Raw genomic sequence first — 43,923 nt, 5'->3', positions numbered from 1 at the left:
AGGATTTAAGATTGCTATGGCAACTCTTGACGGTGGTAGAATTGGTATTGCATCTCAAGCTTTAGGTATTGGACAAGGTGCTTATGAATCAGCTCTTGCTTATGCTAAAGAAAGAGAACAATTTGGTATGCCAATTGCTCATCTTCAAGCAAATACATTTAAACTTGCTGACATGGCAACAAACTTAAAAGCTGCAAGACTTATGATTTATTCTGCTGCAGAATTAAAAGAAAATCACGAAAGATATTCAGCAGATGCAGCTATGGCAAAACAATTTGCATCTGATCTTGCTGAAAAAATAACTTCAGAAGCATTACAATTGTACGGTGGATCTGGATTTATTAAAGGTATCGATGTAGAAAGATTCTACAGAGATTCTAAGATTACACAAATCTATGAAGGTACAAATGAAATTATGAGAGTTGTTGTTGGAGCAAATACAGTAGGTAGAGCTCCAAAGGTTAAAGCTGTTGGATTAAATAAAAAATCTGGCCCTATTGCAGGAGTTAGAAAGGGAGAAATCTATGAAGGAGATCCTAAAGAAGCAGTTAAAAATCTTGTAGCAGCACTTAAGAAAGACGGATATGATTTTACTGTAGGAATTGATCCTTACACACCAATTGCAGATTCTCAAAGAATAGTTGTAGCAGGTCGTGGTATAGGTGAAAAGAAAAATATGAAATTGATTGAAGATTTAGCTTATCAAGCAGGAGCATCTATTTCATCATCAAGACCAGTTGCAGAAACACTTAAATATGTAGACATCAATAGATACGTTGGTATGAGTGGTCAAACATTCAAAGGAAACTTATATATAGGTGTAGGTGTATCTGGAGCAGGACAACACTTAAAAGGAATTAAAGACGCATCAACAATAGTTGCAATTAACAATTCTAAAAATGCTGCAATATTTAATAACTGTGATTATGGTATAGTTGGAGATGCTATGGTAATTCTTCCACTTCTAATCAAAGAATTAGACAATGGAGAAGCTAAAAAACCAGCACCACCAATGAAGAAAATAAAAAGATCTAAACCAAGAAAAATGGCTCCTACAAATCCAATTTATGTAGATTTAGGTTCTGGATATGAATACAATCCTGAACTTGGAGATCCAGAAAATGGAATTGAACCAGGAACACCATTTGATAAATTACCAGATTCTTGGGTATCACCAGTATCAGGCGAAGCAAAAGATCAATTCATTAAAATGGATGTACCAGAAGACAGAAAGTAGTAGGAGGAATATATGTATACAGTTAGAAAAGTTACAGACGACTTATTTTATGTAGGTGGAGATGACAGAAGACTTGCTCTATTTGAAAATATTTTTCCTATAGACGGAGTTTCATACAACTCATACCTTTTAATGGATGAAAAAACAGTTTTAATAGATTCAGTTGACTGGTCTATTACAAGAGAATATATACTAAACGTATCTAGAGTTCTTGGAGATCGTGATCTTGATTATATGTTAATTCAACACATGGAACCAGACCACTGTTCTGCAATCGAATTAATGCTACATTACTATCCAAATGTAAAAATTATAGCAAGTGAAAAAGCTATATTATTTATGAGACAATTTGGTTATCACGTAGATGATAGATACATTGAAGTAAAAGAAGGAGATTCAATCTCATTTGGTAAACACGAATTTACATTCGTAGAAGCTCCAATGGTTCACTGGCCAGAAGTTTTAATGACTTATGATTTAACAGATAAAGTTTTATTCTCAGCAGATGCTTTTGGTTCATTTAAATCTAATGACGGAAGACTTTTTGCCGATGAAGTAAATTGGGATAGAGATTGGCTAGATGAAGGAAGAAGATATTTCACAAATATAGTTGGTAAATATGGTACATTCGTACAAGCAGTTCTTAAAAAAGCAGCAGGACTTGATATTAAATATATCTGCCCACTTCACGGACTTGTTTGGAGAAAAGACTTTGGATATATTTTAGATAAATATGACAAATGGTCAAGCTATGAACCAGAAGAAGAAGGAGTTTTAATTGCTTATGCATCAATGTATGGAAATACAGAATATGCAGCTCAAGCTCTAGCATCAAAACTTGCTGAAAGAGGAATGACAAATATTTCCCTAAGAGATGTTTCAAGCACAGATGTATCTTACCTAATTGCAGACGCATTTAAATATTCAAATATCGTTCTTGCATCAGTAACATACAACCTTGGAATATATCCAAAAATGAAAGACTTCATCCATGATATGGCAGCACTTAACGTACAAAATAGAGCAGTATCATTAATGGACAATGGTACTTGGGCTCCAACAGCTGCAGATAAAATGGAAGAATTTTTAGATAATGAAATGAAATTAATAGACGTTCTACCTGAACAAGTAAATATAGTTTCATCATTAAAATCTGCAAAAGAACCAGATATGGATGCTTTAGTTGACGGAATTTTTGAATCAATGAAGAAAAGAAGAGAAGAAGTTCAAAAAGCTAAAGATCAAAAATAAAAATTAAATTTAAAACTGTCACAGGAAACTGTGGCAGTTTTTTTGTAAATCTTATATAATAATTTTATAGTTTAAAAAGATTTGAGGTTTATATGAAAAAAAATTTAAAATTAAGAGCGGAAAATTTTAAAATTAAAATTGGAAATATATCTTATAACAAGAAAAAAATAAAAGAAACGATAAAAAGAGCAAATGATGATTTGGTAAATATTTTGCTTTTGCCAGAGCTCTGTCTTACTGGAGCAAGTTTGTATGATGGATTTGCGAATGATGATATTTTGGAAGAATGCCTTGATGCTTTATTTGATTTGAAAAAATTTTCAAAAAATATTGATACTTTGTTTTCTGTTGGACTTCCTGTAAAAGAGGGAAGAAAAATAATTGATATGGTATTTTTATTAAAAGAAGGCGATATTATTGGAGGATTTTTTAAAGATAATTTTAAAGACCACGAAAAATATGTCTTTGACACTCCAGAAGAAGATGAATTTATTAAGATAAAAGATGAATATGTTCATCTATATAATAAATCATATATAGAAATTAACGATATAAAAATAGCCGTAAGCGTAGGAGAAAATGAGGAGAAAAATATTCCCGATTCATTAATTTCTAAGTCAAAAAATAATATAGATATAATTTTAAATCCATCAGCAAATACTAGATATATAGGCTCAAAAAAAGATATAGAAGATAAAATTAAATTTTTGTCAAAAGATACAATTTACCTATATTCAAGCACAGGACTTGGAGAAAGTTCAACCGATTTTGTTTATGAAGGCTTAAATATTATTGGAGAAAATGGAAAAATTAAAGAAAGTAAGAGAGATGAATTCGTTGATTTATGTTCATATTTTGATATAAGTCAAAATACTACAGAAGAATTTTTTGATTTTAAAAATAAGCCAAGTCTTTCATATTGGGATAAATTTCCTTATTTGCTTGATGATAAAAAAATCTATGTGGAAGATGCTTTTGATATAGTAACAAGAGCTTTAATTCAAAGAATGGAGGCAATTTCTTGCAAAAAAGTTATCTTGGGACTAAGTGGTGGACTTGATTCAACCATGGCACTTTTATTTATAGTAAAAGCATTCGAAAAGATGAATTTGCCAAAAGAAAAAATTCTTTTATACACAATGCCAGCCTTTGGAACAAGCAAAAGAACAAAATCAAATGCCTTTAAGCTTGCAGAAGCTTTTGAAATAAAATTAAATGAAATTGTAATAAAAGATGCAGTAAATATTCATCTAAAGGATATTGGCCATGATGGAAAAACTCAAGATATAGCCTACGAAAATGCTCAAGCAAGAGAAAGAACTCAAATTTTATTTGATATAGGAAATATGGAAAATGCTCTAGTAATAGGAACTGGAGATAAGTCAGAAATTTCCCAAGGCTTTGCAACCTACAACGGCGATCACATGTCATCCTATGCAGTTAATGCCTCTTTGACAAAGACTGAGTTAAGATATATTGTTTCCTATCTTGTAGAAAATACAAAAAATCAAAAATTAAAAGAAGTTTTGGATGATATATTAAAAACTCCAATTTCTCCAGAGCTAAAAAATGAAAATGAAGAAAAAATCAGCCAAAAAACTGAAGATATAATAGGCCCTTATGAATTAATAGATTTTTTCACATTTGAATTTTTGGAAAATTCATCAGTAGAAGAAATATATGAAAAAGCAAAAGTTGCTTTCAAAGACGACTATGACAAAAAAACCATAAAAAAATGGCTTAAATCATTTTATAAAAGACTAATTACAAGTCAATTTAAAAGGTCAGTTTCAGTAGACGGCCCAGCCATATCACAAAAATCATTCTCCCCAAGAAGAGGATACTTGTTAGCCTCAGATATGTCTGCAGAAGTTTTTCTAGAAAGAATAGAAAATTTAGATGAATAAAATAATAATTTTTATAATATTTTGCCTAATTTTACTTCTTTTCTCATACATTTACTATCAATGCAAGTGGGCAAAAGAAGTAAAGCAAGATATATACAGCAAAAAAATAAAAAATAAAATAAAAATAACACAAATTAGTGATTTTCATTCAAATAAATTAAAAAATATGGAATATTTTAAGGAAAAAATCCTAGAATTTAATCCGGATTTTATAATTTTGACAGGAGATATAAACGATTACGGAGAAGAAAAGAAATTTAATAGGGCAATAGACTTTCTAGAGAAGCTTTCAAAATTAGAAATAAAAACCTATTATATAACAGGAAATCACGAAGAAGCAGGCCCTATGCTTGACGAATTTATAGAAAAAATCAAAAGGCTTGGTATAAAATATTTAAAAAATGAGGGAGAATATTTAAAAATTAGGGACGAAAATATTTATATTTACGGAGTAAGCTATAATAATTTTTCATTAAAAAATTACAAAGCAAAAGATGAAAATTTAAATATAATATTAAGTCATTTTTCTAAAAACATAAGAGATAATTTAGACGATACAATGGATATAATTTTTTCAGGTCATACCCACGGAGGACAAGTTAGATTTCCATTTTTGGGAGCTTTGCTAGCACCTGGGGAAGGATATTTTCCAAAATTTGATAAAGGATTATTTAAATATAAAAATTCACAAATTTATATAGATTCAGGACTAGGAAATACCTTTATGGATTTGAGATTTTTAAATAGGATACAGTTTTCCAATATCACTATCATGCGCCAATAGTTTAATGGTAAAACAAAAGTGTCCGAAGCTTAAGATAGGGGTTCAATTCCTCTTTGGCGTGCCAAAAAATAGACTGAAGTAAATTTACTTCAGTCTATTTTTTATTTATTTTCTTTTATATACAAAATCAAATCTTCAATCAATTCTTCTTTTTTCTTATAAATTCTTGGTTTTTTGAATTTATTTCCATTTTTATCTACGTAGGAAAGTCCTGTTACGAGTTTGTTTATATATAAAAAATCATTTTGAAATATGTCTTTTTTCATTGGTGGAAATTTATCTTCTTTGTCATTTCCTCCAAGTCTTATATCTGTGTAGAGTTGAAAAATTTGAAGACCTTTTTCAAATGCAATTCCCATCTCTGCTGCAAGGCCTAAATCTTGTGTGTCCATCAATCCTACTAATATATCTGCATTTTTAAGTCTTTCGTAGTCTGCTAATAGTATATCGTAATTTGATGTAAAGCCTGCTGATTTGTCGTTTATTTGTAAATTTTTTGCAGGATTATAAATTTCTATATCTGAAAATTCATTTTCAAGGGCCTTTTGAATTTCTAGTGCTTGCCATCTTTGTCCTTCTGTAAATAAATCACAACCTAAATATATTTTCATATTACCACCTTTCATAAGTATATTATAGCACAAAAAAATAAGGGCGAACCCTTATTTAAATTGTATATTTATTGTATAATCTTCAAGACTATTGTCTATGTTGATTATATCTTTTATTGCTTTTTCACATTTTTTGTTGGCTTCTATCAAGATTCCTTTGTCTATTGCTCTTTTTTCTACTGATTTTTTTTGATTTTTGGCAAAGTCATTGTAGTCTTCAACTTTAATTGGATTAAAAATTGATGTTTTTTGGTCGAAAATTTTTAGGGAATCTTCGTAAATTTCGTGGGATAAAATTTTTGATTTTGGTAATTTTATATTTATTGTTTTTCCTGAAACCTTTACGTCCATTTTTTCAAGATCTACTCCACAAGAAATCATTCCATCATAAGAAACTATAAATTTCTTTTGGGTAAATGGTATATCGTAGCCATAAAATTTATTTGAATTTTCAAATTGTCCCATATTTGTGTAGGAATATTTTAAACTTGTTAGCTCTTTTGCATTTTCTATTCTATTTTCTATTAATTTGTTGTCTATTTTATTTTCATTTTTTGAAGAAAAATAATTGAAAGAAAATAATAAACAAACGGCTAAAAGAATTACTATAATAATATTTTTTATTTTTGACATTTTTGCTCCTTTATTCATAATTAATATTATCTTATTATAAATATAATGAATTACAAGTCGTAAATGAAAAATATTAAAATTTATCAAAAAACTTTCTTGACAATTAAAATTTACCTTGGTATTATGAATTTGAACGAAGAATAGGCTCATTGAAATGGGCGAAAGTGTACCTAGGGATCTGTTTTTTTCAAGACCGAGCGGTACGGATATTTTTAAGTATTACACCAGAGGGACAAAAGCCCAGGAGGATAGGTTTCGTAGCCTGTCCTTCTGGGCTTATTTTTTGTAAAAATTTTTAAGGAGAAAAAAATGAATACAATCTACGAAGGTAAGACAAAAAATTTGGTTGAAGAAGATGGAAAATACTTTTGTTTATTTAAGGATACTATGACAGGAACTGATGGAGTATTTGATACTGGTGGAAATCAAGTTGCTGGCGAAAAAGAAGGCGCTGGTCAAGAGTGTCTTAAAGTTTCTAAATTTTTCTTTGAAAAAATAAATGAGGCTGGTGTAAAAACTCATTATCTTGGAGCGGACCTTGATAAAAATCTTATGGAAATTGAAAAGTGTACAGTTTTTGGAAAAGGTTTAGAAGTTATTACAAGATTTAAAGCTGTTGGCTCTTTTATGAGAAGATATGGTCTTTATGCAACTGAAGGACAAGATCTTGATGCTTATTCTGAAATTACTTTAAAAGATGATGATCGCGAAGATCCACTTATAACAGAAGATGGATTGGTTGAATTAAATATTTTATCTCACGATGAATACAAAAAAATTATAGAAGAAAATAAAAAAGTTGCAAGACTTGTAAAAGATATTTTGGCTGAATATGGACTTGATTTGTATGATATAAAATTTGAATGGGGCAGACTTGCTTCAAGCGGAGAAGTTGTTTTGATTGATGAAGTTTCTGGTGGAAATATGAGAGCTTACAAAGATGGAGATTATATTGAACCTATGGAATTGTCAAAATATTTGGGACTTTAATAAGGAGTTTATATGAAAGTTTCTATAATTATGGGCTCTTTGTCTGATAGTCCAATCGCTGATAAGGTTGTTTCAAAATTAATGGAATTTGGAATTGATTACGAAGTTAAAGTAATTTCTGCTCACAGAGCTTTAAAAAGTTTAGAAAAATATGTAAAAGAAAGCGAAGATGAAAGCGAAGTTTATATTGGAATTGCTGGAAAGGCTGCTCATTTATCAGGAGTAATTGCAGCTTTGACAACAAGACCTGTAATTGGAATTCCTGCAAAATCATCTCATCTTGGTGGACTTGAAGCTTTACTTTCTACTGTAGAAATGCCAAGTGGCGTTCCTGTTGCAACTGTTGCAATCGGTGGAGGAGAAAATGCTGCAATTTTGGCTACAGAAATTCTTGCAATAAAATATGATTCTTTAAGAGAAAAATTAAAGGATATGAGAATAAAAATGAAAGAAACTATAGATAATTCTGAATATGAATATAAGGCAAATAAATGAGTGGAATTGTAGGAATATTTTCAAAAAAGAAATATAAAAATGTTTTTCCCGAATTATACTCTGGCCTCTATGCAATCCAACATAGAGGCCAAGAGTCAATGGGAATATCACTTCTTGCTCATGAAAAATTATCAGAAATTAGAGGTAAGGGAGAAATCGCCAACAATATTAGCCTAGATAATATTTCAACTCTTGCAGGAAATGTTGGTCTTGGTTATGTAAAATATAGATTTGCTGAAGATGATAAATCTCTTATGCCTATGCCATGGTTATTTTATCCTAAAAATTCAAATTTTAAAAATTTGATTGCAATTGATGGAAAATTTCTTGATGAAACAAGTCCTGAAGATGTTGTAAATAAATTAAATTCGAATAATATAGATGAAATTATACAATTTATAAACAATTTAAAGGGAGCATATTCTATTATTCTTGTAAATGGAAATAGGATGATTGCGATTAGAGATCCTTATGGAATTAAAAATCTTTGCGTTGGTAAAAAAGAAGATTCTTATATAGTTGCAAGCGAATCTTGTGTGATTGAATCAATTGATGGGCAACTTTGTCATGAATTAAAACCAGGAGAAATTTATATAGTTGACGATAATGGAGAAGAATCCTATTTTGCAAAAGAGCTTTCTAATTCTCCTTGCATTTTTGATTTTGTTTATACTGCAAGACCGGATTCTTCAATAAATGGTGTTAGCGTCTATGATGCAAGAATTAAAATGGGAGAAATTCTTTACAAAGAACATCCTGTTGATGCGGATATTGTTGTTGGAAGTCCTGATAGTGGATTAATTTCAGCTGTTGGATTTTCGCGTGCATCAAATATAAAATACGAAAGAGCAATAGTAAGAAATAGATATATAAATAGAACATTTATTCTTCCAACAAATTCAATGAGAAAAAAAGGAATAAGAATTAAATTAAATCCAATAAAACATCTTATTGAAGGAAAAAGAGTTGTTCTTGTGGATGATTCAATTGTAAGAGGAAATACTATAAAAAGAGTAATAGAAATATTGAGAGAGTCAGGAGCAAAGGAAGTCCACATTAGGATTGCATCTCCTCAAGTAATAAAAGAAGAAACTTTTACATTTGATGTGCCAGACAAAGATCATTTAATTAGTAACAACAGAAGTGTAGAAGAAGTTAGAAAAATTATAGGAGCAGATTCTTTGGGATTTATTTCCCTAGAAGGATTAAGACAAGCTTGTGGAAATAAAACATATTACGAAAATTGTTTTAATGGATATAACCCTTTAGAAAGGATATAAAATGCCAATAAATTATAAAGACGCTGGAGTCGATGTAGCTAACGGTCAAAAAGAAGTCGAACTTATAAAAAAATTAGTAGAAAAAACTCAATCAGAAAATGTTTTGAGCAAACTTGGAGGATTTTCTGGTTTATTTAGTTTGGAAAATTTAAATATAAAAAATCCGGTTTTGGTTTCAGGGACAGATGGAGTTGGAACTAAAGTTATACTTGCTCAGATGATGGACAAGCACGATACAATTGGAATTGATTGCGTGGCAATGTGCGTAAATGATATTCTTTGCCAAGGAGCAAAGCCCTTATTTTTTCTAGATTATATAGCATGTGGCAAACTTGTTCCAGAAAAAATGGAAAAAATTGTAAAAGGAGTAGCTGACGGATGCCTTCAAGCTAATTCTTCTTTGATTGGCGGAGAAACTGCAGAAATGCCAGGTCTTTATAAGGAAAATGACTATGACCTTGCAGGTTTTTGTGTAGGAATACTTGATAAAGAAAAAATAATTACTGGAGAAAAAATTAAAAAAGGCGATCATATTTTTGGTTTAAAATCTTCAGGAATTCATTCAAATGGCTATTCTCTTGTAAGAAAAATTGTTTTAGAAAAAGAAAAATTATCTTTGGATGAAAAAATTGAAGAACTTGATACAAGCCTTGGAGAAGAATTATTAAAACCAACCAAAATTTATGTGAAAGAAATTTTAGACCTTCTTGAAAAAATTGAAATAAATGGCCTAAGCCATATTACTGGTGGTGGATTTTATGAAAATATTCCAAGAATGATTCCAGATGGACTTTGTGCAAAAATTGATGTGAGAAATATTCCTCTTCCAAAAATATTTTCACTATTAGAAAAATGGGGAGAGCTTGACAAAAAAGATATGTACGAAACTTTCAACATGGGCGTAGGACTTGTTTTTGCAGTCGATAAAAAAGATATTGAAAAAGTTAAAGAAATAATTGATGAAGATGAGCTTTTGGACCTTGGAGAGGTTATAGAAAATGATGAAAAAATCGACCTCAAATTCTAAAAAAATTGCAGTTTTGATCTCAGGCTCAGGAACAAATCTTCAAGCTATAATTGATTCTTGCCAAAATAAAATTATTAATGGGAAAATATCTATAGTAATTTCAAACAAAGAAAATGCTTACGGGCTTACAAGAGCAAAAAATGCCTCAATTAAAACATTGGTTTGCAAAGATAATGATATTTTGCTTGATACTTTAATAAAAGAAAAAATCGATCTTGTTGTTCTTGCAGGCTATCTTAAAATTTTACCTCAAAAAATAATTGACAAGTTTGAGTCAAGAATTATTAATATCCATCCATCCCTTATACCATCATTTTGTGGGATGGGATTTTATGGAAGAAAGGTTCACGAAAAAGTCTATGAAAAAGGAGTGAAATTTACTGGAGCAACCACTCATTTTGTTACAAAAGATGCAGATGATGGCCCAATAATTTATCAAGAAATTGTAAAAATTGACCAAGAAGATACAATCGATGATATAGCAAAAAATGTTTTGGAAAAAGAACACGAGATTTTGATAAAATCAGTAAAAGATTTTTGTGATGATTTATTTTACATAAAAAATAATAAGGTTTTCTTAAAAAAATAGGAGTTTTTGATGAAAGTTTTAATAATTGGAAATGGTGGAAGAGAACATGCACTTGCTTGGAAAATTTCACAATCAAAAAAAGTAGACCAAATATTTATGGCAAAAGGAAATGCTGGCACTAATTCTTTTTGCAAAAATATAAATATCGAACCAACAGATATAAAATCCTTGGTTGATTTTTCTAAAAAAGAAAAAATTGATCTTACAATTGTAGGACCAGAAGATCCTTTATGTATGGGAATTGTAGATGAATTTGAAAAAAATAATCTTAAAATTTTTGGACCAAACAAAGAATGTGCAAAATTTGAAAAATCAAAAAAATTTACCAAAAATTTCCTAGAAAAATATAAGATACCAACAGCAAAATATAAATCTTTTGAAAATTTTGACAATGCCTTAAATTCCCTAAAAGATTTTTCCTATCCTTTAGTAATAAAAGCTGATGGGCTTTGTCTTGGAAAAGGCGTTATAATTTGCGAAGACGAAAAAAAAGCTAAAGAAAGTCTTGATGATATTTTTAATAAAAAAATATTTGGCGATGAGGGAAAAACTGTTGTAATCGAAGAATTTTTGAAAGGCGAAGAAGCTTCACTTTTGTGTTTGGTGTCAAACAATAAATTATTTCCATTAGAAACTTGCAAAGACCACAAGCAAATTTACGATGGAAACAAAGGTCCAAATACTGGAGGAGTTGGAACATATTCTCCAAGTAAATTTTCGCAAAAAACAGGGGAAAATATAGAAATAATTTTAAAGCAAATTGAAAAAGGACTGGATGATTCAAAACTTTCTTACAATGGAATTTTGTTTATTGGATTTATGATTGATAAAGATAAACCAAAAATATTAGAATTTAACGTAAGATTTGGAGATCCAGAAACAGAAACCCTAATGCCAAGACTTGAATCAGACCTTGTAGAAATTATAGAAAAAACTCTTGATAAAAATCTAAAAAAAGAAGATATAAAATGGTCAGATGATTATTCCCTATCATTAATTCTTGTTTCAGATGGTTATCCATTAAAATATGAAAAAAATAAAGAAATAAGTGGACTTGAAGATGTAAAAAATTCAATTATTTTTCACAATGGAACAAAATTAGAAAATGGAAAAATTTTATCAAATGGTGGACGAGTTCTTACAATAAACGCAAAAGCAAAAACTTTAGAACTTGCAAGAAAAATCGCCTACGATGATTGCGAAAAAATAAAATACGAAAATAAATATTATAGAAAAGATATTGGATTAAATTAGCTAGTTTAACTAGCTTTTTTTATTTGATTAATTTATTTATTAATTTTTATGTAAGATAAAGAACAAACAAAAATGAAAAATAATTTGCAATATGTTATAATAAAACATATAATTGTTTTTAAAAAAATATAGAAAGGAAAATTTATGAGAATTAATACAATTTGGATTACAGGAGCTCATGGAAGACTTGGGTCAACTCTTGTAAGATATTTAGATCCTTTGGAAGCTGAAATAATTGCAACTGACAAAGATGAAGTTGATATTACAAAACAAGAAGAAGTAAATTTGTTTGTAGATAGAAATAGACCAAAAATAATTATCAATTGTTCGGGCATTACAAATAGATTAAAATGCGAAAATGATCCTGATAAAGCATATTTGTTAAATGCTTTGGGAGCAAAAAATATTGCTATTGCGTCAAATAGGGTTAGAGCAAAACTTGTTCAATTATCAACAGCAGATGTTTTTGATGGACAAACAATTCATCCATACAAAGAAATTGATAAGGCAAATCCAAATACAGTTTATGGAAAAAGTAAATTTTTGGGGGAAGAATTTGTAAAAAATTTTGCTAATAGATATTTTATAGTTAGGGTATCAAGACTTTATTCAAAAGAAAATAATTTGGTTGAATCAATTATTGAACAAGCAAAAAATGGTATGGTTAAAGTGCCAAAATCAAGATATGGTTCGCCAACATCAGCCTATGAGCTTTCAAAATTTTTGATTTCAATAATGGGAACTAATGCCTATGGAATTTATCATGCTTCATGTGAGGGGACTTGTTCCTTTAGAGCTTTTGCTCAAAAAATTATTGATATTACAAAAATTGATGCAAAGGTAGAAGAAGTTAGAGATTCTGATAGAATTGATTTTGAACCAGCCTTTAGGGGAATAGATAATTATTTTTTAAATCTTTTGGACAAAAATACTTTTTCAACTTGGGAAGATGCCTTAAAAGATTACCTGAGAAGGGAGTATGGTTATGAAAGCTAAATCTAATAAAAAATTAGGCTTAACTTCTAAAATTTTTATTGCCCTAATTTGTGGAATGATTCTTGGAATTGTAATGCATTATTTTGTACCAAAAGGTCATATTAAAGATGATATTATAATTGATGGAATTTTTTATTTATTAGGTCAAATGTTTATAAGAGCTATGCAAATGCTAGTTGTGCCATTGGTATTTTTTTCAATCGCTGATGGCTGCAGAAATATGGGAGATACAAAAACTCTTGGAAAAGTTGGAATAAGAATTGTATTATTTTATCTTTTGACAACAGCCCTTGCAATAATTATTGCTCTTTCTTTGGCGTCAATTATAAATCCTGGAAAAGGAATGAATATGGAGTTGGGTTCAAATGAATTTAATATGGACGCTGGAGAAAAAACTTCAATGAAAGATACGCTTTTAAATATGATTCCAACAAATCCTATTGAAGCTTTGGCAAAAGGCGATATGCTTCAAATAATTATTTTTGCAGTTATAGTTGGACTTTTGATTGCAGGAATGGAAGATAGGATGGAAACTTTGGGAAATATAATTACAGAAATGAATGAATTAATGATGAGTATGACAATGGCTGTAATGAAACTTGCACCAATAGGAGTATTTTTCTTAATAGCAAGAACATTTTCAAATCTTGGTTACGATGTAATTTTGTCTATGCTTTCATATATGATTTCTGTAATTTTGGGACTTGCTTTCCAACTTCTGATAGTTTATATGCTGCTTTTGACGATTTTTGTAAGAGTAAATCCATTTGCTTTTCTAAAAAAATATTTTCCAGTTATGACTTTTGCATTTTCAACCGCATCATCAAATGCAACAGTTCCATTAAATATTCAAACTCTAGAAGATATTGGAGTTGATAAAAAAATTTCTTCATTTACAATTCCTTTGGGAGCGACAATAAATATGGATGGAACTGCAATAATGCAAGGAGTAGCTGTAGTATTTATTGCAAATGCTTATGGAATTGATTTAACGTTGAATGATTATTTAACTGTAATATTAACAGCGACGATTGCATCAGTCGGTACAGCAGGAATTCCATCAGTAGGACTTGTTACTTTATCAATGGTCTTGTCATCAGTTGGACTTCCAGTAGAAGGAATTGCTATGATAATGGGAATAGATAGAATTTTGGATATGGCAAGAACAGCAATAAACACAACAGGAGATGCATCGGGAACAATTATAGTTGCAAATTCTGTAAATGCATTTAATAAAGAAAAATTTAATAAAAGAGTTTAAAATAAAAAAAGTTGGTAAAGAATTTTCTTTATCAACTTTTTTATTTATTTAATTTTTTTTTGACACTGTGGACAAATTCCTGTAAATTCAAAACTGTGCCCTTTGATTACAAAGCCAGTATCTTTTTCTATCTCTTCTTCAATTTCATGGATTGGGCAATTTTCTATTATAAATTTTTTATTACAAGAAATACACCTTATAAAATGTTTGTGATTATTAGAATTTAATTGAAAATAAGAAATGCCATCTGTATTTGTATTTTTTAAAAGGAGATTTATCTCTTCCAATGTATTTAAATTTCTATAAATTGTTGAAAGATCCATATTGATATTTTCTTCTTTTAATTTTTCTAAAATTTCTTCTGCAGAAATTGGATCATCATTTTCAATTATCTTTTCTAAAATTATTTTTCTTTTTTCAGTAACACGAATCTTATTTTGCTTTAGTAAATCTTCTGCTTTCACAATCTCACCTCTATAAATATATTACCATATTGACAAAAAATGAAACAGCTATATAATATTCTTTGCAAATGATTTGCAATAAAAGGAGGAAAAATGAAAAAGAAAATTTTAGCAATAATTTTGGTTTTCGGAATTTTTGTTACAGGATGTGCAAAAAATAATGAAAAATCAAATATAAATTCAAATAATTCAAATCAAACAAGTCAAAGTGAAAATAAAGATAAAGAAACAATTTATGCTTCTTTTTATCCAATTTATAATATAACAAAACAAATTGCAGGAGATAAATTCAATGTAAAATCTTTTACAAATTTAAATACAGAAGTTCATGATTTTGAACCATCTGCAAAAGATATGGCAGATTTGTCAAAGGCAAAAGTATTATTTTTAAATGGAGCAGGACTTGAATCTTGGCAAGAAAAAATAGCAGAATCTTCAAAAGTTGAAATTGTTGATACTTCTAAAGGAATTAATTTAATAGAAAATACGCATGAAGATGAAAAAGAACATGATAAAAAACGTGAAGATAGACCTAAATCTTGTTGTGACGCTCCTCATTATCACGAATCTTTAGATGAAGATGAAAAAGAGGATGTAGATAATCATGAAGATAATGAAAAACATGAAGATAGCGAAAAAGAAGAACACGAACATGAAGATGGAGAAGAACACCACCATCATGGAGCATATGATCCTCACATTTGGTTATCTCCAAAAAATGGAATAATTCAAGCAAAAAATATAGCAGAAAAACTTTCAGAAATTGATCCAGAAAATAAAGATTATTATATGGGAAATTTTGAAAAAATAAAAAAAGAGCTTGAAGAAATTGATAAAGAATATGAAAAAAAATTAGAAAATAAAGAAAATAAAAAATTCTTAGTAGACCACGAGGCATTTTCTTATCTTGCTCGTGATTATGGTTTAATTCAAGTTCCGCTTACATCAATAACTTCAACAAGTGAAACTGATGCAAAAACTATGAAAAATGCAATTGATTATGTAAAAAAAGAAAAAATCACTGCAATTTTTTATGAAAAAGGCGAGTCTGATAAAAATGTAAAGACTTTGGCAGATGAATTATCTCTTGACGCAAAAGCTATAAATACTATAGAATATGCAAGTGATGATGATTTAAAAAATGAAAAAACTTATCAAGAATTGATAAGAGAAAATTTTGAAATAATGGAAAGTAGTTTAAAATAAATGAAAGATATAGAAGTTAAAGATGTAGTCTTTTCTTATGGCAAGGATGAAGTTTTAAATAAAGTTAGTTTTGATTTGAATAAAGGCGATTTTTTGACTATTCAAGGAGAAAATGGCTCTGGTAAATCAACTTTAATAAAATTAATTTTAAAGGATTTGAAAAAAGATTCGGGAGAGATTAAATTATTTGGGACAAATATAGAAGATTTTAATGCTTATTCAAAAATTGGCTATGTACCACAAGTAAATGATTTAAACAAACTTGCCTTTCCAGTAACAGGAGAAGAATTTGTAATTTTAAATTTGTATAAGAAATTTAATATTTTTAACAGACCAAGCAAAAAATGCTATCAAAAGGTTCGTGATATTTTTGAAATTTTAAATATTGAAAATCTTTTGCATATTCCTTTCAATCAACTTTCAGGAGGGCAGGCTCAAAAAGTTATGATAGCAAGGGCAATGGTAAATAATCCAGAGGTTTTGCTTTTGGATGAGCCAACAGTTGGTGTTGATGAAAAATCAAAAAGAGACTTTCTTAAACTTCTAGCTCACTTAAATGATAAACACAAAATTTCAATTTTGATGATAAGTCATGAAATGGATGTTGTTAGAGAATTTTCTAAAAGAGAAATAAGGATAAAAAATGGAAGGATAGTTGATGCTTAGTTATGAATTTATGCAAAGGGCAATTTTAGTTGGGCTTATGCTTGCAATAATAATTCCTATGATTGGAATTGTTATGGTAAACAGGAGGACTTCTATGATTGGAGATGCCTTATCTCACACAGCCCTTTCGGGAGTTGCTCTGGGTTTAATTATTGGAATAAATCCAGTTTTTACTTCAATAATAATTTGTATTGTTGCAAGTTTTGCAATTGAAATAATTAGGAAAAAATTTAAAAGTTTTGGCGATATGGCAACGGCTATTATTATGAGTCTTGGAATTGGACTTGCAGGAATTTTATCAGATTTTACACCAGGTGGAACAAGTTTTGAATCATTCTTATTTGGTTCAATAACAAGTGTTACGAGTGAAGACGTAATTATTGTAAGTGTAATTTTTATTCTTGTTTTATTTTTTAGCCTTTATTTATATTATCCGCTTTTGTATAATTCAATTAGCCCTTTGATGGCAAATCTTTCTGGAATTAATTCAAAATTAATTTCTAGCATTTTTACATTTTTGACAGCCATTACTGTGGCAATTTCTACAAAAACTGTAGGAGCTTTGATGATTTCGTCATTGATGGTTCTGCCAGTTGCAAGTGGGCTTTTGATTTCAAAATCTTATAAAGAAACTTTTATAAAATCAATTATAATTGCAATAATTTATATGATGGCAGGAATAAGTGCAAGTTTTTATCTTGGAATAAAACCAGGTGGTGCCATAGTGGTTATTGCAGTTTTTGGAATGATAATTTCTCTAATAATTCAAAAAATTTTAAAAAGATAGGTTCGCCTGTCTTTTTTTTGTGGAAATTTTCTATGATATAATTAATTTAGAATGAAAAATAGAAAGGTTTGATATGAAAATTATAATTTCGCCTGCAAAAAGGTTTAAACATTTTGAAAATGAAAATACACAAGGACTTTTGTTTGAAGACGAAACAAAAGAATTAGTTGAAAATTTAAAAAAATATTCAATAAATGATTTAGCAAATATGTTTTTTTGCAATGATGATCTTGCTATAAAAGCTTATTATGATTACAAGGATTTTGATTTTGAAAATTTAAAAAATCCAGCGATTTTTTCTTATGATGGACTTGTTTTTAAGCAATTTAAAAAAGAAGATTTTAATGACTTAGAATATTTGAATGATCATGTTTATATTATTTCTGCCTTATACGGTTTGTGCAAGCCTTTTACAGGAATTTCTGATTATAGACTTTATATGGATTCAAAAGGAGTAGATATGTATGGATTTTGGGCTGATAAAATTTACAAAAAAGCCTTTGAGGATGAAAATTTTATTATAAATTTGGCGAGTGCTGAATACGCTAAGCTCATAAAAAAATATTTGAAAAAAAATCAAAAATTTTTGACCTTGACCTTCAAAGAAAATAGAAATGGAAAAATTCGTTCAATTGTTTCATATACAAAACAAATGCGTGGGAGAATGTTAAAATATTTAATTAATAATAAAATTTCAGATACTGAAGAAATTAAAAAAATAAATCTTTGTGATTATATTTATGATCCAATTAATTCAACAAAAGATGAGTATATTTTTGTGAGGGAAAATAAATGAAATTATTACATTTATCAGATCTTCATATAGGAAAATCAATAGGCTCATATTCTTTGCTAAAAGATCAAAAATTTTGTCTTGACCAAATTTTAAAAATTATTAAAGATGAAAAAGTAGATATTGTTTTGATTGCAGGAGATATTTTTGATACAGCTATTCCAAATAATGAAGCTATGAAAGTCTATTCTGATTTTGTGGATGAAATTATTTTTAATTTGAAGAAAAAAATTATAGCAATTTCTGGAAATCATGATTCGGGAAAAAGGCTTGAAATTTCTAAAAGTTTTTTTGAAAAAAATTCTTATTATATTTATGGAAATTCTTCTGATGAAAAAATTTCTTTTGATGATGAATATGGTAAAGTTAATTTTTATCCGATTCCTTATATTTCCCTTGCAAGGGCAAAAAATGAAATTGATTCAAATATAGAAAATTTTACTGACCTTTATAAAGTTTTATTAAAAAATATAGATTATAAGGATAGGAATGTTTTGATTACTCATTGTTATGCAAATGAAAAGCCGTATGAAGATGAAAAAATAGAAGGAGAAAAACCTCTTACAATTGGTGGAAATGATGCTATGGATGCTCATTTATTTAAAAATTTTGATTATGTAGCTTTAGGTCATCTTCATAGGAAGCACTTTGTCCTTGATGAAAAAATTAGGTATTGTGGGACTTTTATGAAATATTCATTTTCTGAAATAAATCAAAAAAAATCAGTAACTGTTATTGATTTAAAAGAGGATTTAAAAATAAAAGAAATTGAAATTAAACCTTTAAATGATTTTGAAAAAATTTGTGATTATTTTGAAAATATTTTGAAAATGGAAAATTCAAATGCTTATATAGAATTTACTTTAAAAGATGATAAGCCAATAGATTCTCCGATGGCGAAATTAAAAATGAAATTTCCTCATGCAGTTTCAATAAAGTACGAAAAATCAATAAATATTGAAAAAGATGAGGATATTGATATTGATTTTGAAGAATTATCAAGCATGGAAATATTTGAAGAATTTTATAAGTTTAAGATGAATGAAAAAATGACAGATTTAGAAAAAGAAATACTTAAAAAGGTGATACAATGAAGCCAGTAAAACTTGAAATGTACGGATTTATGACCTACAAAAATAAAACTTTTATAGATTTTACAAAAATATATGATTCCAAAATTTTCATAATTTCAGGAGATACTGGAAGTGGAAAAACTACAATTTTTGATGCTATAAGCTTTGCACTTTTTGGAGAAATTCAAAGAGAAGGATTTAATTCGAACGATATTAGAAGTGATTTTCTAGGTGGAGATGATCCTATAACTTATGTAGATTTTTATTTTGAAATTGATGGAAAAAATTATAGGATAAAAAGAATTCCAAATCAAAAAGCAAAAAAATCAAGAGCAAATGTCAATGTTTCTCACAGCGTAGAATTTTATAAAATCGAAAATGAAAAGGAAATTCTAATATCTGATGGACCACAAAAAACAGATAAAAAAATAATTGAAGTAATCGGACTTGATTATAATCAATTAAATAGGGTTATGATTCTTGCGCAAGGAGAATTTTCAAAATTTTTAAAATCAAATTCAGATGAAAAAGCTGAGCTTTTGTCAAAAATTTTTTCGTCTTATCTTTACAAGGAAATAGAAGAAAAACTGAAAGAAGCAAGCAAAAATTCAAAGAGAAATTTGGATATGATTTCTAATAGCTTGGAAAATGAAATTGTAAAAAATGAACTCTTAGAAGATAAAGTTGATGATGAGTTAATAAAGCTTAAAGATTTTCAAAAAATTATAGATATTATAGAAGATTTGCTTTTAGAAAGTGAAAAAAATATTCAAATAAAAAATGATGAGAAATTATCTCTAAACAAAAATCTAGAAAATGAAAATTCCAAGCTAAATTTCTATGAAAAAGAAAATGAACAAATAGAAAATTACCAAAATTTATTTAAAGAAAAAGAAAAACTTTTAGAAGATGAATCTTTTTATAAAAATTTAAAGAAAGATTTGGCTTACGCAGAAAAATCTATAGGAGTTAAACCATATTACGATTCTTTTCTTGACTTAAATAAAAGCCAAAAAGATTTGAAAATAAAATTAGATTTTGAAAATGAAAATTTAAAGGCCATTGAAAAAGAATTGAAAGAAAATAAAACTTATCTTGGAAATAAGGATGAGCTTTTAAAAATCATCGACCAAAAGAAAGAAAATATAGTAAAAAATCTTGAAATTTTAAATAAATTTGAAAATCTACAAAAAATTAAAGATGAATTAGATAAAAATAAAAAAGCATTTGAAGATGGAAAAATTTATAAAAAATCCATAGAAAATAATTTAAAAGAAAAAGAAAAAATAAATGAAAAAATAAGAAAAAAATCAGATGAATTGCTAGAGTTTTCTAGAAATCTTGAAAAAATGACAAAGAAAAGCCACAATGCCTATCAAAAAGTTTTTGAATGTCAAAGTCTTTATGAAAAAGCGCTAATTAATGATGAAAAAATTAAAAATTTAAATGATGAAAAAATTCAATTTGATAAGGCAAATAAAGCTTATGAAAAAGCAAAAATCTTATTAGATAGGGCAAAAGAGAACAAAAAATCTATACAAATAAATGAATTTAGGAAAGATTTAAAAGAAAAAGGAATTTGTCCGATTTGTGGAAGGATTTATAAGGGAGAAATTGAGTTTTTAGAATCTTTTGACCTTGATATAGAAAAAATTGAGAAAGATTTTTTTGATTTGGAATTAAAAATTAATCTTTCTAAAGATAAAATTTCAGATTTGGAAAAATCAATAGATTTTAATATGGAAAAGGCGGAAGATATTGAAAAAAATCTTCAAAATTATAAAAATGAACATGAAAAATTAAAAAAATCTTACGACAAATCCAATCAAGAATATAAAAAAGAAATAAGATACAAAAAAGATTTGGAAAAAGAAGCTTTTGAGATTGAAAAAATAATTGGAGATTTAGAGAATAAATTAGAAAATTTAGGTAATTTGAACAATATAGAAGAGCTTGAAAATAAATTTAAAATAAAAAAAGAAGAGCTTGATGATTTTGATGAAAAAAAAGTTATTGAAAATGTAAATTTTGACAAAAAATTTGTCGAAAATGAAGAAAGAAGAATTAAAAAGATTGATGAGAAAATAAAAAACTTAGAAAAGGAAAAATCTTCATCAAATTCAAAGGTAGAATCACTTACATCTTATATAAAAATAAATCAAGAAAAAATTTTAAAGGCTGAAAATATTTTTGAAAATAAGATTAGGGAAAATTTTAAGTGTATAGATGAATTTTTGAAATACTTAGAAAAATCCAAGGACTTAATTGATAGAAAAGAAGAAATTCAAAAATATTTTGAAAACTTAAACAATATTTCTATAAGGCTAACAAGTCTCAAAGATTACGCAAACAAAGAAAAATTTGAAACGGATAAAATAAAAGAAAATATTGAAAATTTAAAAAATATTTTGGAAGAAACAAATGATTCAATTTTTTCTCTTAAATTAAACGAAACAAGATTAAAAGATAGCAAAAATAAAATATATTCGATAGAAAAAAACTTCAATAAATTAAAAAATGAGGATGGAATTTTATATAAACTTTCAAAAATTGCTGATGGTTCTTTGTCAAATGTTTCTGGAAGGGAAAAATTAAATTTTGAAACTTATGTTCTTTCTCATTATTTTAGAAAAATTTTATCACTTGCAAATATAAGGCTTAAAGAAATGACTGATGGTCAATTTACAATGATTAGAAAAAAACAAACTAATGATAAGAGAAAAAATTATGGACTTGATATAGAAATTTTGGATTCAAATACGGGAAAAATAAGAAGCGAGGCTTCTCTTTCTGGTGGAGAAAGTTTTATTGCATCACTTGCTTTGGCTCTTGGACTTTCTGATGAAATAAGTATGGAAAATGGTGGAATAAAAATTGATACGCTTTTTATTGATGAAGGTTTTGGAACTTTATCAGATGATTATTTGGAAAAAGCAATAAGAACAATTGAAAAATTATCCTATGATAATAAATTTATTGGTTTAATTTCTCACGTAAAGGAATTAAAAGATGCTATTGATGCAAAAATTGAAGTTTCATATTCTAAAACAGAAGGATCAAGTTTGAAGGTGGTTGTATGATAAAAATAATTATGAGCAAATTTCCTAAAGAAAATTCATTTTATATTTACAAAGACATTGAAAAAAATTTGGATAAAAAAGAAAAAACATTTCTTATAGTTCCAGAACAATATACACTTGAAAGTGATATGGATTTTATTGATTCAATAAAATATAAGTCGGTTATGGATGCAAAAGTTTTATCATTTTCATCTTTAATTTCATATATTTCTCAAAGGCTAAGTCTTAAAAAAAATGAAAATTTAAATCAAGTTTCTAAGGCGATTTTACTTACAAGCGTACTTGATGAAATAGATAATAAATTAAAACTTTTTTCAAACAAATCATTTGATATTGATTTTGTAAATAATCTTTCTGATTTTTTCTCAAATATTAAGGAATATTATTTTGATGATGAATTTTTTGGAAAAATTAATAAAAATGAAAATTTAGATCCAATGACAAAATTAAAATTTGAAGAAATCAAAATGATTTATGATTCTTATATAAAAAAGCTTGAAAATTCTTATATCGACAAAGAAGATGAGCTTGAAATTATAAAAGATAATATTAAATATTGCGATTTTTTTAAAAATGTTAATTTTTATTTTGATAAATTTGATTTTTTGTCTGACCTTAAAATAGATTTTATAAAAGAGTTAATAAAAATAGGAGCAAAAGTTACGATTTCAATTTGCCTTGATTGGAAATATTATGAAAATAATATAGCAAGCGATATGGATATATTTGATCAAGCAATTCGCTTTGTCGAAAGCTTAAAAAATATAGACAAAATTAAAATTATAAATTTAGAAAAAGAAAATGAGCTTTTGGATATTAAGCACCTCTATGAAAATTTTGAAAAATATAATCCCCAAATTTATCAAGAAAAAACTAAAAATATAAATATTGTTGAATCAATTTCTTCAACAAATGAAATTGAAAATAGTAGCCTAATTATAGAAAAATTGATTAGAGAAGGTCATAGATATTCTGAAATTTCTTTGGTTTTAGCAAATAGTGATGAGTACGAAAATCTTGTAAAAAGAATTTTTGCAAGGAGCGAGATTCCTATTTTTGTTGATAAAACAAAAAAATTATCCGACAATCATATTTTAAAAACTTGGCTTTCTATGATTAGACTTGTTGTTTTTAATTTTAGAAAAACAGATCTTGAGGCTTTTATAAGATCAAATGTAATTGATTTTGGAGAAAATGCCTACGAAAGGATTTTAGATTTTCAAAATTATATTGAAAATAGAAAAATCAAAGGGGCGATGATTTTTGATGATAAGTATTTTGTTTTAGATGAAAAATTTTATGAAAATGATGAGAAATTAAAAAAAGAAAAAGAAGATGAGCTTAAAAATGTAAATTCAATAAGAAAAATTTTAATAGACTTATTGTATGACCTATATAAAATTAGAAATAAAAAGATTAAGGCGAATGATCTTGTAAAAGAAATTTATAAGAGTTTTGATAAAAAAATAATAAAATCAGGTTTTAATCATTATCAAGAAAATATAAGGGAAAATAGGCTTGAAATTTTTGAAGAAAACAAACAAGTTTGGGATAAATTTTTGACGAATTTAGAACAAATAGCAACAATTTTGAATGATAGTCCTACAAAGCTTAAAAAAATTTATAAATTAATAGAAAATTCTTGTAAGGCAACATCAATTGGAATAATTCCTCCTGCAATCGACCAAGTTTTAATTGGAGATTTTTCAAGAGATAGGATAAATGATAGAAAAATTAAAATTTTTGTTGGAATGACAGATATTTATTTTCCAGGAAATAACAATAGTGAGATGTTAATATCAGAAAATGAAAAAACTGCTTTAGAAAACGAAGGCATTGACCTTAAAATTTACAAAGAAAAAAAGGATGATAAAATTCTTTTAAATTTACTTAGGATGTTTACATCATCGCAAAAAATTATTTTTTCATATTCTTTAATAAATAAAGAAAACGACCCAATGAATAGGGCAACAAGTATTTCTGATATTATAAATATTTTTCCAAATATTTCTTACAAAAAAATTGCCCAAAGTAAATTTGATTTTATAAAATATTCCACAGATCTTTTGGACTTAAAGGCATATCAAATTTTATGGAATATAAAAAACAAAGAAGATACAAAAAAATCAGAAAAGGAATTTGTAAAATCATATCTTAAATTTAAAAAAGATAATATAGAAAATTACAATTATTCAAAAAATTCTTCTTATGACTTATTTATAAAAGGATTTACTTATTCGAACGATAAAAATTTATTGAGTTCTGAAATTTCAAAAAAACTTTATGATAAAAATAAATTTTCAGTTTCAGAAATTGAAACTTATGCAAAATGTCCTTACAAACATTTCATAAATTATGGGCTTATGGCAAAAGAAAATAAAAATTTGGATGTTGATAATTTAGAAATTGGAAATATTGTTCACTATAATATGGAAAATATTTCAAAGAAATTGATAGATATGGATCTTAAAGAATTTGATGATGAAAAATTAGAAAATCTTGTAAAAGAAAGTTTCAAAAAAGCAATCGAAAATTCTCTTGATTTGGGAAGGGCAAATGATAATAAAAATAAATTTATTTTATCAAATATTTATGAGTCAACTCAAAAATCATCTAAAAAAATAATCAATCAAATCAAAGAAGGATATTTTAAAATTGATAGTGTAGAAGAAAAATATGGAAAGGGACAAAAATATCCAGAAGTTTATGTGGATGACAAAAACTATCTTGAAGGAAGAATTGACAGGATTGATAAGTGCGATAATTTACTAAGAATTATTGATTACAAAACTGGTTCAAAAGAAATCAAAATTTATAATCTATTAAATGGCTTAGACCTTCAATTGTTTGTATATATGTTGGCTGCAAAAGAAAAAAAATCTGAAAATTTATTTCCTGTTGCAAGTTTTTATTTTCCCTTAAAAGATGAGGTTAAAAAACTTGAAAAAAATTATGATAAGGATGAGATTAAAAAAATTTATGATGACAAAACAAAAATGAATGGACTTATTATAAAAATCGATGAGGAAATTTTAAATCTTTTGGATAAGAATTTTGACGGCAAAAAATCTGATATTTTTAAAATTACAAGAAGTAAGGATAATATTTTTTCTCTTGAAGAAGAAAAAATAGTGGAAAAATTTATTAAAAAATTAATTTCTTCTTATATAAGTGAAATTAAGAATGGAAATATTAAATTAAATCCACTTAGAATAAATCAAAATTCTTATGAATGCATAAATTGTCCTTATAAGTCAATTTGCAAATTTGATTACACAAGAGATCAAGACAGATTTCATGATATAAGTAAAAATATTTCCATAAATGATATTAAAAAGGAGCAATCAGATGAGTAAATTTAAGTCAACTGATGATCAAAAAAAAGCAATAGAAACAAGAGGAAAAAATATTATTGTTTCTGCTGCGGCAGGAAGTGGAAAAACTAGAGTTTTGGTTGATAGGCTTGTTTCAATTATGCTTGAAGAAAAAATTCCCATAAAAAATATGATTATCGTAACTTTCACAAACAAGGCATCTGTTGAAATGAAAGATAGGATAAGACAAAAATTAAATGATTTATTAAAAGAGGAAAACTCTGACAAAATTTTCATAAAAAATCAAATCAAATCTATAAATGATGCTTTTATAAAAACTCTCCATTCATTTTGTGCAGATATGCTAAGGGAAAATTTTTATTTGTCTGATAATCTTTCTCCTTCTTTTAAAATTGCTGCTGATTCTAAACAAGCACTTTTGAGAAAAGATGCTATTGATGAGCTTTTTGAAGACGAATACGAAAAAAATGATCCAAATTTTATAAATTTTTTGCATAATTTTGCTTCATCAAAAGATGATAAGGATGCAAAAAATATAATTTTGGACTTATATGATTTTTCAAAAAGTCAAATAAATCCACACCAATGGCTTTGTGATAATACAAATAATAATTTTGATTTTGAAAAATTTAAATTTTATATAAAAGAAAGAATCGAAACAATTATTTTAAATGCAAGAGATTTGGAAAATTATATAAAAGAAAAATCCATGAGGGATAAGTATTTTATAATGATTGAAAAAGATTTATCCTATTTAGAAAAAATAAAAAATTCCATAGAAGAAAAATCTTGGGATGAGGTCATAGAAATTTTTGAAAATGGATTAGCGAATATGGTAACAATTTCAAAAAAATTAGATGATCCAAATGAAAATGCCTATGTAAAAGCAAAGAAAAATGCCTACAAAGAAGAATTTAATATTGTAAAAGATTTTGTAAAAAATACAGATTCTATTACTAGGGGATTTTTTAATCCTTTGGAAGATAAAATTTTAAAAGAATTAAAAAATCTTGTGGTTTCTTTTGAAAAAATTTATACAAATAAAAAAAGAGAAGAAAATTATTTGGATTTTTCTGATATGGAACATGAATTTATTAAATTATTGGACAATGAGAAATTACAAAGCAAATTAAAAAAGCAATTTAAATATATTTTCTTTGATGAATATCAAGACTCAAACGACATTCAAAATTATATAGTAGAAAAATTAAAAAATGAAAATAATTTATTTTTTGTAGGAGATGTTAAGCAATCAATTTATGGTTTTAGAAATGCAAGGCCAGAATTATTTTTAAAAAAGCTTGAAGATTATGACACAGATTCAAATTGCCTAAGAATTGATTTGTCCAAAAATTTTAGAACCGATAAGGACTTGATTGATTTTAATAATTATATTTTTGATAGGCTTATGACAAGAAAAAATTCTGACATAGCTTACAAAGATGACAATCACAGATTAAATTATCATTTTGAATTTGACGAAAAATATCCAAAAGTTTCAATCAAAGCTCTTGCAAAAAATGTAAGCGAAGAGGCTTATTTGACAAAAGAAATAAATAATTTAATAAATTCAGGTTTGGAATATAAGGATATTGCAATTTTACTTAGATCATCATCAAAAGCATATTTATTTGAAAATGAATTAAAAAAAGCAGGAATTCCATTTTCATCTGATATTTCAAAAATTTCATTTGAAACAGTTGAAGTAGAATTTTTCATAAATATTTTAAAATATATAGCCAATCCAAACGATGACATTAGCCTTCTTTCAGTTCTTAGGAGTGAAATATTTAATTTTTCTGAAGATGATTTGGCAGAAATTAGTTTATCATCTGAAAAATCTCATTTTTACAAAAAATTTAAGGAATATGAAAAAGAAAATGAAAATAATCTTTCTCAAAAAATTTCTGATTTTAATACGATTTTTACAGATTTTTCTTATATTTTAAATTTTTCTACCATGTATGACTTTGCAAATATTATTTTTGAAAAATCTGGTCTTTATGATTTTTTGAAAGCAAGGGATAGAGGAGAAGAAAGAGTAAAAAACATTGAGGCTTTTATTGAATTGATGGATGATTATGACAAAAATAATGAAAATTCTTTATTTGGATTTTTAGCCTACATTGATAATTTAAAAAATCAAAAAAAAGATAATTTAAAAGCTTCAAGAAATTTATCTGATGATGAAAATTTAGTGAGAATTATGACAATTCACAAGTCAAAAGGTCTTGAATTTAAGGCTGTAATTTTACCAGATTTTTCTAAAAGATTTAATACTCGTGACAATTCAAAAGATATGGTTTTGGATAAGGATTTGGGTATTGGAATTAATATTGCCGATTGGGAAAATAAAATAAAAATTTCGTCTATAAAAAGAGATTTGATTTTAGAAAAATCTAATCTTAATGATAAAAAAGAAGAAATGAGAGTTTTATATGTTGCGCTAACTCGTGCTGAAAGAAAAATTTCTATAATTGGAAAAAAAGATCTAAATGAAAAAGGGCTTGAAAAAGTTTTAAATGCAAACTCAGTTTTGGATTTATCATCTTATATGGATTGGATTTTAAAAGTTTTGTGCGATGATAAAATAATGAGTAATTTTGTTGATATAGATTATAAGACAGATGCTTTTAATAAAGGATTTTTGGAAATAAAATATATTGAATATTTCATAGAAGATTATAAAAAAGATTATACAGATGTTGAAAAACTTATTGAGGCAGATGAGTATAATCAAAAAATTTATAAAGATATAGAAGAAGTTTATAATTTTTCTTACAAAAATAAGGAAAATATAAATAAATCTTTGAAAAAATCTGTAACAGAAATTGCAAAAAATTATGATTTATCAAAAGATGGCTACGAAAAATCTCCTTTTGAAGAAAATGAAGATTTTTATGAATTTAGAAAGCCAAATTTTGAAGAAATAAAATTATCAGCAACTGATAAGGGAACTTTAATCCACAAAATTTTCCAAGAATTAGAATTTAAATCTTATGATTTAAATTCATTAGAAAAAGAAATAAATAAATTAGTCGATTTAGGAAAAATAAAAAAAGAATATCGCCCATATATAAATTTTGAAAATATTTTAGGATTTTTTAATTCAAAAATCATCCAAGATTTAATGAAAAAATCACCAAAAATTCGAAAGGAAGAATCATTTCTTAGAAAAATTGATGATTTTTATGTAAATGGTCAAATTGATATAATGTTTGAATCCCAAAATGAAGTTGTACTTATGGATTTTAAAACAGATTCTTTAAAAAGAGAAGGATTTTATGATAAGCAACTTGAAATTTACAAGGACTCCATAGAAGAAGCTCTTGGAAAAAAAGTTATATCATCTTATATTTATTGGTACAATTTTAAAGAATTTGAACAAGTTAATAAAAACCACCGTTAATATCAAAAATGGAACCTGTAATATAAGAACCTTTTTCAGATATTAAAAATTCAACGAGATTTGCAATTTCTTCGGATTTTGCAAATCTTTTTTCTATTAAATCTTCTTTCAAAGATTTTTTATCATCTTCAGATAAATCAAATTTTGTCATATCGGTATCTACAATTCCTGGCGCAATCGCATTTACCCTAATATTTGATGGCAAAAGTTCTTTTGAAAGAGCCTTTGTAAAAGAATTTACTCCACCCTTAGTCGCAGAATAAGCAACTTCAAAACTTGCTCCCAAACTTCCCCAAATTGATGAAATATTTATAATAACTCCAGATTTTTGACCAACCATATTTGGAATTGCTCTTTTTGAAGTTAAAAAAATTGAGGATAAATTTGTCCTTAAAATTTCATTCCAATCGGACAAAGTCATATCTTGAATTAAACCAAAATAAGAAATGCCTGCATTATTTATTAAAATATCAACATGAGAAAAATTTTTCTCAGCAAGATCAAATAAACTATTTATTTCATCTTCATTTTTAACATCACATTTTACAGCAATTACATTTGGATTTTCTTTTCTCAAATCTTCTAATAAATTTAAAGCTTTTTCTTTATTTTCCTTATAAGTTAAGATTAAATTGTAGGATTTATTTAATTTTTTTGCAATGGCAGCACCAATTCCTCTTGATGCGCCCGTTATTAATACAGTTTTCATAAAATGATTATATCATATATTAAAGGGTAAAACTTAAAACAGGAGGATGATATGAAATATTACAAACTAAATGACGGAAATGAAATACCAGCTTTGGGTTTTGGTACTTATAAAATTACTGACAGAAATGACATGGCAAATGCAATCGAGGCATTTTTTGAAAATTCTTATGAATATTTAGATACAGCAAAAATTTATAATAACGAAAAAATGATAGGAGAAGAACTTAAAAATTCTGGTAAAAAAAGAAATGAATATAAAATAGCAACCAAAGTTTGGCCAAGTGATTTTGGCTATGATAAAACTAAAAAATCTCTTGACGAATCTTTGGAAAAATTGCAAACAGATTATTTGGACGTGGTTTTACTCCATTGGTTTGGAAAAGATTTTGAAAAATCATGGAAAGTTTTTGAAGATTATAAAAGACAAGGGATTATAAAAACAATAGGAGTTTCAAATTTTGAAATTTCTCAATTAAAAAAACTTTTAGAAATTGGAGAAAAACCAGCAATCGACCAATTAGAATCTAGCCCACATTTTCAAAATGATGAAACTGTTAGATTTTTAAAAGAAAATAATATTCTTCATCAAGCTTGGTCGCCAATTGCAAGAGGCAGAAGTGAACTTTTGGAAGAATTTGTAATTAAAAAACTTGCAAATAAATACAATAAAACGCCAGCCCAAATAGTTTTGCGTTGGCACATTGAAAGAGGCTCAATGCCAATTCCAAAATCAATAAATCCAAAAAGAATAAAAGAAAATATAGAAATATTTGATTTTTCACTTGACGAAAAAGATTTGAAAGCAATAAAATCAATTGACCTTAAAAAAAGATACTCATCAGATCCTGAAGATGAAAATTGGTTAAAAGAATTATTAAAAAGAATATAAAGAAAAAATTCTGCAGTTTAATGCAGAATTTTTTTATGGGGCATATTGTTTGATTTTTATTTTATCTATTTTCAAAAATTTCTTTTATTTCGTCTTCATTTATTCCGACCATAGCTTCGCCGAGATCTTTTGAAACTTCTAAAATAATTTCTGGTTTATCAAAATTTTCTACGGCTTTTACAATTGCATTTGCTCTTTTTTCTGGATTTCCAGATTTAAAAATTCCACTTCCTACAAACACACCGTAAGCTCCAAGTTGCATCATCAAAGCTGAATCGGCAGGAGTTGCAACTCCTCCAGCAGAAAGATTTGCTACAGGAAGTTTTTTATTATCTCTTACATATTTTAAAAGATTTACATCAACCGTTAATTCCTTTGCGTATGAAAAAATTTCATCATCAGTTAAAACAGAAATTCTTTGGATTTCTCTGTTAATTTCTCTCATGTGTCTTACAGCTTGGACAATATTTCCTGTTCCAGCCTCGCCTTTTGTTCTAATCATTGAAGCTCCTTCAGAAATTCTTCTCAAAGCTTCAGAAATATTTCTTGCTCCACATACAAAAGGAGTTTTAAATTTCTTTTTGTCGATGTGATTGTAATCATCAGCTACAGTCAAAACTTCAGATTCATCTATGTAATCAACTCCCAAGGCTTCAAGAATTTGTGCTTCAACAAAATGTCCAATCCTTACCTTTGCCATTACAGGAATTTTTACAGCATTCATTATCTCTTCAATCATTTTTGGATCGCTCATTCTTGAAACGCCACCAGCAGCCCTTATATCTGCAGGAACTCTTTCAAGAGCCATAACAGCACTTGCACCAGCTGCCTCTGCAATTTTTGCTTGTTCAACGTTCATTACATCCATAATAACTTTTTTTTCAAATTGAGCATTTATATTTTTTTCAATCATTTTTTTCTCCTTAATATTTATCTTGATTCTATTATATGATAAACTGTAACTAATAAAAGTAACAAAAAATAAAAAAATGAGGGTTACAGATGTATTTAAATTTACCAAATGACAAAAAATATTTATATGAACAAATATATGAAATTATAAAAAATAAAATAATTAATGGAGAAATAAAAGAAGACGAAAAGCTCCCATCAATTAGAAATTTATCAAAAGATATTAATGTTTCAAAAAATACAATAAAAAAAGTTTACTATAAACTTGAAGAAGAAGGCTACATTTATGCAAAAGATAAAAGTGGATTTTATTGTCGAAAAATTGATGATTTAATTATTTTGAACAAGAAGGAATTGAAAAATAATAAAATAGATGATGAAAAAATAAAATATGATTTTTCAATTAGCGGTGTTGATTATGATAATTTTCCATATAAAGTTATGCAAAAATATATGAAAGAGGCAATAAATAAATATGATATAAAAATTTTGGACAAGGGTTCCTATAAGGGATACGAGCCTTTGAGAAAGGCTATAAAGACTTATTTGAAAAATTCTAGAAATATTATTACAAATTCTAGAAATATAATTATTTCATCATCAACTGAACATTTATTTTCTATGATAAAAAAACTTCTCACAGACCAGACTCTTTTTGCTTTTGAAAATCCTGGTTATGCTTTTGGAAATAAATTTTATACTTATGATTTGAAAAATCCAATTCCTTTGGATTTGGATGATGAGGGTGTAAAAATTGATAAGCTAAGAGACCTAAATGCTTTGTGTTTATTTGTAACCCCTTTTCATCAATTTCCGATGGGTACAGTTATGTCGATACAAAGAAGAATTGAATTATTAAATTGGGCATCTCTTTCAAAAGATAGGTATATAATTGAAGACGATTATGATAGCGAATTTAAATTTAAGGGTTATCCAATAGAAAGTTTAAAAGCAATGGATAAAAATTCTGATGTTATTTATTTTGGTTCATTTTCAAAATTAATTGCGCCATCAATGAAAATTTCTTATATGGTTTTGCCAGATGATTTATTAAAAAAATATGAAAATAATTTTAAAGATTTATCAAATACAGTTTCAAATTTTTTGCAAAAAGCTTTGGCATCTTTTATAAGAAGCGGAGAATTTGAAAAGCATATAAACAGGATGAAAAATATTTATTATAAGAAATTTAATTTTATAGTAAAAAAATTAGAAGAAATTGAAGAAATTTCTTTTCCAACAAAGGCAGATTCTTTAAATTTGCTTATAAAAATTGATAAGTCTGTAGATATAAAAAAATTTAATGAAGTTTTAAATGAGAAATCTTTAAGACTAATTAATTTGAATAGATTTTCTTTTAGAAAGGCTGGAAAAGAGAATTATTTTATCTTAGGGTTTGCAAATTTAAGTAAAAAAGAAATTAATGAAGGAATAGAAATTATTAAATTTGCCATAAAAAAATCAAAAATGTATTAAACAAAAGCTTGATTTCATAATGTTTATGTAATAATAAAAAAATTTTAAAATTTTTTACAAAAAATAGTTGAACATCGTTCAGGAAGTTGTATCATATAAATGTAGCAACTAATGAACGGTGTTCATTTTATATTATTATATAGGAGTAGATTAATTTATGAGTGATGTAGAAAATAAAAAAGAAAAAATTATGGATGCAGCCCTGAAAATTTTTCAAGAAAAAGGTGCTGAAAAAACTTCTGTTAGAGATATTATGACAGAAGCTGGATATGGTTTAGGTACTTTTTATTTGTATTACACAGATAAAAATGATTTGGAAGAAAAAATGGTTTTAAATATTGGTACACAGATTATTTTAAATGCTGAAAAAATGTGCAAGGAAACTGATCCAATTGAAAGATATATTTCTTTTGTAAACTATATAATTGATTATTTGATTGCTCATCCTTTTGAGCTAGATCTTTTGAGCAAAAATATTACTTGGACTCTTTATACAAAAATTGAAAATGATTATGGTCTTAGCGAAGCGGATTCGACTTTAAAATATATTTTAAATAAATATGATAATCTATTTTTAACAAATCATACGGAGTCGCAAAAACTTTATATACTTTCTCTAACTCTTGAAATTATGATGTCTACTTGTAAAAGTGCTGTATTGGAAGAGTCAATTTTATCAATTGATGAAATGAAACCAGTTTTATTTGCTATTATTAGAAAAATTTTCGATAGAATAGGAGAGAATAAATGAAAAAAATAACGAAATTTATTTCGCATCATCCTAGACTTGTTTTATTAATAATGACTTTATTATTAATACCTGCTTGGTTTGGATACAAGAATACTGGCGTAAATTATGATATTTTGTCATATTTGCCAGCTGACTTAGAATCAACTCAAGGGCAAGAAATTCTTGATAAAGATTTTAAAAATGCTGCCACGGGCATGCTTCTTTTGAAAGGTGATGATTATGATGCTGATAAACTTAAAAATGAAATTTTAAAGGTTGATGGTGTTGAAGATGTAATTTCTAAATCATCAATTGTTGGAGATAGCATTCCAAATGAGTTTTTACCTGATGAGATAAAAGATATTTTTTATTCTGAGGATTGTACTTTGCTTATGGTTAAATTTAAAGAAAGCTCATCATCTTTTAGGACTATGAAAGCTATTGAAAATATTAAAAAAATAGAATCCAAGGAGAAATTTTTAAGTGGTATGAGTTCACTTGTAAAAGATACAAAAGATTTAATAGATCACGAAACGCCAATTTATGTTGCCTTGGCAGTAGCTTTGGCTTTGATTATTTTATCTCTTACAAATGAATCAACTATCATACCATTTTTATTTATTTTGAATATTGGATATGCAATTTTATATAACTTTGGTACAAATTTATTTTTGGGAGAAATTTCTTATATAACAAAAGCTATTGCGGCTGTTTTGCAACTGGCTGTAACTACAGATTATTCTATATTTTTATATCATAGATACGTTGAAGAAAAGAAAACTAATGATGATAAGAATGATGCGATGGATATAGCTATTCAAAAAACTGTATCATCAATTTTTGCATCATCACTTACAACTTTTGCAGGATTTATTGTATTAATTTTAATGCGTTTAGGACTTGGAAAAGATATAGGTCTTGTTATGAGTAAGGGTGTTTTATTGGGACTAATTTCAACTGTTGTAGTTCTACCACCAATGATTTTGATTGTAGAAAAAATAGTTGCAAGATTTAATCATAGAATATTTTTACCATCATTCGACAAGACATCAAATTTTGTACTAGGTCATAAAAATGGATTATTTATTGCATTTTTGATTTTGTTTATTCCTGCTATATATGGAGCAAGAAACACAGATCTTTATTACAATCTTGATAGGTCTTTGCCACAAGATTTGGATTCAATAGTTGCTTTAAATAAAATGAAAAAAGATTTTAATATGGCTTCTACGCATTTTGTAGTTGTTGATGATAAATTAAGCAAAAAAAATGTAAAAGGACTTGTTGATGAATTAAAAGATGTTGATGGAGTAAATAGTGTTTTAAGTTTAAATTCATTTACAGGACTTACCTTACCAGATAGCGTATTGCCAGATAAAATAAAAGATAATTTCAATAAAAATGGCTATCAAATGATTATGATAAATTCAAAATATCAAACAGCATCTGACAAGGTAAATAATCAAGTAGATAAAATAAATAAAATTGTAAAAGAACATGATAAAAATGGATATTTAACGGGAGAAGCTGTTTTAACAAAAGACCTTACAATTTTATCAGATAGGGATTTTAAAATGGTAAATATTGCATCAATTATTATAGTTTTTCTAATAATTGCAATAGTGTTTAAATCATTTGCCATTCCTGTGGTTTTAATTGCAGTAATAGAGCTTGCTATTCAAATAAATATGGGAATTCCATTTTATTTAGGCCAAACTATTCCTTTCGTAACATCAATCATTATTGGAGTAGTTCAATTGGGATCAACCATAGATTATTCAATCCTTATGATGGATAGGTTTATTGCAGAATATAAAGAATATAAAGAATCTAAAGATGTGGATATGTCTTTAAAATTGACAGTAAAAGAAACATCAAAATCAATTGTAACATCTGCTTTATCATTTATGGCAGCAACTGTAGGAGTAGGTTTATATTCAAAAATGGAAATTGTATCAACGATTTGTATGTTCTTGGCAAGAGGAGCAATAATAAGTATGCTTGCAATAATATTATTCCTTCCAGCCATAATAAAAATAGCATTTCCATTTATTAAAAAGACAACAAAAGGATTAAATTAGGAGGAAAATATGAAAAATAAATTAATGAAAGGATTCTCATTAGTTCTTGCAAGTTCATTATTGATGACAAATGTGGCTTATGCCAAAGATTTAAATGTTAGAAAAAATGAGACTATATATGTTACAAAAGAAGCTGATAAAATAAAAGATAAAACTGGTTCAATTTGGATAAATTCCGATAATAATATCAAAGTAAAAGATAAAACCAATTTAAAAGAAATCAAAAATTTAAAAACAGACAAAAAAGTAAATTTAGATAATGGATATATAAATTGGAATGAAGATAGCAAAGATATTTACTATCAAGGAAAAACAAATGAAGATTTGCCAGTTGATATAAATGTAAAATATTTTTTAGATGGAAAGGAAATGACCTTTGATAAATTAAAAGGAAAATCTGGACATTTAAAAATCCAAATTGAGGCTGTAAACAAGAAAAAAACAAAGGCAAAAATCAATGGGGAAAATAAAGAGATTTATTCACCATATCTTGCCCTTGCAGAAATGAATTTCAATTCAGATAAGGTAAAAAATCTTACAACAAATGATGGAAAACTTGTAAAAGATGGAAAAAATGAAATAGTAGCAGCAATTTTAACGCCAGGGCTTAAAGAAAATTTCCAAGGAATTATTGAGGCAGATAAACTTGATAATTTTAAAGACAAAGTAGAAATGGAAATGGATGTTAAAGATTACGAACCAACAGAAGTGTATGCACTTATAACTAATGAATTTTTCCAAGAAGATGTAAAACTTGATTCCTTAGATGAATTAAAAAATGGAATAAATGAATTAGAAGAAAATGCAGCAAAACTTGTTGATGGTTCAAACAAATTGGATGAAGGAAGCAAAAAATTAAATGATGGAATTGGAAAATTAAATGAGGGAGCAGGTCAATTATCCCAAGGATCAAATAAAATTGTAAGCTCATTTGACCAATTATCAAGTGCTTTTTCAAGCTTGCCAGGAAAAATTCAAACAGTAAATTCAGCAGTAAACCAACTAAATAATGGAAGCTCAAAACTTTATAATGGAGTTAACCAATATACCATGGCAGTTGGACAAATAAATAATAATATGGCAAAATTACAAGAAGGCTCTGTAAGTTTAAATAATGGAGCAAGCGAATTAGATTCGTCACTTTTAAAATTAAACAAAGGAACAACAAGCCTAAGAAATAGTTTGTTACAAGCAACAAACGGAGAAGATATAGGAAAATTGACAGATTCAATGAATCAATTATCAAATGGACTTGAAGAATTGTCAAAAGGAATTAGTCTGCTTTCTGATAATATTGGACAATTGAGTGGGGGACTTTCAAAAATTGAAGAATCTTCAAAAACATTAAATCAAGGAATAAATAATCTAAACCAAAGTGCTCAAAATGTGCCAAGTATTGATTCATCTATTCAAGATATAAATGCTCAAGCAAGCTCAATTGACCAAGTTATAGCAAATTTACAAGCAAAAAATGAAGATGGTTCACTATCAGGAGAAATTGAAAATTTAAAAGCAGTAAAACAAGGATTAAATAATGATGTAGCTTCATTAAGTGCAAATAATCAAGCAAATGCTGCTATAAAATCTGGACTTGGACAAGTAGCAAAAGGCTCATCAGATCTTACAACATCAATTGGACAAGTAAATGATGGACTCTCTCAAGTAAACACTAAATTAAATGATTCAAAAACAAAAATACAAACATCATCAGAAAAGCTTGCACAAGGAAGTAAAAAAATAGGCGAAGCTTTGTCAAAAAGCAATATTAAAAAATTACAAGATTCAGTAGTAATGCTTGATGAGTCAACAAAACAAATTAAAGCTGGATCAGAAAAATTAAAAAATGGAACACAACAAAACCAAGATGGAGTTAATAAACTTTCTAATGCAATTAGCCAATTAGACACAAATTCAGAAGAATTAAGAAATGGATCAGCATCTCTTTCTAGTGGCTTAAAACAATTCCAAGAAAGATCAAAAGCTCTTTCACAACTTGCAAATATAAATGAAATAGCAATAAATCCAATGGCAAATGGAATCAAACAATTAGATAATGGAATTAACAAATTGAGTGATTCTACAGGTCAACTTAAAAATGGAAGTGACGAATATGTTTCATCATTTGGAAAATTCAAAGAAGGACTTAGCGATTACAAGACAAAAGGAATAGATAAATTAGCTGATAAATCAGAAGATGTAACAGAAATTAGCGAAATTCTAGACCAAATGTCAAAAATAGCAAAAGAAAATAAATCAATAACAGGAACAAGTGATAATTTCGAAACAAAATCAAGAATAATCGAAAAAATCAAATAAAATATAAAAGAAAAATCCGATTACACGATAAATAATCTGTGAATCGGATTTTTATTTTTTCTAAAAATATAATTAAAAAATTTTAAAATTAAAATATCTAGAGATGATGTAAAATTAAAAATTTAATTTGGATTTTAAGATTTCATCATAAGCTAGGTTTAAATTTATTTTGCTTTATTTTTTATATATTTATCAATATTTTCAGCAGCTTTTTTACCAGCTCCCATTGCAAGAATTACAGTTGCAGCACCACTTACGGCATCTCCTCCTGCAAAAACTCCATCCTTGCTTGTCATTGTAGAATCGTCAATTATAATTCCACCCCAAGATTCGGTATTTATATCATCATTTGTTTGTTTAATAAGTGGATTTGGAGATTGTCCTATTGAAACAATTACAGAATCAAAATCAACTTCTTCATATTTTCCAGTTGGAACAGGACGTCTTCTTCCAGATTTATCTTCTTCGCCTAATTCCATTACTTCTAATTTAACTTTTTTAACCCAACCATTTTCTCCTTCAATTTCTACAGGATTATGGAGGTTCATAAAGTTAATTCCTTCTTCTTTTGCGTGGTGACTTTCCTCAGCTCTTGCTGGCATTTCTTCAAAACTTCTTCTATAAACAACAGTTACGTCAGCGCCCATTCTTTTTGCAGATCTTGCCGCATCCATTGCTACATTTCCACCACCAACTACACAAACTTTTTTTCCTATATGAACTGGTGTGTCATATTCTGGAAATTTATATGCTTTCATCAAATTCATTCTTGTTAAAAATTCATTTGCTGAATAAACTCCGTTTAAATTTTCTCCTTCAATTCCTAAAAATTTTGGAAGACCTGCTCCAGTTGAAACATAGACTGCTTCAAATCCTTCTTCAAATAATTCATTAATTGTTTTTGTTCTTCCAATAATTGTATTTCTTTGAAGTTTAACTCCAAGACCAATTACATTTTTCAATTCTTTTTGAACCAAAGTTTTTGGTAACCTAAATTCTGGAATTCCATACATCAAAACTCCGCCTGCTGTGTGGAAAGCTTCAAACATTACAACTTTATAACCTAATTTTGCAAGATCAGCTGCACAAGAAAGTCCAGAAGGACCAGATCCAACAATGGCAACTTTTTTATTTTGTCCTGTAACTTCTGTTGGTTTATTATATTCTTTATTCATGTGATAGTCTGCTACAAATCTTTCAAGACGACCAATTCCAACTGGCTCGCCATTTCTTCCTCTTGTACAAACTCCTTCACATTGATTTTCTTGTGGACAAACTCTACCACAAATTGCTGGAAGGTTATTTGTTGATGAAATAATTTCGTAAGCTTTATCCAAATCTCCTTCAACTACTTGATGAATAAATTCTGGAATTCTTACAGAAACAGGACAGCCTCCCATACAAGGTTTATTTTTACATTGAACACATCTAAGTGCTTCTTCTTGAGCCATTTTTAAATCATAACCAAGAGCAACTTCATCAAAATTTTTATTTCTAACATTTGGATCTTGTTCAGGCATAGAAACCTTTTGTTTATTCATATTAAATTTTGCCATTTCTCATATCTCCTGTTAGTCTACAAATGTGTTCTCTTTCTTCTTGTTGGTAATTTCTTCCTCTGTTCATAGCTTCATCAAAATCAACTTCAAAAGCATCAAAATCTGGTCCATCAACACAAGCAAATTTCATTTCACCACCAACTGTTACTCTACAACAACCACACATTCCTGTTCCATCGACCATAATTGAGTTTAGTGAAACAATAGTTGGTATGTCATATTCTTTTGTTACAAGGGCAGTATTTTTCATCATAATCATTGGGCCAATTGCCAAAACAAGATCATATTTTTTTCCATTTTCAATATTTTCTTTTAAAACTTCAGTAACAAATCCTTGTTTGCCATAAGAACCATCGTCGGTTGTAATGTATAAATTGTCAGAAGCTTCTTTTAATTCATCTTCAAGAATTATTATGTCTTTATTTTTAAAGCCCATTATTACATCAGTGTGAGCTCCAATTTTATGTAAATATTTTGCTTGAGGATAGGCAATAGCTGTTCCCAAACCTCCACCAATTACACAAACATTTTTTCCTTTATATTGATCAAGTTCAGTTGGTTTTCCTAAAGGACCAACAAAATCTAAAAATCCATCGCCTGCTTTTAATTCGTTCATTCTAATTGTTGTTCCTCCAACAATTTGAACAATTATTGTTACATTTTCATCATCAGTTTCTGAAATTGTAAAAGGAACTCTTTCGCCTTTTTCATCTATCCTTAAAATTATAAATTGACCAGGTTTTGCTCTTTTTGCAATATCTGGAGAATTTACAACAAATTTAATGGTTGAGTCATTAAGATTTGTTTTTTCAATTATTCTTGCCATTATTCCTCCTTATGTGTCTTTATTAATATTCTAACAATTAATCTAAAAAAATCAAGTGAATAAGTTTAAATTAATAGTAGAATACTATAGTATAAAAATATTAAATCAAGGAGGAGAAATGGAAAAAAGAACTTATTCTGATAAAGAATTAATTAAAAAATTTATTCCTTATTACAAGGATTACAAAAATATTTTGGCTATTGATTTATTTTCTGCATTTTTAACAACTGTTTGTGAATTGATTTTACCAATTATTTTATCATCACTTACAGATCATGCATCAAATTCTAGCCTAACATATTCAATTATTTTAAAATTAACTTTAATATATACTCTTACAAAACTTGTCGAAGTTTGTGGAAGATATTTTATGCAATCTTACGGCCACATAATGGGAGCTCATATTGAAAAAGATATGCGACGCGATATTTTTAAACATTTTTTGACAATGTCAACAGCTTTTTTCAATGAAACAAAAATTGGGCAACTTATGAGTAGGATGACAACAGATTTATTTGATATTACAGAATTTTCTCATCATTGCCCTGAAGAATTTTTTATCGGTTTTATAAAACTTACGATTTCTTTTGTAGTTTTGATGACTATAAATATTCCTTTGACTTTAGTTTTGTATATAATAATTCCACTTATGGTTTATGCTGCAAGAATTAAAAGAAGAGCTTTTTCAAAATCTGTTAAAAGTGAGAAAAAACAAATTGGAGAAATTAATGCAAGCATTGAGGATTCTCTTTTGGGAATAGACGTTGTAAAATCTTTTGCAAATGAAAATTTAGAAAAAGAAAAATTTAAAAAGGGAAACGACAAGTTTGTAGATATTAAAAAAGTAAAATATTACAATATGGCATCTTATAATATGATCAACCAATTATTTGCAGGAAGTATGTATGCAGTTTTAATTATTATTGGAGGAAATTTTGTAATAAAAAATTTGATGAGTCCAGGAGATCTTGTTGCTTTCGTTTTATATTTAAATACAATAATTGCAACTGTAAACAGGCTTGTAGAATTTACAGATCAATATCAAAAAGGAATTACAGGAATTGAAAGATTTTATGAAGTGATTAATTTGAAATCTGATATTTTTGATAAAGAAAATGCGAAAGAACTTACAGGTGTCAAGGGAGAAATTTCCTTTGACCATGCTTATTTTAAATATCCAGACCAAGATGAAAAAGATTCTTGGATTTTGGAAGATATTAATTTTAACATAAATGTTGGAGAAAATGTCGCTCTTGTTGGGCCATCTGGAGCAGGCAAGACTACTATTACAAAACTTATTCCAAGATTTTATGAAATTAATAAGGGAAAAATATTAATTGATGGCAAAAATATAAATGATTTAACTCTTGATTCTTTGAGAGATAATATTGGAATTGTGCAACAGGATGTGTATTTGTTTGGAGCGACAATCAAAGAAAATATTTCTTATGGTAAAAAAGATGCCAGTGATGAAGAAATAATAAGAGCAAGTAAGCTTGCAGGAGCTTATGATTTTATTATGGAGCTTTCCGATGGCTTTGACACTTATGTTGGAGAAAGAGGAGTAAAACTTTCTGGAGGGCAAAAACAAAGAATTTCTATTGCAAGAGTATTTTTGAAAAATCCACCAATTTTAATTTTGGATGAGGCAACTTCATCTTTGGATAATACAAGTGAGGCTATAGTTCAAGATTCTTTGGAAAAATTATCAAAGGGAAGGACAACTTTAACAATTGCCCACAGGCTTTCTACAATTATTAATGCAGATTCAATTTTAGTTTTAACAGAAGATGGGATTGTTGAAAGAGGAAATCACAAAGACTTGCTTGATAAAAAAGGAATTTATTATAAGCTTTATAATTCTAATAATGAGGAGCTTTTTGGCTAGTAGACAGATAAAAATAACTTGGGTATAATCAAGATAGATTGGAGAAAAAACGTGAAAAAAATATTTGGAAAATTTATCCATGGACTAGCAAGCGTATTAAATTCTATATTTAATTTTTTAATAAATATTTTAAATGCAATAGTTACAGTCTTTGAAGGTTTAAGCCAAGTTATAATGCTAATAGGGTGTTCAGTAATATTTGTACTTCCTTTGTTTTTTATAGCTATACCGCCTGAACTTTTTACTATTTTTTTGATAATAGCAGTAGTTCCATTTCTAGGAAAATCTTTCATTTCTCTTTTGAGATATGGAAATTATACTTTGATAGAATGGATGTACGATAAGGCTGATACTTTAATTTCTGGAAAGAAAAAAGGCTTTGATAATTTATCAGATTATGCAAAAAAATATAAGCTAGACCAAGAAAGAGAAAGAAGAAGACAAGCTGAAGAAGAAAGACAAAGAAGACAAGAAGAAATGAATCAAAGATTTGAGGAATTTTTTCAAGGTTTTAATTTTTCGGGATTTGATTTTGACGAAAGAAATTTTAATGGGAGATACAATACAGGTTCTTATCAAAATGGCGGTTTTGTAAATGACCTTGGGTTTAAAGAAAAATATCAAAAAGCTTGTGATACTTTGGGAGTATCATATACAAGCGATCAATATGAAATAAAACTTGCCTACAGGAAACTTGCAAAAAAATATCATCCAGACATAAGCCAAGATCCAAATGCAACAGAAAAATTTCAAAAAATAAATGATGCTTACGATTTTCTTTCATCAGATAATATAAATAAATACAAAAATATGTAAAATTTTTTTAAGTAACTTTCCTTCAATTTTGGAAAGTTACTTTTGTATTGAAAAGGATAATAAAATGTATAAAGAAGATGATATAAATAAATTACTTGAAATAACATCAAGGGCAGGAGCTATGATGTTAAAAAATGGAGCAGAAATTTATAGGGTTGAAGACACAGTCGAAAGAATAATAAGATCAATTTATGATGCAAGCGACATAGATGTTTTTGCAACCTTTAATGCTTTAATGTATTCCTTTAATGTTGATGGCAAAACTTATGCAAATGTTAAAAGAGTAAAAAATAGAGGAAATAATTTAATAGTTGTAGATAGGGTTAATTCATTTTCTAGAAAATTTTGTAATCACGAATTAAATCTTGATCAAGCTTTGATGGAACTTGATAATATTAGAAATACTACAATTATTGATCCGAAAATTGCAATTATCGGTGCAGTTCTTGCATCTACTGCTTTTCCAATTTTGGTAAATCCAAAAGATCCAATTTTTTTAGATCTTCCAGTTACATTTCTTGTATCATTATTAACTTTTCTTGTATATAGAAATATTGAAAAGAAAATGTATGGATATTTTATTGATAATTT

Annotated in this window: 35 protein-coding genes and 1 tRNA gene; 29 read left to right on the top strand and 7 right to left on the bottom strand. The window is 27.3% G+C overall.

Going from position 1 to position 43,923, the window contains the following annotated elements; genetic code table 11:
* From HMPREF2852_RS09650 to HMPREF2852_RS08865, 5 genes are all read left to right on the top strand, one after another.
* Window positions 1-1,237: acyl-CoA dehydrogenase family protein (locus tag HMPREF2852_RS09650; RefSeq protein ID WP_186821944.1), on the top strand; the 1,237-nt coding region annotated here is incomplete at its 5' end.
* 12 nt (window positions 1,238-1,249) lie between these two features.
* Window positions 1,250-2,488, top strand: a complete 1,239-nt coding sequence (locus HMPREF2852_RS08880) for an FprA family A-type flavoprotein (RefSeq protein ID WP_070607843.1) — start codon at window positions 1,250-1,252, stop codon at window positions 2,486-2,488.
* Between the two features lie 92 nt (window positions 2,489-2,580).
* A complete protein-coding gene (gene nadE, locus HMPREF2852_RS08875; RefSeq protein ID WP_070607840.1) occupies window positions 2,581-4,395 on the top strand; it encodes an NAD(+) synthase in 1,815 nt (604 codons plus the stop codon).
* Window positions 4,388-5,179, top strand: a complete 792-nt coding sequence (locus HMPREF2852_RS08870) for a metallophosphoesterase (RefSeq protein WP_070607837.1) — start codon at window positions 4,388-4,390, stop codon at window positions 5,177-5,179. Before nadE ends, HMPREF2852_RS08870 begins: the two co-directional genes overlap by 8 nt.
* A tRNA-Arg gene (locus HMPREF2852_RS08865) sits at window positions 5,170-5,243 on the top strand. The genes HMPREF2852_RS08870 and HMPREF2852_RS08865 overlap by 10 nt, the downstream gene beginning before the upstream one ends.
* A 37-nt stretch (window positions 5,244-5,280) precedes the next feature.
* Here the strand turns inward: HMPREF2852_RS08865 and HMPREF2852_RS08860 are convergent.
* Both HMPREF2852_RS08860 and HMPREF2852_RS08855 read right to left on the bottom strand, forming a co-directional pair.
* A complete protein-coding gene (locus HMPREF2852_RS08860) occupies window positions 5,281-5,790 on the bottom strand; it encodes a nucleoside 2-deoxyribosyltransferase (RefSeq protein ID WP_070607834.1) in 510 nt (169 codons plus the stop codon).
* A gap of 51 nt (window positions 5,791-5,841) precedes the next feature.
* The gene (locus tag HMPREF2852_RS08855) at window positions 5,842-6,423 is read right to left on the bottom strand and encodes a DUF4230 domain-containing protein (protein ID WP_395853610.1); all 582 of its coding nucleotides are present in this window, start codon (window positions 6,421-6,423) and stop codon (window positions 5,842-5,844) included.
* A 309-nt stretch (window positions 6,424-6,732) separates the two neighbouring features.
* On the opposite strand from HMPREF2852_RS08855, the gene HMPREF2852_RS08850 reads away from it, so the two are divergent.
* From HMPREF2852_RS08850 to HMPREF2852_RS08815, 8 genes are all read left to right on the top strand, one after another.
* Window positions 6,733-7,413, top strand: coding sequence for a phosphoribosylaminoimidazolesuccinocarboxamide synthase (locus HMPREF2852_RS08850; protein WP_070607829.1), 681 nt, complete (start codon window positions 6,733-6,735; stop codon window positions 7,411-7,413).
* A 12-nt stretch (window positions 7,414-7,425) separates the two neighbouring features.
* On the top strand, window positions 7,426-7,908 hold the full coding sequence (gene purE, locus HMPREF2852_RS08845; protein WP_004838298.1) for a 5-(carboxyamino)imidazole ribonucleotide mutase: 483 nt from the start codon (window positions 7,426-7,428) through the stop codon (window positions 7,906-7,908).
* On the top strand, window positions 7,905-9,188 hold the full coding sequence (locus tag HMPREF2852_RS08840) for an amidophosphoribosyltransferase (RefSeq protein WP_070607825.1): 1,284 nt from the start codon (window positions 7,905-7,907) through the stop codon (window positions 9,186-9,188). Before purE ends, HMPREF2852_RS08840 begins: the two co-directional genes overlap by 4 nt.
* 1 nt (window position 9,189) lies before the next feature.
* A complete protein-coding gene (gene purM / locus HMPREF2852_RS08835) occupies window positions 9,190-10,215 on the top strand; it encodes a phosphoribosylformylglycinamidine cyclo-ligase (protein WP_070607822.1) in 1,026 nt (341 codons plus the stop codon).
* Complete coding sequence (purN, locus tag HMPREF2852_RS08830) at window positions 10,187-10,804, top strand: phosphoribosylglycinamide formyltransferase (RefSeq protein WP_070607820.1); 618 nt, start codon at window positions 10,187-10,189, stop codon at window positions 10,802-10,804. The genes purM and purN overlap by 29 nt, the downstream gene beginning before the upstream one ends.
* Window positions 10,805-10,813: 9 nt before the next feature.
* Window positions 10,814-12,058, top strand: coding sequence for a phosphoribosylamine--glycine ligase (gene purD / locus HMPREF2852_RS08825; protein WP_070607817.1), 1,245 nt, complete (start codon window positions 10,814-10,816; stop codon window positions 12,056-12,058).
* Window positions 12,059-12,202: 144 nt separating this feature from the next.
* The gene (locus HMPREF2852_RS08820) at window positions 12,203-13,054 is read left to right on the top strand and encodes an SDR family oxidoreductase (RefSeq protein ID WP_070607814.1); all 852 of its coding nucleotides are present in this window, start codon (window positions 12,203-12,205) and stop codon (window positions 13,052-13,054) included.
* A complete protein-coding gene (locus HMPREF2852_RS08815; protein ID WP_070607960.1) occupies window positions 13,044-14,315 on the top strand; it encodes a dicarboxylate/amino acid:cation symporter in 1,272 nt (423 codons plus the stop codon). Before HMPREF2852_RS08820 ends, HMPREF2852_RS08815 begins: the two co-directional genes overlap by 11 nt.
* Before the next feature lie 44 nt (window positions 14,316-14,359).
* On the opposite strand, the gene HMPREF2852_RS08810 is transcribed toward HMPREF2852_RS08815, so the two are convergent.
* Complete coding sequence (locus HMPREF2852_RS08810; protein ID WP_070607810.1) at window positions 14,360-14,779, bottom strand: Fur family transcriptional regulator; 420 nt, start codon at window positions 14,777-14,779, stop codon at window positions 14,360-14,362.
* A gap of 93 nt (window positions 14,780-14,872) precedes the next feature.
* Between HMPREF2852_RS08810 and HMPREF2852_RS08805 the strand changes: the two genes are divergently transcribed.
* The 8 genes from HMPREF2852_RS08805 (at window position 14,873) to addA (ending at window position 29,128) form a co-directional block, all read left to right on the top strand.
* Window positions 14,873-15,985, top strand: coding sequence for a metal ABC transporter substrate-binding protein (locus HMPREF2852_RS08805; RefSeq protein WP_070607807.1), 1,113 nt, complete (start codon window positions 14,873-14,875; stop codon window positions 15,983-15,985).
* Window positions 15,986-16,651 (top strand): metal ABC transporter ATP-binding protein, encoded by a 666-nt coding sequence (locus HMPREF2852_RS08800; protein WP_070607804.1) that lies wholly within the window; start codon window positions 15,986-15,988, stop codon window positions 16,649-16,651.
* Entirely contained in the window at window positions 16,644-17,438 is a 795-nt protein-coding gene (locus HMPREF2852_RS08795) for a metal ABC transporter permease (RefSeq protein WP_070607801.1), read from the top strand. Before HMPREF2852_RS08800 ends, HMPREF2852_RS08795 begins: the two co-directional genes overlap by 8 nt.
* Window positions 17,439-17,511: 73 nt before the next feature.
* Entirely contained in the window at window positions 17,512-18,234 is a 723-nt protein-coding gene (locus HMPREF2852_RS08790) for a YaaA family protein (protein WP_070607798.1), read from the top strand.
* Complete coding sequence (locus HMPREF2852_RS08785; RefSeq protein WP_070607795.1) at window positions 18,231-19,325, top strand: exonuclease SbcCD subunit D; 1,095 nt, start codon at window positions 18,231-18,233, stop codon at window positions 19,323-19,325. Before HMPREF2852_RS08790 ends, HMPREF2852_RS08785 begins: the two co-directional genes overlap by 4 nt.
* Complete coding sequence (locus tag HMPREF2852_RS08780) at window positions 19,322-22,384, top strand: AAA family ATPase (RefSeq protein WP_070607792.1); 3,063 nt, start codon at window positions 19,322-19,324, stop codon at window positions 22,382-22,384. The genes HMPREF2852_RS08785 and HMPREF2852_RS08780 overlap by 4 nt, the downstream gene beginning before the upstream one ends.
* On the top strand, window positions 22,381-25,740 hold the full coding sequence (locus HMPREF2852_RS08775) for a PD-(D/E)XK nuclease family protein (RefSeq protein ID WP_070607789.1): 3,360 nt from the start codon (window positions 22,381-22,383) through the stop codon (window positions 25,738-25,740). The genes HMPREF2852_RS08780 and HMPREF2852_RS08775 overlap by 4 nt, the downstream gene beginning before the upstream one ends.
* Entirely contained in the window at window positions 25,733-29,128 is a 3,396-nt protein-coding gene (gene addA / locus HMPREF2852_RS08770; RefSeq protein ID WP_070607784.1) for a helicase-exonuclease AddAB subunit AddA, read from the top strand. Before HMPREF2852_RS08775 ends, addA begins: the two co-directional genes overlap by 8 nt.
* On the opposite strand, the gene ymfI is transcribed toward addA, so the two are convergent.
* A complete protein-coding gene (gene ymfI, locus HMPREF2852_RS08765; RefSeq protein WP_070607781.1) occupies window positions 29,109-29,837 on the bottom strand; it encodes an elongation factor P 5-aminopentanone reductase in 729 nt (242 codons plus the stop codon). The two genes, addA and ymfI, sit on opposite strands and share 20 nt — an antisense overlap.
* A 51-nt stretch (window positions 29,838-29,888) precedes the next feature.
* Here ymfI and HMPREF2852_RS08760 point away from each other — a divergent pair, with 51 nt between their 5' ends.
* Window positions 29,889-30,728, top strand: a complete 840-nt coding sequence (locus HMPREF2852_RS08760; protein WP_070607778.1) for an aldo/keto reductase — start codon at window positions 29,889-29,891, stop codon at window positions 30,726-30,728.
* A 61-nt stretch (window positions 30,729-30,789) separates the two neighbouring features.
* On the opposite strand, the gene pdxS is transcribed toward HMPREF2852_RS08760, so the two are convergent.
* Window positions 30,790-31,656, bottom strand: a complete 867-nt coding sequence (pdxS, locus tag HMPREF2852_RS08755) for a pyridoxal 5'-phosphate synthase lyase subunit PdxS (protein ID WP_315940764.1) — start codon at window positions 31,654-31,656, stop codon at window positions 30,790-30,792.
* 74 nt (window positions 31,657-31,730) lie between these two features.
* Between pdxS and HMPREF2852_RS08750 the strand changes: the two genes are divergently transcribed.
* The 4 genes from HMPREF2852_RS08750 to HMPREF2852_RS08735 all read left to right on the top strand — a co-directional run bounded on the left by HMPREF2852_RS08750 (window position 31,731) and on the right by HMPREF2852_RS08735 (window position 38,243).
* A complete protein-coding gene (locus HMPREF2852_RS08750) occupies window positions 31,731-33,116 on the top strand; it encodes a MocR-like pyridoxine biosynthesis transcription factor PdxR (RefSeq protein WP_070607772.1) in 1,386 nt (461 codons plus the stop codon).
* A gap of 157 nt (window positions 33,117-33,273) precedes the next feature.
* Window positions 33,274-33,867 (top strand): TetR/AcrR family transcriptional regulator, encoded by a 594-nt coding sequence (locus tag HMPREF2852_RS08745; RefSeq protein ID WP_070607769.1) that lies wholly within the window; start codon window positions 33,274-33,276, stop codon window positions 33,865-33,867.
* Window positions 33,864-35,927, top strand: coding sequence for an efflux RND transporter permease subunit (locus HMPREF2852_RS08740; protein ID WP_070607766.1), 2,064 nt, complete (start codon window positions 33,864-33,866; stop codon window positions 35,925-35,927). Before HMPREF2852_RS08745 ends, HMPREF2852_RS08740 begins: the two co-directional genes overlap by 4 nt.
* A 9-nt stretch (window positions 35,928-35,936) precedes the next feature.
* Window positions 35,937-38,243 (top strand): YhgE/Pip domain-containing protein, encoded by a 2,307-nt coding sequence (locus tag HMPREF2852_RS08735; protein WP_070607763.1) that lies wholly within the window; start codon window positions 35,937-35,939, stop codon window positions 38,241-38,243.
* Between the two features lie 164 nt (window positions 38,244-38,407).
* Here the strand turns inward: HMPREF2852_RS08735 and gltA are convergent, their stop codons facing one another.
* Window positions 38,408-39,799, bottom strand: coding sequence for an NADPH-dependent glutamate synthase (gene gltA / locus HMPREF2852_RS08730; protein ID WP_070607760.1), 1,392 nt, complete (start codon window positions 39,797-39,799; stop codon window positions 38,408-38,410).
* A complete protein-coding gene (locus HMPREF2852_RS08725) occupies window positions 39,786-40,628 on the bottom strand; it encodes a sulfide/dihydroorotate dehydrogenase-like FAD/NAD-binding protein (RefSeq protein ID WP_070607757.1) in 843 nt (280 codons plus the stop codon). The genes gltA and HMPREF2852_RS08725 overlap by 14 nt, the downstream gene beginning before the upstream one ends.
* Window positions 40,629-40,746: 118 nt before the next feature.
* Here HMPREF2852_RS08725 and HMPREF2852_RS08720 point away from each other — a divergent pair, with 118 nt between their 5' ends.
* The 3 genes from HMPREF2852_RS08720 to HMPREF2852_RS08710 form a co-directional block, all read left to right on the top strand.
* On the top strand, window positions 40,747-42,516 hold the full coding sequence (locus tag HMPREF2852_RS08720) for an ABC transporter ATP-binding protein (RefSeq protein WP_070607756.1): 1,770 nt from the start codon (window positions 40,747-40,749) through the stop codon (window positions 42,514-42,516).
* Window positions 42,517-42,567: 51 nt separating this feature from the next.
* Window positions 42,568-43,332, top strand: a complete 765-nt coding sequence (locus HMPREF2852_RS08715) for a J domain-containing protein (protein WP_070607752.1) — start codon at window positions 42,568-42,570, stop codon at window positions 43,330-43,332.
* 64 nt (window positions 43,333-43,396) lie between these two features.
* Window positions 43,397-43,923 (top strand): threonine/serine exporter family protein (locus HMPREF2852_RS08710; protein WP_070607749.1); only part of this gene is annotated, 527 nt, incomplete at its 3' end.

It is taken from the genome of Anaerococcus sp. HMSC065G05, from assembly GCF_001812365.1.
GTDB lineage: Bacteria > Bacillota > Clostridia > Tissierellales > Peptoniphilaceae > Anaerococcus > Anaerococcus vaginalis.
This window is presented reverse-complemented; position numbering and strand designations above follow the sequence as displayed.

Bases quoted from the DNA above. Each gene is read 5' to 3' on its own strand.
- HMPREF2852_RS08880 (WP_070607843.1), top strand. From the start codon at position 1,250: ATGTATACAGTTAGAAAAGTTACAGACGACTTATTTTATGTAGGTGGA.
- nadE (WP_070607840.1), top strand. From the start codon at position 2,581: ATGAAAAAAAATTTAAAATTAAGAGCGGAAAATTTTAAAATTAAAATT.
- HMPREF2852_RS08870 (WP_070607837.1), top strand. From the start codon at position 4,388: ATGAATAAAATAATAATTTTTATAATATTTTGCCTAATTTTACTTCTT.
- HMPREF2852_RS08860 (WP_070607834.1), bottom strand. From the start codon at position 5,790: ATGAAAATATATTTAGGTTGTGATTTATTTACAGAAGGACAAAGATGG.
- HMPREF2852_RS08855 (WP_395853610.1), bottom strand. From the start codon at position 6,423: ATGTCAAAAATAAAAAATATTATTATAGTAATTCTTTTAGCCGTTTGT.
- HMPREF2852_RS08850 (WP_070607829.1), top strand. From the start codon at position 6,733: ATGAATACAATCTACGAAGGTAAGACAAAAAATTTGGTTGAAGAAGAT.
- purE (WP_004838298.1), top strand. From the start codon at position 7,426: ATGAAAGTTTCTATAATTATGGGCTCTTTGTCTGATAGTCCAATCGCT.
- HMPREF2852_RS08840 (WP_070607825.1), top strand. From the start codon at position 7,905: ATGAGTGGAATTGTAGGAATATTTTCAAAAAAGAAATATAAAAATGTT.
- purM (WP_070607822.1), top strand. From the start codon at position 9,190: ATGCCAATAAATTATAAAGACGCTGGAGTCGATGTAGCTAACGGTCAA.
- purN (WP_070607820.1), top strand. From the start codon at position 10,187: ATGATGAAAAAATCGACCTCAAATTCTAAAAAAATTGCAGTTTTGATC.
- purD (WP_070607817.1), top strand. From the start codon at position 10,814: ATGAAAGTTTTAATAATTGGAAATGGTGGAAGAGAACATGCACTTGCT.
- HMPREF2852_RS08820 (WP_070607814.1), top strand. From the start codon at position 12,203: ATGAGAATTAATACAATTTGGATTACAGGAGCTCATGGAAGACTTGGG.
- HMPREF2852_RS08815 (WP_070607960.1), top strand. From the start codon at position 13,044: ATGAAAGCTAAATCTAATAAAAAATTAGGCTTAACTTCTAAAATTTTT.
- HMPREF2852_RS08805 (WP_070607807.1), top strand. From the start codon at position 14,873: ATGAAAAAGAAAATTTTAGCAATAATTTTGGTTTTCGGAATTTTTGTT.
- HMPREF2852_RS08800 (WP_070607804.1), top strand. From the start codon at position 15,986: ATGAAAGATATAGAAGTTAAAGATGTAGTCTTTTCTTATGGCAAGGAT.
- HMPREF2852_RS08795 (WP_070607801.1), top strand. From the start codon at position 16,644: ATGCTTAGTTATGAATTTATGCAAAGGGCAATTTTAGTTGGGCTTATG.
- HMPREF2852_RS08790 (WP_070607798.1), top strand. From the start codon at position 17,512: ATGAAAATTATAATTTCGCCTGCAAAAAGGTTTAAACATTTTGAAAAT.
- HMPREF2852_RS08785 (WP_070607795.1), top strand. From the start codon at position 18,231: ATGAAATTATTACATTTATCAGATCTTCATATAGGAAAATCAATAGGC.
- HMPREF2852_RS08780 (WP_070607792.1), top strand. From the start codon at position 19,322: ATGAAGCCAGTAAAACTTGAAATGTACGGATTTATGACCTACAAAAAT.
- HMPREF2852_RS08775 (WP_070607789.1), top strand. From the start codon at position 22,381: ATGATAAAAATAATTATGAGCAAATTTCCTAAAGAAAATTCATTTTAT.
- addA (WP_070607784.1), top strand. From the start codon at position 25,733: ATGAGTAAATTTAAGTCAACTGATGATCAAAAAAAAGCAATAGAAACA.
- ymfI (WP_070607781.1), bottom strand. From the start codon at position 29,837: ATGAAAACTGTATTAATAACGGGCGCATCAAGAGGAATTGGTGCTGCC.
- HMPREF2852_RS08760 (WP_070607778.1), top strand. From the start codon at position 29,889: ATGAAATATTACAAACTAAATGACGGAAATGAAATACCAGCTTTGGGT.
- HMPREF2852_RS08750 (WP_070607772.1), top strand. From the start codon at position 31,731: ATGTATTTAAATTTACCAAATGACAAAAAATATTTATATGAACAAATA.
- HMPREF2852_RS08745 (WP_070607769.1), top strand. From the start codon at position 33,274: ATGAGTGATGTAGAAAATAAAAAAGAAAAAATTATGGATGCAGCCCTG.
- HMPREF2852_RS08740 (WP_070607766.1), top strand. From the start codon at position 33,864: ATGAAAAAAATAACGAAATTTATTTCGCATCATCCTAGACTTGTTTTA.
- HMPREF2852_RS08735 (WP_070607763.1), top strand. From the start codon at position 35,937: ATGAAAAATAAATTAATGAAAGGATTCTCATTAGTTCTTGCAAGTTCA.
- gltA (WP_070607760.1), bottom strand. From the start codon at position 39,799: ATGGCAAAATTTAATATGAATAAACAAAAGGTTTCTATGCCTGAACAA.
- HMPREF2852_RS08725 (WP_070607757.1), bottom strand. From the start codon at position 40,628: ATGGCAAGAATAATTGAAAAAACAAATCTTAATGACTCAACCATTAAA.
- HMPREF2852_RS08720 (WP_070607756.1), top strand. From the start codon at position 40,747: ATGGAAAAAAGAACTTATTCTGATAAAGAATTAATTAAAAAATTTATT.